Annotated in this window: 54 protein-coding genes, 1 tRNA gene and 4 pseudogenes (1 of these 59 only partly in view); 30 read left to right on the forward strand and 29 right to left on the reverse strand. The window is 70.9% G+C overall.

Translation table 11 applies throughout. The features are described 5' to 3' along the window. The coding region (locus tag R2S09_RS16685; protein WP_316741790.1) for an MFS transporter at window positions 1–654 on the reverse strand (654 nt) is incomplete at its 3' end. Between the two features lie 184 nt (window positions 655–838). Between R2S09_RS16685 and R2S09_RS16690 the strand changes: the two genes are divergently transcribed. After that, window positions 839–1,600: a phosphoglyceromutase gene (locus R2S09_RS16690; RefSeq protein WP_316741792.1), complete on the forward strand. Its 762-nt coding sequence runs from the start codon at window positions 839–841 to the stop codon at window positions 1,598–1,600. A 69-nt stretch (window positions 1,601–1,669) separates the two neighbouring features. On the opposite strand, the pseudogene R2S09_RS16695 reads toward R2S09_RS16690, so the two are convergent. The 10 genes and pseudogenes from R2S09_RS16695 to R2S09_RS16740 form a co-directional block, all read right to left on the reverse strand. After that, window positions 1,670–2,470 (reverse strand): annotated as a pseudogene (locus R2S09_RS16695) (tyrosine-type recombinase/integrase); the annotation flags it as partial. 77 nt (window positions 2,471–2,547) lie between these two features. Then, window positions 2,548–2,787, reverse strand: a complete 240-nt coding sequence (locus tag R2S09_RS16700) for a helix-turn-helix domain-containing protein (protein ID WP_316741793.1) — start codon at window positions 2,785–2,787, stop codon at window positions 2,548–2,550. Beyond that, window positions 2,780–3,697: pseudogene (locus R2S09_RS16705) on the reverse strand (replication initiator); the annotation flags it as partial. The pseudogene R2S09_RS16705 and the gene R2S09_RS16700, both read right to left, overlap by 8 nt. Before the next feature lie 995 nt (window positions 3,698–4,692). After that, window positions 4,693–6,540, reverse strand: coding sequence for an ABC transporter ATP-binding protein (locus R2S09_RS16710; protein ID WP_316741795.1), 1,848 nt, complete (start codon window positions 6,538–6,540; stop codon window positions 4,693–4,695). Window position 6,541: 1 nt separating this feature from the next. Continuing rightward, window positions 6,542–6,853, reverse strand: a complete 312-nt coding sequence (locus R2S09_RS16715; protein WP_316741796.1) for a hypothetical protein — start codon at window positions 6,851–6,853, stop codon at window positions 6,542–6,544. A 31-nt stretch (window positions 6,854–6,884) separates the two neighbouring features. After that, window positions 6,885–7,904 carry a hypothetical protein gene (locus R2S09_RS16720; RefSeq protein WP_316741797.1) on the reverse strand — a complete coding sequence of 340 codons (1,020 nt, stop codon included), beginning with the start codon at window positions 7,902–7,904 and terminating at the stop codon, window positions 6,885–6,887. After that, complete coding sequence (locus tag R2S09_RS16725; protein ID WP_316741798.1) at window positions 7,901–8,527, reverse strand: flavoprotein; 627 nt, start codon at window positions 8,525–8,527, stop codon at window positions 7,901–7,903. The genes R2S09_RS16720 and R2S09_RS16725 overlap by 4 nt, the downstream gene beginning before the upstream one ends. Then, complete coding sequence (locus R2S09_RS16730) at window positions 8,520–9,512, reverse strand: LLM class flavin-dependent oxidoreductase (RefSeq protein ID WP_316741800.1); 993 nt, start codon at window positions 9,510–9,512, stop codon at window positions 8,520–8,522. Before R2S09_RS16730 ends, R2S09_RS16725 begins: the two co-directional genes overlap by 8 nt. Next, window positions 9,509–10,843 carry an insulinase family protein gene (locus R2S09_RS16735; protein ID WP_316741801.1) on the reverse strand — a complete coding sequence of 445 codons (1,335 nt, stop codon included), beginning with the start codon at window positions 10,841–10,843 and terminating at the stop codon, window positions 9,509–9,511. The genes R2S09_RS16730 and R2S09_RS16735 overlap by 4 nt, the downstream gene beginning before the upstream one ends. After that, on the reverse strand, window positions 10,843–12,159 hold the full coding sequence (locus tag R2S09_RS16740) for a pitrilysin family protein (RefSeq protein WP_316741803.1): 1,317 nt from the start codon (window positions 12,157–12,159) through the stop codon (window positions 10,843–10,845). The genes R2S09_RS16735 and R2S09_RS16740 overlap by 1 nt, the downstream gene beginning before the upstream one ends. A 200-nt stretch (window positions 12,160–12,359) precedes the next feature. Between R2S09_RS16740 and lxmK the strand changes: the two genes are divergently transcribed. From lxmK to R2S09_RS16760, 5 genes are all read left to right on the forward strand, one after another. After that, entirely contained in the window at window positions 12,360–13,571 is a 1,212-nt protein-coding gene (gene lxmK / locus R2S09_RS16745) for a class V lanthionine synthetase subunit LxmK (protein ID WP_306186814.1), read from the forward strand. Then, on the forward strand, window positions 13,568–14,551 hold the full coding sequence (locus R2S09_RS16750; protein WP_306186813.1) for a T3SS effector HopA1 family protein: 984 nt from the start codon (window positions 13,568–13,570) through the stop codon (window positions 14,549–14,551). The genes lxmK and R2S09_RS16750 overlap by 4 nt, the downstream gene beginning before the upstream one ends. 5 nt (window positions 14,552–14,556) lie before the next feature. Next, on the forward strand, window positions 14,557–14,898 hold the full coding sequence (locus R2S09_RS40590) for a helix-turn-helix domain-containing protein (RefSeq protein ID WP_372337674.1): 342 nt from the start codon (window positions 14,557–14,559) through the stop codon (window positions 14,896–14,898). A gap of 174 nt (window positions 14,899–15,072) precedes the next feature. After that, window positions 15,073–15,273 (forward strand): LxmA leader domain family RiPP, encoded by a 201-nt coding sequence (locus R2S09_RS16755; protein ID WP_306186812.1) that lies wholly within the window; start codon window positions 15,073–15,075, stop codon window positions 15,271–15,273. 44 nt (window positions 15,274–15,317) lie between these two features. Then, on the forward strand, window positions 15,318–15,518 hold the full coding sequence (locus R2S09_RS16760; protein ID WP_316741806.1) for an LxmA leader domain family RiPP: 201 nt from the start codon (window positions 15,318–15,320) through the stop codon (window positions 15,516–15,518). A 158-nt stretch (window positions 15,519–15,676) separates the two neighbouring features. On the opposite strand, the gene R2S09_RS16765 is transcribed toward R2S09_RS16760, so the two are convergent. Together R2S09_RS16765 and R2S09_RS16770 are read right to left on the reverse strand one after the other, a co-directional pair. Further along, on the reverse strand, window positions 15,677–16,006 hold the full coding sequence (locus R2S09_RS16765; protein ID WP_306186808.1) for a transcriptional regulator: 330 nt from the start codon (window positions 16,004–16,006) through the stop codon (window positions 15,677–15,679). After that, a complete protein-coding gene (locus R2S09_RS16770) occupies window positions 16,003–16,446 on the reverse strand; it encodes a hypothetical protein (RefSeq protein WP_306186807.1) in 444 nt (147 codons plus the stop codon). The genes R2S09_RS16765 and R2S09_RS16770 overlap by 4 nt, the downstream gene beginning before the upstream one ends. Before the next feature lie 409 nt (window positions 16,447–16,855). Here R2S09_RS16770 and R2S09_RS16775 point away from each other — a divergent pair, with 409 nt between their 5' ends. The 5 genes from R2S09_RS16775 (at window position 16,856) to R2S09_RS16795 (ending at window position 20,849) form a co-directional block, all read left to right on the forward strand. Continuing rightward, complete coding sequence (locus tag R2S09_RS16775; RefSeq protein ID WP_306186806.1) at window positions 16,856–17,284, forward strand: transposase; 429 nt, start codon at window positions 16,856–16,858, stop codon at window positions 17,282–17,284. 53 nt (window positions 17,285–17,337) lie between these two features. Then, window positions 17,338–18,267: an ABC transporter ATP-binding protein gene (locus R2S09_RS16780; RefSeq protein ID WP_306186805.1), complete on the forward strand. Its 930-nt coding sequence runs from the start codon at window positions 17,338–17,340 to the stop codon at window positions 18,265–18,267. Next, window positions 18,264–19,505, forward strand: a complete 1,242-nt coding sequence (locus tag R2S09_RS16785) for an ABC transporter permease (protein ID WP_316741810.1) — start codon at window positions 18,264–18,266, stop codon at window positions 19,503–19,505. The genes R2S09_RS16780 and R2S09_RS16785 overlap by 4 nt, the downstream gene beginning before the upstream one ends. Window positions 19,506–19,690: 185 nt before the next feature. Next, window positions 19,691–19,828 (forward strand): hypothetical protein, encoded by a 138-nt coding sequence (locus tag R2S09_RS16790; RefSeq protein WP_316741811.1) that lies wholly within the window; start codon window positions 19,691–19,693, stop codon window positions 19,826–19,828. Between the two features lies 1 nt (window position 19,829). Continuing rightward, entirely contained in the window at window positions 19,830–20,849 is a 1,020-nt protein-coding gene (locus R2S09_RS16795) for a restriction endonuclease (RefSeq protein WP_316741813.1), read from the forward strand. 244 nt (window positions 20,850–21,093) lie between these two features. Here the strand turns inward: R2S09_RS16795 and R2S09_RS16800 are convergent, their stop codons facing one another. The 3 genes from R2S09_RS16800 to phoU all read right to left on the reverse strand — a co-directional run bounded on the left by R2S09_RS16800 (window position 21,094) and on the right by phoU (window position 22,797). Continuing rightward, the gene (locus R2S09_RS16800; RefSeq protein ID WP_316741815.1) at window positions 21,094–21,603 is read right to left on the reverse strand and encodes a lamin tail domain-containing protein; all 510 of its coding nucleotides are present in this window, start codon (window positions 21,601–21,603) and stop codon (window positions 21,094–21,096) included. Between the two features lie 249 nt (window positions 21,604–21,852). Beyond that, entirely contained in the window at window positions 21,853–22,008 is a 156-nt protein-coding gene (locus R2S09_RS16805; protein ID WP_306186799.1) for a hypothetical protein, read from the reverse strand. Between the two features lie 99 nt (window positions 22,009–22,107). Continuing rightward, the gene (gene phoU, locus R2S09_RS16810; RefSeq protein WP_306186798.1) at window positions 22,108–22,797 is read right to left on the reverse strand and encodes a phosphate signaling complex protein PhoU; all 690 of its coding nucleotides are present in this window, start codon (window positions 22,795–22,797) and stop codon (window positions 22,108–22,110) included. Between the two features lie 192 nt (window positions 22,798–22,989). Between phoU and R2S09_RS16815 the strand changes: the two genes are divergently transcribed. Together R2S09_RS16815 and R2S09_RS16820 are read left to right on the forward strand one after the other, a co-directional pair. Beyond that, complete coding sequence (locus R2S09_RS16815) at window positions 22,990–24,288, forward strand: cell wall metabolism sensor histidine kinase WalK (RefSeq protein WP_306186797.1); 1,299 nt, start codon at window positions 22,990–22,992, stop codon at window positions 24,286–24,288. Beyond that, a complete protein-coding gene (locus tag R2S09_RS16820; RefSeq protein ID WP_076087010.1) occupies window positions 24,285–24,965 on the forward strand; it encodes a response regulator transcription factor in 681 nt (226 codons plus the stop codon). Before R2S09_RS16815 ends, R2S09_RS16820 begins: the two co-directional genes overlap by 4 nt. A gap of 262 nt (window positions 24,966–25,227) precedes the next feature. Here R2S09_RS16820 and R2S09_RS16825 read toward each other — a convergent pair whose 3' ends face one another. After that, window positions 25,228–25,932 carry a DUF461 domain-containing protein gene (locus R2S09_RS16825; protein ID WP_306186795.1) on the reverse strand — a complete coding sequence of 235 codons (705 nt, stop codon included), beginning with the start codon at window positions 25,930–25,932 and terminating at the stop codon, window positions 25,228–25,230. Between the two features lie 805 nt (window positions 25,933–26,737). Between R2S09_RS16825 and R2S09_RS16830 the strand changes: the two genes are divergently transcribed. From R2S09_RS16830 to R2S09_RS16860, 7 genes are all read left to right on the forward strand, one after another. Further along, the gene (locus R2S09_RS16830; RefSeq protein ID WP_003953493.1) at window positions 26,738–27,220 is read left to right on the forward strand and encodes a CarD family transcriptional regulator; all 483 of its coding nucleotides are present in this window, start codon (window positions 26,738–26,740) and stop codon (window positions 27,218–27,220) included. 355 nt (window positions 27,221–27,575) lie between these two features. Then, window positions 27,576–28,364, forward strand: coding sequence for a 2-C-methyl-D-erythritol 4-phosphate cytidylyltransferase (ispD, locus tag R2S09_RS16835; RefSeq protein WP_306186794.1), 789 nt, complete (start codon window positions 27,576–27,578; stop codon window positions 28,362–28,364). Then, window positions 28,354–28,878, forward strand: coding sequence for a 2-C-methyl-D-erythritol 2,4-cyclodiphosphate synthase (ispF, locus tag R2S09_RS16840; RefSeq protein WP_306186793.1), 525 nt, complete (start codon window positions 28,354–28,356; stop codon window positions 28,876–28,878). Before ispD ends, ispF begins: the two co-directional genes overlap by 11 nt. Window positions 28,879–28,941: 63 nt before the next feature. Then, window positions 28,942–29,346, forward strand: coding sequence for a PPOX class F420-dependent oxidoreductase (locus R2S09_RS16845; RefSeq protein ID WP_316741818.1), 405 nt, complete (start codon window positions 28,942–28,944; stop codon window positions 29,344–29,346). Between the two features lie 139 nt (window positions 29,347–29,485). Continuing rightward, entirely contained in the window at window positions 29,486–30,886 is a 1,401-nt protein-coding gene (cysS, locus tag R2S09_RS16850) for a cysteine--tRNA ligase (RefSeq protein ID WP_306186790.1), read from the forward strand. A gap of 131 nt (window positions 30,887–31,017) precedes the next feature. Further along, window positions 31,018–31,956, forward strand: a complete 939-nt coding sequence (gene rlmB / locus R2S09_RS16855; protein ID WP_316741820.1) for a 23S rRNA (guanosine(2251)-2'-O)-methyltransferase RlmB — start codon at window positions 31,018–31,020, stop codon at window positions 31,954–31,956. Window positions 31,957–32,107: 151 nt separating this feature from the next. Next, window positions 32,108–33,955 (forward strand): DoxX family protein, encoded by a 1,848-nt coding sequence (locus R2S09_RS16860; protein ID WP_316741822.1) that lies wholly within the window; start codon window positions 32,108–32,110, stop codon window positions 33,953–33,955. 71 nt (window positions 33,956–34,026) lie between these two features. Here the strand turns inward: R2S09_RS16860 and R2S09_RS16865 are convergent, their stop codons facing one another. From R2S09_RS16865 to msiK, 3 genes are all read right to left on the reverse strand, one after another. Next, window positions 34,027–34,758 (reverse strand): nucleotidyltransferase family protein, encoded by a 732-nt coding sequence (locus R2S09_RS16865; RefSeq protein WP_316741824.1) that lies wholly within the window; start codon window positions 34,756–34,758, stop codon window positions 34,027–34,029. 446 nt (window positions 34,759–35,204) lie between these two features. Next, complete coding sequence (locus R2S09_RS16870) at window positions 35,205–35,654, reverse strand: hypothetical protein (RefSeq protein WP_189906003.1); 450 nt, start codon at window positions 35,652–35,654, stop codon at window positions 35,205–35,207. 252 nt (window positions 35,655–35,906) lie between these two features. Beyond that, window positions 35,907–37,043: a diacetylchitobiose ABC transporter ATP-binding protein MsiK gene (msiK, locus tag R2S09_RS16875; protein ID WP_306186781.1), complete on the reverse strand. Its 1,137-nt coding sequence runs from the start codon at window positions 37,041–37,043 to the stop codon at window positions 35,907–35,909. Between the two features lie 250 nt (window positions 37,044–37,293). Here msiK and R2S09_RS16880 point away from each other — a divergent pair. Further along, window positions 37,294–37,367, forward strand: a tRNA-Thr gene (locus R2S09_RS16880). Window positions 37,368–37,668: 301 nt separating this feature from the next. On the opposite strand, the pseudogene R2S09_RS16885 reads toward R2S09_RS16880, so the two are convergent. Next, window positions 37,669–37,887: pseudogene (locus R2S09_RS16885) on the reverse strand (tyrosine-type recombinase/integrase); the annotation flags it as partial. Between the two features lie 338 nt (window positions 37,888–38,225). On the opposite strand from R2S09_RS16885, the gene R2S09_RS16890 reads away from it, so the two are divergent. The 4 genes and pseudogenes from R2S09_RS16890 to R2S09_RS16905 all read left to right on the forward strand — a co-directional run bounded on the left by R2S09_RS16890 (window position 38,226) and on the right by R2S09_RS16905 (window position 41,471). After that, complete coding sequence (locus R2S09_RS16890; protein ID WP_316741828.1) at window positions 38,226–40,022, forward strand: copper resistance protein CopC; 1,797 nt, start codon at window positions 38,226–38,228, stop codon at window positions 40,020–40,022. A 40-nt stretch (window positions 40,023–40,062) separates the two neighbouring features. After that, window positions 40,063–40,275 (forward strand): hypothetical protein, encoded by a 213-nt coding sequence (locus R2S09_RS16895; RefSeq protein ID WP_316741946.1) that lies wholly within the window; start codon window positions 40,063–40,065, stop codon window positions 40,273–40,275. 10 nt (window positions 40,276–40,285) lie between these two features. Beyond that, window positions 40,286–40,492 (forward strand): annotated as a pseudogene (locus tag R2S09_RS16900) (deferrochelatase/peroxidase EfeB); the annotation flags it as partial. A gap of 10 nt (window positions 40,493–40,502) precedes the next feature. Further along, the gene (locus R2S09_RS16905) at window positions 40,503–41,471 is read left to right on the forward strand and encodes a cytochrome c oxidase assembly protein (RefSeq protein WP_316741935.1); all 969 of its coding nucleotides are present in this window, start codon (window positions 40,503–40,505) and stop codon (window positions 41,469–41,471) included. A gap of 408 nt (window positions 41,472–41,879) precedes the next feature. Here R2S09_RS16905 and R2S09_RS16910 read toward each other — a convergent pair whose 3' ends face one another. Both R2S09_RS16910 and R2S09_RS16915 read right to left on the reverse strand, forming a co-directional pair. Then, a complete protein-coding gene (locus R2S09_RS16910) occupies window positions 41,880–42,245 on the reverse strand; it encodes a DUF5134 domain-containing protein (protein WP_316741829.1) in 366 nt (121 codons plus the stop codon). 64 nt (window positions 42,246–42,309) lie between these two features. Next, window positions 42,310–43,494, reverse strand: coding sequence for a PP2C family protein-serine/threonine phosphatase (locus tag R2S09_RS16915; protein ID WP_306186774.1), 1,185 nt, complete (start codon window positions 43,492–43,494; stop codon window positions 42,310–42,312). Window positions 43,495–44,166: 672 nt separating this feature from the next. Between R2S09_RS16915 and R2S09_RS16920 the strand changes: the two genes are divergently transcribed. Next, window positions 44,167–44,565, forward strand: coding sequence for a DUF6234 family protein (locus tag R2S09_RS16920; protein WP_316741830.1), 399 nt, complete (start codon window positions 44,167–44,169; stop codon window positions 44,563–44,565). A gap of 21 nt (window positions 44,566–44,586) precedes the next feature. Here R2S09_RS16920 and R2S09_RS16925 read toward each other — a convergent pair whose 3' ends face one another. From R2S09_RS16925 to R2S09_RS16950, 6 genes are all read right to left on the reverse strand, one after another. Continuing rightward, a complete protein-coding gene (locus tag R2S09_RS16925; protein ID WP_316741831.1) occupies window positions 44,587–45,225 on the reverse strand; it encodes a class I SAM-dependent methyltransferase in 639 nt (212 codons plus the stop codon). Between the two features lie 98 nt (window positions 45,226–45,323). Next, window positions 45,324–45,833 carry a gluconokinase gene (locus R2S09_RS16930; protein ID WP_316741832.1) on the reverse strand — a complete coding sequence of 170 codons (510 nt, stop codon included), beginning with the start codon at window positions 45,831–45,833 and terminating at the stop codon, window positions 45,324–45,326. Between the two features lie 85 nt (window positions 45,834–45,918). Continuing rightward, entirely contained in the window at window positions 45,919–47,349 is a 1,431-nt protein-coding gene (locus tag R2S09_RS16935) for a glucose-6-phosphate dehydrogenase (RefSeq protein ID WP_316741833.1), read from the reverse strand. Continuing rightward, entirely contained in the window at window positions 47,346–49,211 is a 1,866-nt protein-coding gene (locus R2S09_RS16940; RefSeq protein ID WP_316741834.1) for a glycoside hydrolase family 15 protein, read from the reverse strand. The genes R2S09_RS16935 and R2S09_RS16940 overlap by 4 nt, the downstream gene beginning before the upstream one ends. Before the next feature lie 177 nt (window positions 49,212–49,388). Continuing rightward, window positions 49,389–50,198 carry a universal stress protein gene (locus R2S09_RS16945; protein ID WP_306186765.1) on the reverse strand — a complete coding sequence of 270 codons (810 nt, stop codon included), beginning with the start codon at window positions 50,196–50,198 and terminating at the stop codon, window positions 49,389–49,391. A gap of 82 nt (window positions 50,199–50,280) precedes the next feature. Beyond that, window positions 50,281–51,939 carry an FAD-dependent monooxygenase gene (locus R2S09_RS16950; protein WP_316741835.1) on the reverse strand — a complete coding sequence of 553 codons (1,659 nt, stop codon included), beginning with the start codon at window positions 51,937–51,939 and terminating at the stop codon, window positions 50,281–50,283. 291 nt (window positions 51,940–52,230) lie between these two features. Here R2S09_RS16950 and R2S09_RS16955 point away from each other — a divergent pair, with 291 nt between their 5' ends. The 4 genes from R2S09_RS16955 to R2S09_RS16970 form a co-directional block, all read left to right on the forward strand. Continuing rightward, the gene (locus tag R2S09_RS16955; RefSeq protein ID WP_306186762.1) at window positions 52,231–53,373 is read left to right on the forward strand and encodes a SchA/CurD-like domain-containing protein; all 1,143 of its coding nucleotides are present in this window, start codon (window positions 52,231–52,233) and stop codon (window positions 53,371–53,373) included. Window positions 53,374–53,461: 88 nt separating this feature from the next. Next, window positions 53,462–53,926, forward strand: coding sequence for a cupin domain-containing protein (locus R2S09_RS16960; RefSeq protein WP_316741837.1), 465 nt, complete (start codon window positions 53,462–53,464; stop codon window positions 53,924–53,926). Beyond that, window positions 53,923–55,191 carry a beta-ketoacyl synthase gene (locus R2S09_RS16965; protein WP_306186758.1) on the forward strand — a complete coding sequence of 423 codons (1,269 nt, stop codon included), beginning with the start codon at window positions 53,923–53,925 and terminating at the stop codon, window positions 55,189–55,191. The genes R2S09_RS16960 and R2S09_RS16965 overlap by 4 nt, the downstream gene beginning before the upstream one ends. Further along, a protein-coding gene (locus R2S09_RS16970) for a beta-ketoacyl synthase N-terminal-like domain-containing protein (RefSeq protein WP_306186756.1) crosses the window boundary here: on the forward strand, window positions 55,188–55,683 show its 5' portion. Its footprint extends 752 nt past the window's final position; only the first 496 of its 1,248 coding nucleotides appear in the window; its start codon is at window positions 55,188–55,190; its stop codon lies off the right edge, out of view. The genes R2S09_RS16965 and R2S09_RS16970 overlap by 4 nt, the downstream gene beginning before the upstream one ends.

Below are 55,683 nucleotides of genomic sequence, written 5' to 3' on the forward strand. Positions count from 1 at the left end.
GCCCCCCCCGGCCCCCCGCCCGCCGCCCGCCCCCCCCGCGCGCGCGGCGGGGCCGGACGGCCGGGACTCGGGCAGCCTGAGGAAGACGACGACGGCGCACACGGCCGTCATCCCCGCCTCGATCAGGAAGCCGGCGAGGTAGCTGAACTCGGCGATGAAGCCGGCCGCCATGGAGGACACCGCGAAACCGAGATTGATCGCCCAGTAGTTCAGCGAGAACGCCCGGACCCGGTCCTCGGGCCGCACGATGTCGGCCATCATCGCCTGCACCGCGGGACGCGAGGCGTTGGACGCCATCCCGACGAGGAAGGCGACGGCGGCGATCGACACCGGGTCCCGCACGAACCCGAGCAGTGCGACGAAGACCGCGGTGGAGGACTGGGCGACGAGCAGGGTGGGCCGCCGCCCGAGCCGGTCGGCCATCACGCCCCCGCCGAGGGAGGACACGACCCCGCCGAGCCCGTGCAGCGAGGCGACGAGACCGGCGTAGGAGGCGGAGTAACCGCGGTCGAGCGTCAGATACAGCGCCATGAACGTGGCGACGAAGGCACCGAGCCGGTTGACGAGGGTGCTGGTCCACAGCCACCAGAACTCCCGGGGGAGTCCGGAGACGGTCTCGCGGGCGGCACGTCTGAAACGCGCGGCGGACGACATGGAGGACCCCCCGGATGTAAGCGGCTCAAGCGGTGAGCACAACTTACGAGGGCGGCTCGCCGGAAGGCCACCCGATTAACAGAACCAGTCAACTGACGAGGCACTGGACGGCTTGCCGGACCGGCCCTGTCCGCCTGCCGGGCACCGGAGCAGGGCGCCGAATGCGTGGATTAGGCTCAGAGGCATGGCCGACGCACCGTACAAGCTGATCCTCCTCCGTCACGGCGAGAGCGAGTGGAACGCGAAGAACCTGTTCACCGGCTGGGTGGACGTCAACCTCAACGACAAGGGCGAGAAGGAGGCGGTCCGCGGCGGTGAGCTGCTGAAGGACGCCGGCCTGCTGCCCGACGTGGTCCACACGTCCGTCCAGAAGCGCGCGATCCGCACGGCCCAGCTCGCCCTGGAGGCCGCCGACCGCCACTGGATCCCGGTCCACCGCTCCTGGCGCCTGAACGAGCGCCACTACGGCGCCCTGCAGGGCAAGGACAAGGCGCAGACCCTGGAGGAGTTCGGCGAGGAGCAGTTCATGCTGTGGCGCCGCTCCTACGACGTCCCGCCGCCCCCGCTGGCCCGCGACGCCGAGTACTCCCAGTTCTCCGACCCGCGCTACGCGACCCTCCCGCCGGAGCTGCGCCCGCAGACGGAGTGCCTGAAGGACGTCGTCGCCCGCATGCTCCCGTACTGGTTCGACGCCATCGTCCCCGACCTCCTCACCGGCCGCACGGTCCTGGTGGCGGCCCACGGCAACAGCCTCCGCGCCCTGGTCAAGCACCTCGACCAGATCTCGGACGCCGACATCGCCGGCCTGAACATCCCCACCGGCATCCCGCTCTCCTACGAGCTCGACGCCGACTTCCGCCCCCTCACTCCCGGCGGCACCTACCTCGACCCGGAGGCGGCCGCAGCCGCCATCGAGGCGGTCAAGAACCAGGGCAAAAGGAAGTAACCGCCTACGAACAAGCCCCCTACCTGCGGGTTCTCCGCTGGGAGGGGGCTTTTCGCTGCCTCTGGGCCGTCAGGTGCTGGAGGTGGCCGACCGGGCCGTGTCGAAGACGGCGGCGACCGCCTTGCGGGTGCGCTCCTGGCTCGACGGCATCAGGTGCGCGTACACGCGGAGGGTCAGACCCGGGTCCGAGTGGCCCAGGTACTCGGCGAGGGCCTTGATGTTCTCGCCCGCGTCCAGGAGCACCGAGGCGTAGAAGTGGCGGAGGGCGTGCATGCCGTTCTCGCGAGACTCGGCGTACGACCCGCCCGGTTTCCGCTCGGGGATCACCCCAGCCGAGGTGAGGGCCCGCTTCCACACCTCCTCGTTGAGCGACGTACGCCAGACGTGCCCGCCGCGCGGCCCGGTGAAGATCAGCCGCTTGGTCACCGGAGGCCCGTCCGCCACCTTCCACGGCAAGGTGATCTCGACCGGCGGGAATCGCTTCATGTGGGCCCGGAGGGCGTCAGCGACTGGACCGGGGAGCGGTACGTCCCGGAGCTTGCCGCCCTTCGGCGGGGCGAAGACCGGCTTGCTGCGGCTCAGCTTGAGCTGCTGGACCACGTGGAGGGTGTCCGACTCGAAGTCGATCGCGTCGGTGGCAAGGCCGAGGATTTCGCCCTGCCGGAGGCCGCAGCCGCCGCCCAGGTAGACCATGGCCTGGTACCGCTCAGGTATGCCGGCCCGGACGGCGAAGACCCGTTCCCACGTCCAGGGGGCGATGCGCTTGTTGTCCACAGCCGGTGGCCGGACCGAGCGGGCGGCGCACGGGTTCCGGGGAAGGCGCCCGTCATCCACGGCCGCGCTGAGTGCGGCGCGCACGTTGGAGTAGCGCTCGGTCTTGACCTTGCGGGGTTTGCCGTCCGGCCCCTTCTCTTCCTTGTACCAGCGGTCTTGGATGTGCCCGGCCATCAGGCAGCGGCCCCCTTGATCTGGGACTCCACCCAGGCGCGTACGTCGTCCGGATCGAACCGTAGGTGCCGGCCGACCCGGAAGCCCCGAGGACCGGTGCGCTTACGGCGCCACTGGTAGACCGTCTCGACACTGGGCAGTTCGAACATCTCCACCAGGTCTTCAGGAGTCAGGAACCGCCTGGGCAGGGTGCGCGGTGCGGCGGCTACTTCGGCCGAGGTGCGGCGGCGATCAGCCATGCGTGGGCTCTCCTTCCGTTCCGGGAGCGGGTTCGAGGGATGCGGCAAGCCAGCCTTCGGCGTCGGACAGGCCGGTGTCGGCGAAGACCCAGTGAGCGAGGACGTACGTCGTCTCGGGCTCCGGGCCGTTGGCCGCTGCCGCTTGCGCTCGCCACTCGGCACGGGCGTCGCGGAGGGCGCCGAGTGTCGTGGAATAGCGGCGGGACTTGGTGGAGAAGTGGCCGCGGAAGCCGAGCATGTGGGCCCAGGCACGCAAGCGGAGGTGTTCCAGGTCCTTGCGCGCGCCGAGCGTCCAGGCTGTTCGGATGAGGCGGCGGGCGTGCTCGCTGATATCGAGCTGGGCGAGTTCGGCGGCGAACTTCAGCGGTCGGTCGAGGGCGCCCGTCGCGGTCTCGGCTCCCTTGGTGGCGTACTTGGCGATGTACGCGGCTACGGCCCGTTCGGTCAGCTCCTGGCCGCCGTTGAAGTCGGCGGACCGGATCGTGCGGACGTCGAGCTGACGGCCGAAGGCGAAGGTGTGGACGCGTCCCTCGATAACCGGGCCGTCCACGCGGACCTTGCCAGCGGCGGCACCGATGGCGTCGGTGAGGAGTTCGGCGGTGGCCCAGGCCGGGGGCGGGGTGTCTCCGCCGCCGGGGCCGTCGAGGCGGATGACCGCGTGGAAGTGGACGGCGCCGCGCTTCTGGTACTCGGCGACCTTGGCGAAGGACACGCGGGCGTGCTCGCGGAACCGGCGCTGTGACAGGCCCGCTCGCTTGGCGACCTCTCGGCGCAGGTAGGTCGAGAAGCGTCGCCAGAGGGGACCGGCGTGCGCGTTCCAGAGCACGGCGGCTTCGTAGTCGTAGGTGTCGGGGTTAAGCGGGGTGCCGAGTGCGGTGTCGTCCTGGTCGTGCAGGACGCCGCAGCGGCACCCGGTTCACCGGCGTTCAGCCGAGACCCGGTACCGATCCCGGCTCGGTGCCGACCCGCCAATGAACGCAGGTGAACGCCCCTGCACGCCCGCGCTACTCCACCAACACAGTTGGAAAGCGTGTTGGGGGCAACCCCTCACGAGTTCGAATCTCGTATCCTCCGCAGCCGCCCACCTGGGCAAACGAGGGCCCCGACCGGAATCCGGTCGGGGCCCTCGTCGTGTCGTGGTCTCAGTTTTAGTCTCAGTTGCGCGGCGCGAACGCCCGCGGACCTGGGTGGATGGAGTCGGCACTGAACATGGCTGCGAGGTCACATCGTCGGGTTCCGGGCCCAGATCTCCTTCAGCAGCTCACCACAGCAGCCGCGACAGCGACGTCCCGGCGCATCCTGAACATGCGACGGGTGCGCTTGGTCGGCGTGCTCGGACACTAGGACCGCAAGCTCCCGCGCCCGAGCCTTCCACGCCATGGCCTCGCTGCGCGCCTGCGAAGCCCGGCCGTCCGCTTCACGTGCCCGCCGATCGGCGTGGATCTTGCCCCTCCTCGCATGCGGCAGTCTCCCGTTCGCCCAGTGGTTCCAGCAGGTGGGCGCGAGTAGCAAGCAGCCGGTGGTGATGTGCCAGGCACTTGTCTCTCCCCAGCTCTGCCAGCAGGTCGCGGCCGGCGACCGGGCCGTGGACATGGCCACGGCGACGACGCGGTTGAGGCTGACCATCCGGTCCTTGCCGAACTGCCGCAGAGGTCATACGGGACGAGGGTTTCCGGCCGGTGGGTGGCGTCAGTGTGCTCGGCTTCGTCGTGCTTGGGAGTGACTGCCGCCTGCAAACGGGTGCGGCGGGACCTGCCCGCGGGGCACGGTGAGGCTGATCGGCTCGATGCCTTCTTGGATGAGCTGGCGCTCCCGTTGTCTGCGGTCCTGATCCGCCAGCGGCACCAGCTCGCCATGAGTGGCCACGGTCACGGTCATGTCACTGCGCCACAGGTTTATGCTTCATCAACTAGCCGCAGTGCCTGCCGGTGTCGCGGCCGGGGGGCCACTCGGGTCGGCGGGGTCTTCGCCGCTCTCCAGCGCCTGTGTGGTGACCAGTTCTCGGTAGGCGGCGCAACGGGCCATGAGTTCGGGGTGTGTGGCGGCGTCGACCAGGGTGCCGCCGCTGAGCATCACCACGTGGTCGGCGTGCCGCACGGTGGACAGCCGGTGGGCGACGACCACGATGGCGCGAGTGGCGGACAGTTCCTCCACGATATAGCGGAAACGCAGTTCGTTGATGCTGTCCAGCTGGGAGGTCGGCTCGTCGAGCAGGACGATGTCAGCGTCCGTGAGCAGCGCCCTTGCCAGGGCCAGTCGCTGGCGCTGGCCACCGGACAGGTCGTTCTCGCGGCCGAGCACCGTGTCCAGTCCATCGGGAAGGGCCTCGACGTCCTCGCGCAGTCCTACCGAGTCCAGGGCGGCGATCAGCTCCCCGTCGGCCGGCGGACGGTGGTGACCGAGCTGGAGGTTCTCCCGAACGGTCCCCTCCAACAACGTGAACTGCTGGTCCACATACGTAACGCGACGTCGCAACTCGGGAAGAGGCCAGGCCCGGACATCGTGCCCCAGGACCTCCACGCGTCCGGTGCCGGCCGTCGCGAATCTGTCGATGAGGGCCAGCGCGGTGGACTTGCCGGCTCCGGAGGGGCCGACGAGTGCGGTCAGCCCGGTGCGGGGGGCGGTGAAGGAGAGGGAGGTGAGGACAGGGGCGGCGGAGGGGCCGGTGACTCCCGCGGGCCCCGCGTATGAGAACCCCACCTGTTGGAAGGCGACCGCGGGGTGGCCGGGCAGCGGTTCGAGGGGTTCCTCGGCCGTGCTGTCCTCATCGCTCTCCCGGGAGAGGGCGAGCAGGTCGTTGAAGCGGGCTTTGGCCGCGAGACCGGCCTGGAGACGGCCGATGCCGGTGGCGACCATGGTGACCGGGGTCACGAGCTGCAGGAGATAGAGCAGGAACGCGGCGAAGTCGGCGGTGTTGAGCTGCCCGTGCGCCATCCGCGCGCCACCGCCGATGATGACGGACACCAAGGCGATCTGCTGGCCGAGACCCATCACGGGCCCGATCAGGGACTGCAGACGGGCCCCCGTCAACGAGGTGCCGGTCAGCTGCGCCGCATCGTCGCCGAGCCGCTCGGCCGCCCGCTCCTCCGAGCGGTACGCCTTGATGGTGGCCAGGGCGGCGAGATGGGCGGTGTACCGCTGGGCGAGGCCGCCGATGGCCTCCTGCTGGTCGACGACGTTGCGCTTGACGCGGACGATGACGAAGCCGATCCCCGCGCCGGCGACGGCGAACGCCGCCACGGCGACCAGCACCAGCACCCAGTCCAGTACGGCCATGATGATCAGCGTGGACACCACCGTCAGCACCGCCAGCGGCAGCTGGACGAGGCCGACGTCGATGACGGCCCGCAGCAGCAGCGCGTCGGAGGTGACCCGGGCCACCAGGTTTCCGGCGCCCTGGGTGCGTACCGTGCTCAGGGGCAGGGCGAGGGTGTGGGCCATGACCCGCCGGCGCAGCCGCAGCAGCATGAACTCGCCGAGCCGGGCCAGGAGATAACCCGATCCGGCGGAGGCCAGTGCGGCTACCAGCGCGACGCCAGCCATCTCCAGCAACGGGGCGGTGATCGACCCGTCGCGGGCGAAGGAGTCGATGACATCCTTCATGATCAGCGGTACCCCTAGCGTGCCCGCCGTCGAGGCGAGGGCGAGCAGCAGGGCGGCGGCAAGCTGGAGCCGGTTTCCCCGTAGGATGTCGGCGCCGATGCGCACGGCACGCGCGGCGGGGTCGGGGAAGGGGGGTTCGCGTCGGGCCATGTCAGTGCTTCGCCGCAAGGGTGACCAGTTCCACGGCCTCGGCGAGACCGAGCTGCGGAGCCGCCCGGCGCAGCTCCCTGATCGTCCGGGTGGAGGTGTCCCCCGCAGCTACCCCGGCCCGGTCGAGGGTCTGGCGGGCCCACCGGATCTTCAGGTCCTCGTCGCTGCGGGCAGCTGCCTCGATCAGTGACAGCGCCTTGCGCAGCCCAGGCGCTTCCGCCGCGTCGGCGTGCGCCAGGGCTTCCTCCACGGCGGCGCGGACGTCTTCGAGATCGTGCAGGACCACGAGGTTGAGGTGGCAGGTGGTGCGCATCGGTGTCCTTTCGTCGGTGTGTCGTCGTGGATCAGGAGGTGCCGTTCAGGGCGGCGGTTCCGTCACTGTCGATGTAGGCGGGCAATGCGTCGGCGTACAGGCCGAGTTCCGGGTGCCAGCCCATGTAGGCGGCGAAGTCGTGGGCGTGCGTGACGATGCGCAGCACGGCGGCCCGGCCCGTGGCGAGAGGGTCGCCGACGGTGCCGTATCCGTCGAGCAGGGCCTCCGGCAGTTCGGTCAGCAGGGGCCGGGTGAGCCCTTGGGACGCGGCCGTCATCCGCAGTTCCAGGAACTCGCCGAGGAGCCACCCGAGATCGAAGGCGGCGGGGCCGGGGGCGAGGTCCTCACCGGTCAGCAGGACGGAGTCGGTGGCTGCGCGGCGAGGGGCGCTGTCGTCGCCGACGACGATGGACCCGGTACTGGGCGCCCCGTGCAGCAGCACGTCCCCGGGCGCTGGCTCGGCCAGTGCCGCGCACCAGGACCGTACGGCTGCCCAGCGCCGCGGGCCGAAGCGGGTGCGCAGCACGTCGTGCAGGTGCTGTGCCGCACGCGGACCGGCACCGGTGTCCATCCAGGCGGCGAGACGGGCAGGCCCCGGGGGACCGGTCCGTCCGGTGATCTCGTCGGGTGGCGCGCCGGTGTCCGGGATGCTGTGCAGGGTGCGCAGCAGTCGCCCGGTGCCGTGCAGGGCGGTGGTGAGCCGGTCGCGGCGAGCAGGCGTGAGATCGGTCCACAGCAGCTTCGCGGCCGAGTCCGCTCCGTGTGCGGTGTAGTGCAGGGCACTAGGGGCGGTCTCGGGCAGCGCGACCCGCACGCCGGCCGACCGCAGCGACGCCAGCCGATGGCGTGCCTGCCGGCCGGGCTCGGTGAGCAGCACGGGCCGGTCGGCGCCGGGACTGCGCGCCCACAGGAACGAGCCGTCCGCCAGTCGGTAGATGGCGGTGCGCTGGTAGCCGGTGGCGAAAGAGTCGATGAGCAGGCAGCCGGTCATGTCGGCCGCGGAGCCGGCAGGCACGTCTGCCGGCGGCGTCGCCGCGGTGTCCGTCGTCATGCCTGCCCTCCGCTCGGCTGCTCGCTGAGTCGGGCGCGCAGTGCCTCGACGGCCGGGATCACCTCGGTGAGGGTCGCGGCCGTCATGGCACCTGGTTCGCCGGTCGTCATGCTGATGCCCTGGTGGGGCGGTACGACCGTGACGTTGTCACGTGCGGTGAGGGTCCGGATGTGCTGTCGCCAGGCCGGGGAGGCCATGGCGCCCGGGGGGAGGGCCGGGGCCAGGGCTATCGGGGCGGCCGTGCACTGGAGGGCGAGCAAGGTGGGGGTGTCGGCGGCGCCCAGGGCGAGGCGGCTGGTGAAGTGGAAGGTGGCCGGATGCACGACGACCGTGTCCGCCCAGTGCGCCAGCTCGACGTGCGGGGCCGTCGTCTCCGGCTCGTCGCCCCACACGTCCAGCCGTGGTGGCCGTCCCCCGAACACCGACAGGGTGGTGGGGGTCACGAAGCGGGTGGCTGAGCGGGTGATGACAGTCCGGATTTCGACGTCCGGGTAGGAGCTGCGCAGCCAGTGCAGCCACATGGGCATGAACATCACGCCAAGGGCGCCGGTACCGACGTACAGCAGGCGGTGGCCCGTGAACGGCGGTGCCGCGGACGGCAGTGCGGAGGCGCCGTCATGCACGGCGAACGTCCACGGCAGTGAGGATCTCGGTCAGATCGGTGACGGCCGCTCCGAGTCCCTGGGCGTTGAGTACGCCGCACACGTTGACGATCACTTCGTCGACCCCGTGGTCGCGATACCGGTCGAGGCCGTCCGCGATCTGCTCGGGCGATCCGGCGACGAAGGTCCCGGACTCCACGAGGAGCCGCGCGCCGGTCTGGGTGTCCGAGGGGTACGCGGGGACCCCGGCCCGCCGCAGCATGTCGGTGTAGTGGTCCGCGCCCAGGTGGGCGCGGGCCGCCGCGTGCGCGATGGCGGGGATGTCGCGTCCGGGCCGCTCCACCGCCGCGTGGACCACAGTGGCCACCCGCGGCACCGGCCGCCCGGATTCGGCGGCGCCCTCCTTCATCGCCGGCACCAGAACGTCGCGGATGTACGGGGGCGGAGTCAGCCAGGTGATGGCGACGTCGGCGACCTGCCCGGCGGCGCGGGCCATGGCGGGACGCAGCACGCCCAGGCCGTACTCGACCGGCGGTGCGTCCATGACCGGGAACACGGCGTGGGTGCTGTGCTCGTCGGTGTCCGAGTGGACCGTCTCGCCGTCGATCAGGGCACGCATGGTCCGCAGGTACTCCCGGGCGGCTGTGACGGGCCTGGCCAGCGGCGCGGGCCGGACCGCGGACTGGAACTCGCGCGACCCGGGCCCGATGCCCGCCACGAACGGCAGTCCGGACAACTGCGCGATGGAACGGGCCTGGACGGCGGCGTCGTAGGGATGACGCAGCGGCGACAGGGCCACCGAGGAGCCGAAGGGAATGTGGATGCCGGCTCCGGTCAGCGCGGCGAAGATGTGGTGCGTCTCGATGCCCAGGGACTGGCCCAGCCACAGCCGCCCGGTGCCGCGACGTTCCAGCAGCCGGGCGAAGGGCATGACATGGCCCAAATGGGATGCCTGGAGCGGATACACGACGCTCGTGTGGTGCGGGGAGTTCAGCAGCCGGTTCACAGGGCTATGTCCGTCTCCGTGAGGTGTGCGGTGTCGCCGAGGACGACGCCGTGGTAGTCGGTCGGGTCGTACCACCTGCCGGCTGCCGCAGCGACGTCGGCGGCGCTGACGGTGGCGAGCTCGTCGAGGAAGTGCGCGATGCGATCCGGCTGCTGGCCCAGCGTCAGGGACAGCAGAAGACTGCTCGCCCATGCCTGCTGTGAGGAGGTGGCCAGCGCGGTCATGCCGGTGACGTAACGGCGGGCGGCCTCGACCTCCGCCCCGCTCGGCGGCTGCTCGGCCATGCTCCGCAGCTGGTGCCGTATCCGGCGCAGTGTGCCGGCTGCGGACTCCGTGGCGGTGTCGGCCTCCAGCGAGATCACGAGCTGATCCAGGTGGTCGCGGAAGGCGCTCTCGCATCGGTAGGCCAGACCATGGCGTTCGCGTACGTCGGCCACGAGCCTGGACGAGAAGTAGCCGCCGAAGACGATGTTGGCCAGGGTCAGCGCCGCGAACTCGGGGTGGTTGCGGTCGATGGCGGGGCGCGCCAGCCGGATCTGCGACTGCGCCGCACCGGGCCGGTGGATCCGGGCGATGCCCGAGCGCCGGATCACCGGCGCACACGGAGCAGGACGGGTGTCTTCCGCCGCGCTCCAGCCGCGCAGCGCCTGCGCGGCCCGGGCCACCGCCCGCTCGGGGTCGAGGTCGCCGACGAGGACGAGGACGGCCCGGTCGGGACGTACCACCTCCCGGTGCGCGGCGCGGACCTCCTCCGCGGTCACGGCGGCGAGGTCTGCCTCGTACGGTACGTCGTTCATGCGCGGCATCGGGCCGTACAGGTGATCCAGGAGTGCTTCGGAGGCGAGCAGGTGCGGCTGCCGGCGGGTGGTGGCGGCCTGCCGCACGGCCCGTTCGCGCGCGGCCCGCACCGCCGCGTCCTCGTGCCGAGCCTCGACGAGACACTCGCCGAGTACGCCGAGGAGGGTGGGCAGCGCGGCGGTCGGCCCGGAGCCGGAGACTCCGAGCCAGCGTGAGGTACGGGACGCCGACAGGACGGCGCCGACCGTGGCCAGCTCGTCCGTGATCGCCTCCCGCTCACGCTGCGGGGTGCCGTGCAGCAGCGTCGCGGCGACCAGCTCGTGCACGGCCGAGGTGCGGAAGCTCTCCGCGTCCAGCGGCACGGCCAGGCGCAGTTCCGCCATCGGAATGGACGCATGGCGCACGGCGACGACACGGAGTCCGTTCGGCAGACGGACGTCGGCCATCGGCGGCAGCACGAGCGGCGGCACGGGGCCGACGGCCGGCAGCACCGGGATCGCTCCGGCGGACGACGGGGGTACGGTGCGGGTCATCACGGGTTGCCTCCGCCTGGGATCAGAGAGAGCACCGCCCGTTCCTGCGGGTGCAGGGATGCCGCGGCGGCCGCCACGTCCTCAGCCCGTACGGCCGCCAGGCGGTCGCCGAGGTCGTCGACGAGGTGGGGGGCGCCGTACAGCAGCTCGTAGGTGCCGAGCGCCCGCGTGCGGGAGACGACGTTGTCGAAACCGCGCCAGGTCGCCGAGGTGATCAGAGCACGGGACCGGGCGAGTTCGCGCTCGCCGGGACCCGCCGAGGCCAGGTCGGCCAGCTCGGCGTCGACCACCTCCAGCAGCCGCTCGGTGTCGGTCGTCGTCGGGTGGGTGGCCACCATGAGGAAGGTCTCCGGGTTCCTGGCCCGCAGGGGCCCGAACAGACCACAGCTCGCGCTGACGTCGGTCGCCGGTGGCGAGGCGGCCGCGCCCGTTCCCGTCCTTGTCGTGCTCGCGTGCACCAGCCGCTGCTTGAGCCGCGAGGTGTCGCGCCCCGTGAGGATCTCACCCAGCACCATGTGCGCGAGGTAATCCGGGAGCCGGGTTTCGGCGTCCGGCATGCGGTAGCCGATCGCCGTGGCCGCAAGCGTGGCGTGCGGGTCGTCGTGGGTGGCGTACCGCGGCCGCGTGGGCACCGGCTCGGACAGGGCCGTCGGCTTCGGCACCGGACGTGCGGGCACGGGGCCGAAGTGACGTTCCACGAGGTCGGTGGCGCGGTCGGGGTCAATGTCGCCGCAGATGGTCACCACCGCGTTCCCGGGGGCGTAGTAGGTGTCGAAGAACGCCTGGCACTCCTGCACGGTCGCCGCGTCGAGGTCCTCGAACGTGCCGTAGCCGTTGTGGGCGTTGGGGTAGGTTCGGTACAGGACCGCGGGCAGGATCGTCCAGGGGAAGCCGCCGTAGGGGCGGTCGGTGACGGTCTGCCGGATCTCCTCCTTCACGACGGCCGTCTGAGTGCGCAGCGTCTCCTCCGCGATGTGCAGTGCGCGCATGCGGTCGGCCTCCAGGAACAGCACGCGTTCGAGGGCTTGGACGGGCACCACCTGGTAGTAGTCGGTGTGGTCCTGGTGGGTCGAGCCGTTGGCGGTGCCGCCGGACGCCTGGACGAGGCGGAAGTGGTCGGCCGGGCCGACATGTTCGCTCCCCTGGAACATGACGTGCTCGAAGAGGTGGGCGAAGCCCGTGCGGCCGGGCGGCTCGGACCGGAAGCCGACGTCGTAGTGGACGGCGACGCCGACGGACGGAGCGTCGGCCAGCGGCTGCACCACCAGGCGAAGGCCATTGGGTAGCGTCGAGCGGTACAGCGGGGGTCGGGACATGTGGTCAACCTAAGACCCGGTTCCGGCACTAAAGAAACCCGGGTTTCTGGTTTCTTTCCGTCCAATGCACTTGCCGGGGCGCAGGTTCGGCATCTGCGCCGCTCACGCCGACATGCAGGCGAGTTGCCACCAAAAGGAAAAAACTAACTTGAATAGTTTGTTTCTGGTGGCCGGGAGTTCACCTATTTAGCATCCGCCGTGTGACAGATAAAAATGGAGCCGAAGTCGAGGAAACCCGACAGACCAGGGCCCGCTACGATCCGCTCGCCCTGGACAAGGAGCCTCAGGTGACGGCGCTGCTCGCCTCCCTCCGCCTCGGGTCCTTCGACCCCGCCGAGCTCACCTCTCACGTTGGCCGCAACGACAATTGGTCCGGACCGACCACCACCGGTGACCGTGTCTTCGTCAAGCGGCTGGGCGGGCCGTCCCCGGCCGACGCCCGCCGCCGCTTCGAGCGCCTCCTCGCCTTCGAGGCACTCGCCGCCGGCGACACCGGAGGCATCCTGAGCGGGCCGAAGTTCCTCGGCCACGACGACGAGGCGCTGCTGGTCGCCTTCGAACTGCTCGACGACGCTCGCTCCGGTGCCGAACTCGCTGCCGACGACGCCTTCGACGACGAGTTGTGCCGGGTCGCAGGCAGGATCACCGGAGCCCTGCACGAGCTGCCCGCCGACACCACGCTGCTCGACACCACGCCGCATCCGCTGCCGGCCACCGACAGACTGCGTGTCCTGCCGCTGTCCGTGTTCACCGGAGCCACCTACGGCGAGCTGGAAACCTGGCGGCTGCTCCAGGGCGACGGGGAACTGCTGGACGTGTTGCACGCCCTGCGGCAGCAGGAGCTGGCGCTGACGGACAAGCGCCCGATCCACGGCGACATGCGCCTGGACCAGTTCCTGTGGACGCCCGAGCGACTGCACCTCACCGACTGGGAGGAGTTCCGCCTCGGCGACCCGGCGCGCGACGTCGGCGCATTCATCGGGGAGTGGCTCTACTTCGCCGTGCGTGGCATCCCGAAGGCGATCGGCAGCGAGCCGGACTTCACGTTCGACCACGAGACCACGCACGAGGAGATCCTTTCCTTCGGCGTCCGCGAACTGGACCGGCTGCGCCCCCGGATGGCCGCCTTCTGGGACGGCTACCGCAGCGTCCGCACCACGGTCGACGAGGGGCTGCGCGCTCGCGCGGTCGCCTTCGCCGGCTGGCACATGTTCGACCGGATGTTCGCCACCGCCATGGTCGGTGGCCGAGTGCAGGCGGCCGACCGCGCCTGTGCCGGCATCGGCCGCACCGTCCTGCTCTCCCCGGACGGTTTCACCGACACCCTCGGGCTGGTCGAGAGCGCATCGGGCCACGCGACCGAAACCGCGGGACCGGGCACCCACACCTCCGTACTTGGAGACAAGCATTGATAACCGTCGCCGACACCTTCCCGCCGGCACTGGCGCGGGCGATCGAGGGCATCGAGGTAGCGCCCGACGGGCTGTCCGCCGTACTCGGCGATGAACACCTCAGCGCCGACTCGCCGCACAAGCTCGCCCAGCAACTCGGCGCCGCCGTCTACCAGATGGTCCACGTGGGGCGAGACAGACCGGAGACGAGCCGCCCACGCACCCTGCGCGACCCGGAGCTCGACCGGGCATTGGCCGAGGCCATGCCGCACACGACCACCAGCACCCGGGTGGTCGTCCAGGAACGGGCTGCCGACGGCACGCTGCTGGCCGTGGTGGAGGGCCTACGGGTGCTGCTGCCCGCCGACGTGCTGGCCGAGCCGGTCCCCGACATCCTTCCCGCAGGGGTTCTGGCACGGCTTCCGGCCGCGCGCCCGGCGCTGTCCACCGGGTTCTTCCTCGCCGACGGCTCCGCGGGCACGGGGGTGGGCTCAGGGCCGCAGACGCTGCGCGTCTACGTGCACGTCGCCTCCCCTGAGGCCGCCCCAGGCGTGTGGCACGCGGTTCTGTCGTACCTGGAGGAGGGCGGGGTGCCCTACCGCGCCAAGATCACCTCCTCGCCGCGCATGTTCCCGCGCCGGGACGCGCTTGTGGTCTACCTCGGCCCGCAGGGCCGGCACGCGGTGTCCGGACTCGCCGCCCGCGCTGCCGAGCTGCCCGGCTTGGGCACCGATGTCTCGCCCTTCGCCCATCGACTGGCTCCCGGCGTCGCCCTCGCCTGGGAGCCGGACGACGGGCGGCCCGGGATGCGGGCACTCAGCTTCGGCGAGCACCGCAGCGGTGCGCTGGCCGAGGCGCTCGTCAAGCACGCTGTCCGCACCGACGGCGTCGGCCGGACAGCGACGATCGAGGAAACGTTCATGAACGCGGGCATCGACCCCATGGCCCCCGCTCTCAATCTCGGCTCCCCGCCCCTGCCCGGCGTCGGGCTGTTCCAGTAGGCACCGTGGCGCCCCCGGAACAGGGCACGGGGCACCGCTGCACCCCGCCCGCGGGCATAGCGACCCGGGCGGTCCTGCGGCTGCTGAACGGTGCCGAGCCAGCCCAGGCGCTCTGCCGGCGGTTGAGGGTGTGCCCCCGGTGCCTCGACGACTGGTGTTCGACGTTCCTCACGCATGGCGTGCGTGCCCTGGCGCAGGGGGCGGCGACCGGCGCGGACGTGGAAGACGTCTTGGCGCAGGACCTCGCGGAGTTGCGCAGAGTGCTGCGCGAGGCACGCGAGGAATGGGAACTGTGGGATCGGCTGGCTGCGGCATCTCGCGCCTGTTCGCAGCTCCCGGCCGAATGACGTCTTTTCTTTGATCCTGTCGGGATAACTGCAGGTCACGGGAGCTGCGACAGAAAGCAGAAGGTAATTTTCAGGCTCCCGGTGACGGGTGAGCCGTGCTGGAATCGAACTGCCGGACGGGCCGGAGGTTCACATCCGGACAAGCCGTTCCGATATGCCTAGAGGGGAATTCACGTGAACACTGCTGACCAGCTGATCGCCGGTTACACCGCCTACACCGACGCCGCCGACTTCGGCGCCACCGCCGGCGGGCAGGCCCCGGCCACGACGCCGTCGATCCTCAGCGTCGTGGCGGAGTCCAGCGCCGCCTGCGGCGGTGCCGTCAGCGCAGTCTCCGCCGCCTCCGTCGGCTTCACCGCGCACTGGGGCTGCTGACCCACGTTCCGCCCTTCACCGACTGAAACCCGGAAGGACTTTCCATGAACACTGCTGACCAGCTGATCGCCGGTTACACCGCCTACACCGACGCCGCCGACTTCGGCGCCGCCGCCGCGGGCGAGGCGCCGGCGACCACGCCGTCGATCATCACCGCGTCGTCGCCCGAGTGCGGCGCGTTCACCATCAGCGCCGCCAGTGGCGTCCTGACCAGCGTGTCGATCACGCACGGCGCGGGCTGCTGACCTCGCTCGCCGAACGTGGGGTGCTGCCGCCGGGCATGCGGCAGCACCCCACGCGTCATGTGTCGGGCCTCGCGACCGGCCGCCGTACGTCCATGGATGTCCCCCGATCCATGAGTCGTACGGCGGCCTTCTTGCATTCGGAGGCCGCCGACAAGCTGTTACCGACCGGCTTCCGCGCCGTGGCTGTGGGCCTGGGCTGCGATCTGCTGGAGCGCCCCGAGGTGGGCGGCGAGCCGGATGCGGCCGTCAGCCGTGAGGGAGACCCAGGTACGCGGGCGCTTGCCGACGAAGCCCTTGCGGGTCTTGACGTACTCGGCGGACTCCAGGGCGGAGAGCGTCTTGCTCAGGGCGGAGTCCGACATCTTCAGGCTGTCGCGCACGGTCTTGAAGTCGGCTTCCGCGCACCCGGAAAGGAAGGCGACGACGGACAGCCGGGTGGGGTGCTGGATGGTCGCGTCCAGTTGCGGGGCGGTGTCCCGGACGGTCATGCCGGCAACCCCTTGCGGGCCTGCGCCAGCTGGATCCAGGTCAGCGACCCTAGGCCGAGTCCGAACACGGCGAGGAATCCGGGGAAGCCGAGGAACACGGCTGCGACGCCAGCGGCGGCCAGGGGAATCAGCGCGGCCGACTGCCTCAGTGCTCGTCCCCGGGTGTCCCCGGTCGGCCACAGGGCCACCCCGCCGGCCCTGCTGGACGTGACGGACAGCACGAGGAAGGCGATCAGGCAGACGAGGCCGCCCACCAGGTACGCCCAGGCATCGGGGTGCGCGTCGAAGAGCGCCAGGCCACCGAACCCGGCGGCGAACAGCAGGCCGGCGGCCGGCGGATGCCACACGGGCACTCGGCGCGCCGCGCGAGCGGCCGAGACCGCGCTGTGGGCAGCGGTGAGCGCCTTGTCGGCTTCGAAGGGCGGCATGGGTTCAGTCATGGTGACAGTGTGGCATGTACTTTCCTGGATGGCAAGTACGTGCCCTGTGGCGTGATCCTCTTGTCGAGGTCGACTGATAGGGTGACGGAGGGCAACGCCATGACCAGCCGAGCCCATTGCTGCCATCAAGCCTTCGCGGCTGAACGAACGGGGGTTCACCATGTCTTTCGTCGTGCCTTCACCGCCACAGCGGGACTGAGCACCCATTCGCCTCCCCTTCGCTGAGGCGAAGAATCTGTACGAAAATTGAGGAAACCTTTACGCAGTCGCTCGTCGTCGGCGTGCGGAAAACTGCTGCCCGAAAACATTTGAAGAGCACCTTCCGAGCCTCCCTCTTGCCTCAGCTTTTCCTCAACTCGCTTGTCCTACCGACTCGACAGCGACCAGGGTCGCATCGTTCGACTTTTCCATGAACTTCCGTCCGAAGGGAACTAGAATCGTGGCGCGCCCGCCCGTCATGCCCCCGGAAGAAAAGGCCAAGCTCGTCCTCGGTGTTCTGTCGGGGAAAATCACGGTCTCTCAGGCCGCCCGTCAGGCCGGAGTCTCCGAGCAGGCCATCGGCAACTGGAAACGCCAGTTCATCGCCGCTGGCAGCCAGGGCCTGGAGGGAGGTGACCGGTTGAGCAGCGAACGAGAGCGCAAGCTCCGCGCCCAGATCACCGAGCTCAAGACCGCGCTCGGCGAGGTCTACGTGCAACTCCGCGCCCGGCGACAGATGGTGGACTATCACGCGGTCCCTTCACAGACCTCGAAACCATACGGCGTGAATGTGGGCTCAGCGTTTCGAGGTTCTGCAGCCTCCTCGGGATACCGCGAAGCACTTACGCGCGGCGACTGACTTACCGGGACGACCAAAACACCCGGAACACGACACCGTGAGGAATGCAGAGCATGCACGACAATCCGGGCCTCATGGTAGAGGCCCTGACGAAGCGTTACGGGGACCACTTGGCCCTCGACAAGATGTCCTTCGAGGTGAAGCCGGGAGAAGTCTTCGGCTTCGTCGGGAGCAACGGCGCCGGCAAGACCACCACGATGCGTATCGCGATCGGCGTCCTGAACAGCGATGAAGGCGCCGTGTATTGGCGGGGCAAGCCCGTGGACGCCGCATCCCGCTCCCGGTTCGGGTATATGCCGGAAGAACGCGGGCTTTATCCCAAGATGACCGTGGCCAAACAGCTGGTCTATCTCGCCCGGCTGCACGGCATGTCCGGCGCGGAGGCCGTGGCCGCCATGCAGACGTGGACTGAGCGGCTGGACGTTGCCCAGTACCGCAACCGCCAGGTGGACTCCCTCAGCCTCGGCAACCAGCAGCGGGTCCAGCTGGCCGCCGCCCTCGTCCACGACCCACAGGTGCTGCTGCTCGACGAGCCGTTCTCCGGCCTGGACCCCCTCGCCGTGGACACCATGAGCGCCGTACTGCGGGAGCGTGCCGAGCAAGGGGCCCCGGTTCTCTTCTCCAGCCACCAACTCGACCTGGTCGAGCGGTTGTGCGACCGGGTCGGCATCGTCCGCTCCGGCTCGATGATGGCCTGCGGTTCGGTGGAGGAACTACGGGCCCGCGGCGGCGAGGACGTGTACATCGAGATCGAGGGCGCACCGCGGGATTGGGCTCGCGCCCTGCGTGGCGTCGACTCGTTCCGCAACCAGGGCCAGGGCACCGTGGTACGGCTCGCGGACCACTGCGACGAGGGGGAGCTCGTACGGCAGGTCGCCGACCTGGGCCGACTGCGCACTTTCCGACGACAACAGGCCACGCTCACCGAGCTCTTCCGTTCCTACGTGACGAACGCCGACGAGTCCACGGAGATGGCCGCATGAGCCGAATGAACAAGGGGACCACCGCGCCCAGGACCAGGACGGGTGGGTCCGCCATGGCGGCCGTCTGGCTCGTCATGCAGCGGGAGACGGCCGCCCGGATCGCCAACCGCACTTTTGTCATCGGCACGTTGCTCAACGTCTCGGTGATCCTGGGACTGCTGTACTTCTTCGCACCGTCCCAGGCAGACGAGCACCACGCCGCCGCGACCGTCACCGTCACCGGCGTACCAGTCACCGCCGTCGCCCCCGGACCGACCGCGAACAGCGCCACCAGATGGCGCAGTGCGGACAGCGAGGCCGCGGCACGCAGCCAGGTCGCCGGCAAGAAGGCCGACGCCGCGCTGGTGATTCACGGGGCGCAGGTACGGATGCTGGTCCGGGCCGACACCTCGGCGGAGATCCGCGCCACCGTCCTGGCCTCCGTCCGGCAGTGGGCGACCACTCTTGCGCTACACGAGCAGCACGTCGACGTGGACCGTCTGGAACGTCAGGTCACTGCGGCACTGCCCCGCACCGAGACGGTCGACGGGACTGGCCGCACCGCCGCGAGCGCGGACAGTGGTGCGGGGCTGGGCGCCGCGATCGGCATCGTGACGGTCCTCTTCTTCCAGCTCTTCGGCTACGGCATGATGGTGGCCCAGGGAGTCGTCGAGGAGAAGTCCACTCGCGTCGTCGAGGTGCTCCTGGCTACCCTCACGCCACTGCGGCTGATGATCGGAAAAGTCGCGGGAATCGCCGTCGCCGCGGTACTCCAGACCGCTGTGTTCGGTCTGGCGGCCGTGGTGGCCGTCCGGTTCGGGCATGTGCTTCCCACACAGTTCCCGGCCACGCCGGCGACGTTCGCTGCACTCGCCTGGTTCGTCCTGGGCTTCGCCTTCTTCGCCTTCGTCTTCGCCGCGGCGGGCTCCCTCGTCTCACGCGCGGAGGACGTGTCCTCGGCGGTCATGCCGGTGCTCATGGCCACCCTGGTGCCCTTCGGCGTGACCATCGCCGCCGCGCAGGACCTGAACGCCACCTGGGTGCGGGTGGTCCAGTACGTTCCCCCGTTCTCCATGCTGGTCATGCCGTTGCAGGTCAGCGCGCACCGTGCGGGATGGGGCCCCAACCTGCTGGCGGCCCTGCTGATGATCGTCGCAGCGGCCGGACTGGCGGTGCTGTCCGCACGGGTCTACCAACGGTCGATCCTGCGCATGGGGAGTACGGTGCGCTGGCGCGAGGCTTTGGCGTCGGGGGCGTGACCCCCTCAAGGCAGGCGAGAGCTCTCCAGGCGATGTTCCGTAGTCCCAAGCGCGACAGTGAGCAGGTCCATAGGGCATGAGGGTTATGGTTCCTCGGGACGGCCTGGAGCTTCTCCGGCAGTTCGGTGACGGACGCTGAGTCCTATTGATCCGAAACGCTTTGAGTTCGGGCTCGTTGATGGCGTGTGAGTGATCTGGTGGGGGATGCGCGGGCCGGGTCGCCGGACGCGCAGGAGGCCGTGCGGTTGCTGGCGGTGTCCGCGCTGGTGGAGGGCCGGGACCGGGTGGAGGTCGCTGCCCGCCGTTCGACCTGCCACCGGTGACGTGCTTGTTGAGATCCACCTGCCGCCTGAGGCGATCGTTCCTACCGCGCGGGGCTACCGGTACGTGAAGAACCGAGACGAGACGACCGTGCTGCCTCGTCCGGAGAAGGAGCGCAAGGAGATCTACGCCTCCGTCCTGGCACAAGTCGCTCTGAGGACAGTGCACGAGGTCCTGACGAGCGATCCGGACCGGGTCGTCAATGGCGTGATCCTGAACCGCCATGTGAGAACCATCGACCGGGCCACCGGTCAGGAGGTCTCACCGTGTCTGGTGACGCTCAGCGCCAGCAGGGAGCAGTTCGGGAAGCTCCGTCTCAGTCAGGTTGATTCTGCGCAGTGCCTCAGGGGACTCAACGCGCTGGTGTCTCCCAACCCATACGATCTCGAACCGATCCGCCCCATCGTCGAGTTCGACCTGTCGAAGTACCGGCTCATGGACAGCATGGATGTTGTCGCCGGCCTGGACAGCAGGCCCGTACTGGTGAAGCTGACACCCACCGAATTCGAGCACCTGATTCGCCAACTGTTCGAGGCGATTGGTATGGAAGCCTGGAACACCCAGGCGTCCAAAGACGAGGGCGTCGACGCGGTGGCCGTCAGCAAGGACCCCGTCTTCAACGGTGAATGCTTCATTCAGGCGAAGCGCTACAGCAAGCTCGTGGGCGTGGAGTCCGTCCAGGCGCTCGCCGGAGTGGTCGAGCACAAGCGTGCTGCCAAGGGGGTTCTGATCACCACATCGTGGTTCGGCAGGGCCAGCCACGACTTTGCCCCGCCAACATGGCCGACTCCAGCTCATCGAAGGGCCGGAACTGAAGTACCTGATCAAGGAACACCTTGGCAAGGATGTGATCCCGGGCCCGGTCCCGCCGAAGAGGCGCCCCTCGCGCTGAGACCGGCGGACCGCCCACACAGACCGAGGAGCTGGGCCGTCCCTGGGCCGTCCGAGGTCGCTCGACAGTGGCCAATGACGACCAACGACGACCACCAGGAGCACGAGCCCACCGCCCCTCACCAGCAATAACCCAGCTCCTCAAGATCCCCGGCAAGACCTGGGGCAAGAAGAAGTAGCCCCACAGGGCAAGGCCCGTGTCATCGGAAGAACCCGAGGCAGGGGCCTTGGTCGTCTCGTCGATCGGTCTGCTCGTCATGTTCGGCCGCCTCCGCGCGAAGGGCCCCCTCTCCCGGTGCTCCTCGGGAGAGGGGACCCTGCTGTCGCGTCGCTCGGTGTGGTTGGTGACGGTCTTGGTGCTGGTGTTGCCGATGCGTCAGCGGTGGTGTGCGTGGCGACGGTCGTCGCGGTCGCCGCGGCGGGTGTTGTCCCAGCCGACGCGGTCGACGATGCGGTGGTGGTCGTTGCGCAGGGTGGCCGTGTCGGCGTGGCGGTCCCAGATCGGGGTGCGGCGGTCCTGGTAGAGGTCGGTGCGGGTGTCACGGCCGTAGCCGGTGTGGACGCGGACCGTGGCGCGGCCGTCGAGGCGGTAGTGGTGGAACCGGTAGGTGTGGCCGTGCCTGTCGGACAGCGTCCAGCCGCTCAGGTTGACGTCGTGCCGGGTGTTGTTGGTGATCTCCACCCACTCCCTGTTCAGGACCCGGTTGGAGCGGTGGTCGCGGGCCTGGTGGTCGAGGTGCACGCCGCTGATCACGACGCTCTGGCGGTACGAGCGCGGGTGGTGGTCGGCCGCGGACGCCGGCAGCGCCGTCACTCCGATCAGCGCTGCGGCCGCGGCGGCGGCAGCGGTCAGGCGGCGGGCGGTCACAGAAACGGAAGCGGACACAGGCTCTCCTGCTGGGTGTGCGTAGGTCCGAGTGGCGGCCGGGGTGGACGCCATGCGCACAGCCTGTCCGTCCGGTGGACAAACCCGGGCGTTACACGCGCCGTGTTACCAATTGCGGACGGTTCCGTGACGTTCGTGGTTGTTGTTGTGTTGCGTGGTGAATGTCGGATTCATGGTCTCCGGCATGGCACAGGGCCCCGGCGCGGTGCCGGGACCCTGTGTCTGTGTTCCTACGACTGTGTCCGTCGGTCAGCCGCACTGGCAGGGGCCGCCGGACTGGCAGCCGCAGCCACAGCCCGAGCCGCAGCCGCAGGCCGCGAGCAGCGGCAGGCTCCTGGTCTCGGCGGGCTGCTCGGTGTCGCGGTCCTGTGTGGGGTCGGGCGCGATGCTGGGGGATTCGGCCATGGGTCCCTCCTCTAGGCAGATGCCTGTGCCCATTCCATGCCCGTTCCGCCGGGCGCATCAACGGCGCACAGGGGCTCGTACGCGCTCTGTCCCGGAGAGCTACGCGCCCTCCACCCCCGTCACCGGCTGGATGTCCGCCTGGAGGTCGTCGGCGTGTTCACCGGTGACCAGGTAGACGACGCGCTTGGCCACGGCCACCGCGTGGTCGGCGTAGCGCTCGTAGTAGCGGCCGAGGAGGGTGACGTCCACCGCCGTCTCGATGCCGTGCTTCCAGCGCTCGTCGATCAGGTGCTGGAAGAGGGTGCGGTGCAGCAGGTCCATCTCGTCGTCGTCCTGCTCCAGCTGGAGGGCCAGGTCGACGTCCTTGGTCACGATCACCTCGGCCGCCTTCGCCATCAGGCGCTGCGCGAGCTGGCCCATCTCCAGGATGGTGGCGTGCAGGTCGTGCGGGACCGCGCGCTGCGGGAAGCGCAGCCGGGCCAGCTTGGCGACGTGCTGGGCCAGGTCGCCCGAGCGTTCCAGGTCGGCGGACATGCGGAGCGAGGTGACGACGATCCGCAGATCCGTCGCCACCGGCTGCTGCCGGGCCAGCAGTGCTATGGCCCGGGCCTCCAGATCGTGCTGGAGGTCGTCGACCTTCTGGTCGGCCTCGATCACGCTCTCGGCCAGCTTCAGGTCGGAGTCGAGGATGGCGGTCGTGGCGCGTCCGATCGCCGACCCGACCAGCCGGGCCATCTCCACCAGACCGTCGCCGATCGAGTCCAGTTCCTCGTGGTACGCGTCCCGCATCTTCTGTTCCCTCTCGTGCGTCCTCGTCGGGGCTGCCTGACCCCCACGCTCCCACGGTCCGGCCTCTACGCGTCCGTTTTCGTCACCCCAAATGAACCAATACTGGCCCCAAGGTGAACTCTGGGCGACGAGTGTTCGAGGTCGCACTCTGACGGCTGTGGGCATGTCGTACGCCGTGCCTAACCTTGAGGCATGGACGTGAACGCGGCGGTCGCCGCAGCGGCAGCGATCGCCGGAGTGCTCACCGGTGTCATCGCCATGCTGGCGTTCCGCTTCAGTGAACGAGAGCAGAAGCGTCCGACGCGCACCTCGCTGCACACCGACCCGGTGCTCCCGCCCGGCGTGGACACCGTCCTGTCGGTGCTGCGCTCCTCGGCCGTGGTCCTCGACGAGGCCGACGCCGTCGTCAAGGCCAGCTCCGCCGCTTACGCCCTCGGGCTCGTGCGCGGCGGCAAGCTCTCCGTCGAGCCCATGCTCCAGATGACCCGGGACACCCGGCGGGACGGGGAGATACGGCAGGTCGAGCTGGACCTGCCCCGGCGTGGCACCGGGCGCGGCGAGGCCCTCGCCGTCTCCGCGCGGGTCGCCCCGCTCGGGTCGCGGCTGGTGCTGCTGCTGGTCGAGGACCTGACCGAGGCCCGCCGCATCGAGGCCGTACGGCGCGACTTCGTCGCCAATGTGAGCCACGAGCTGAAGACGCCCGTCGGCGCGCTCTCCCTGCTCTCCGAGGCCGTCATGGACGCCGCCGACGACCCCGAGGCCGTGCAGCGCTTCGCCGGACGCATGCAGATCGAGGCGACCCGGCTCACCAACCTGGTGCAGGAGCTCATCGATCTCTCGCGGGTGCAGAACGACGACCCGCTGGAGGACGCCGAGCCCGTCCGCGTCGACGAACTCGTCGCCGAGGCCATCGACCGCTGCCGCCACCAGGCCGGCACCAAGCAGATCACCATGGCCGCCGGAGGCACCGCGGACCTGCGGGTGTGGGGCAACCGAGGCCAGCTCGCCGCCGCGCTCGGCAACCTCGTCGAGAACGCCGTCAACTACTCCCCGTCCCGTACCCGCGTCGGCATCGCCGCGCGCCGGATCACCGCGCCGGGCGGAGACCTCATCGAGGTCGCCGTCACCGACCAGGGCATCGGCATCTCCGACAAAGACAAGGAGCGCATCTTCGAGCGCTTCTACCGCGTCGACCCGGCCCGCTCACGTGCCACCGGCGGCACCGGTCTGGGTCTCGCGATCGTGAAGCACGTGGTCGCCTCGCACGGCGGGGAGGTCACGGTGTGGAGCGCCGAGGGACAGGGCTCCACCTTCACCCTGCGGCTGCCGGAGGCGGCGGCGGGCCGGGAGGCCCGCGACCGCGAGCGTGCCCAGCAGCACCACGACCCCGGCTTCGACGACGAGGCCGGGCACTCCGGCGCGCAGTACCGCGCGGAGTCATCACCGTCAACACCGTACGAACCGCTTCCCGCCCCGGAGGTCCTTCCGTGACCCGTGTGCTCGTCGTCGAGGACGAGGAGTCCTTCTCCGACGCCCTGTCGTACATGCTCCGCAAGGAGGGCTTCGAGGTCGCCGTCGCGGCCACCGGGCCCGACGGACTCGACGAGTTCGAGCGCAACGGCGCCGACCTCGTCCTCCTCGACCTGATGCTGCCGGGGCTGCCCGGTACGGAGGTGTGCCGCCAGCTGCGCGGCCGCTCCAACGTCCCCGTGATCATGGTGACCGCGAAGGACAGCGAGATCGACAAGGTCGTCGGCCTGGAGATAGGGGCCGACGACTACGTGACCAAGCCCTTCTCCTCCCGTGAGCTGGTCGCCCGTATCCGCGCGGTGCTGCGCCGGCGCGGCGAGCCGGAGGAGGTCGCCCCGGCGGCCCTGGAGGCCGGCCCGGTCCGCATGGACGTCGACCGTCACGTCGTCACGGTCTCCGGCTCCAAGGTCGACCTGCCGCTGAAGGAGTTCGACCTCCTGGAGATGCTGCTGCGCAACGCCGGCCGCGTGCTGACCCGCATGCAGCTCATCGACCGCGTCTGGGGCGCCGACTACGTCGGCGACACCAAGACCCTTGACGTCCACGTCAAGCGTCTGCGCGCCAAGATCGAGCCGGACCCGGGTGCGCCGCGTTACCTGGTGACGGTCCGCGGGCTGGGCTACAAGTTCGAGCCGTGATCGGGCCTGGCGTCGGGGAGGCTCGCCTTCGGCCGGACGGAGTCCGGGGCAGCGCTGCGATGCCCGCGTGGCGGTGCGAGGGGTGCGTGGGGGAGGGGTCCCTCGGCGTCCACGTCAAGCGTCTGCGCGCCAAGATCGAGCCGGACCCGGGTGCGCCGTGTACGCGTGCCTTCGCCGCACGCGCCGCTACGGCGAAGGACGGCACCCTCTCTCGTGAGGGTGCCGTCCTTCGGTGTGTCCGGGACGGGGTGGCCGGCCGGTGTCAGTGGCCGGCGGCCGACTGGGACGCCGAGTCGCTCGGGCTCGCCGTCGTGCCGCTGCCCGACTCCGCCGAGCTCGACGCCGTGGCCGAACCGCTCGGCGTCTCCGACGGCGTCTTCGACTGCTCGGGCTTGCCGGAGGCGCCGGCGGAGGTGGTCGCGGTCGCGTCGGCCGGGGCGCCCGGAACCGCCGGGATGTTGCTCGGGCCCCACTTGTCGAAGTAGCTCTCGGCCGGGACGACGAAGGCGCGCAGGCTGACGTCACCGGCCTTGCTGAAGCTGAACGTGATCTTCTGGGCGTTGCCGTCCTGCACGGACGAGCCGAGGTTGGACAGCGCGGCGGAGGCGTTGCCCTTGCCGCCGAGCACCACCGAGCCGCGGGCCGGGATCGTCAGCTTGCCCTTGCCCGAGGCGGGCGTGATCTGGGCGGTGCCGTCGCCGTCGACGCGGACGGCGTCCAGCGTCTGAGGGTTGCTTCCGTTGTTGAAGAGGGTCACCGAGACGACGGCCGGGCCCTTGGTCTGGGTGCCGGGCTGGGTGATGATCACCGCGTTCTGCACCTTGATGTCGCCGACCGTGGTCGCCGCGTTGTCCGGCTTGACTTCGAGCGTCTGGGCATCGTTGCCGGCGCCGCATGCGGCGAGCGAGGCGATCGAGAACGCGATGGCGGCGGCGGCGAGGGCGCCGCGTCGAAGGCTGCTGCTCACGGCGGCGGCAACTCCTTGAACGTGGGCGGTACAGAGCGGCCCCCTTATAAAGCCGCCCTAAGCGTCTGTCAGCGGCCTTAGGTTACCGAGCCGTTCCCACGGCCCTGCACCCGACCCGCCCCTCAGCGCCGCCGGGCACCCGGACACCGCTCCCACGCGCGGAGGGGGAGCGCTCTCAATGCGCCTCCCCTCGTGCCTCTCAGTGCCTCTCCGCCCGCATTGGCCGCATGGTCGTCCGCCATTCACGTAAGCGTCCCCCTGCATACCTGCGGGCTTACCCGTCGGCTTACCCCGTGGCATAGCCGCCGTGATCCGCGCTCGTCCGCTCCCCCCGCATTTCCGGCAAAGGAAGACGAAGGAAGGCGGATGGAAGGGCGAAGGAAGGCGGATGGAAGGCCGAAGGAAGGCGGATGGAAGGCCGAAGGAATGCGGGGCCGGCGCGGAATTGATCACCACCGGCCCGGCAGGCCGTTCCGGCGCGACCGTGATCAATTCCGGATTCGTCCCGGAGCCGCCCCCGCTCACCGAACGGAGTAGCGGAAGTCGAGCACATGGAACCGGACAAAACGGGACGTTCAGCCGTTTGGGTGGGGCGCCCGGATGTGTGTAACGTACGCGTTTCACCCCGTGCGGAGAGCCCCTCCGACCTGCGAATACCTGCTTCCCCTTGGCCCGCCGGACCCTTCCGAAGCACGTCCCGGTTGCTGTTGTCAAGCCCCGAGATATGCCCTGACCTGCGAAAACGCCATTCAGAAGACGCCGTATCCGTGTTACCCTGGATAGCCACGGAAGGGGTACCTGTCACATGACGTTCAAGGTTGGCGACACCGTGGTCTATCCCCATCACGGGGCCGCGCTGATCGAGGCCATCGAAACTCGCCAGATCAAAGGCGTGGACAAGACCTACTTGGTGCTGAAGGTCGCCCAGGGTGACCTGACGGTGCGTGTGCCAGCGGACAATGCGGAGTTCGTCGGCGTGCGTGATGTGGTCGGTCAGGACGGGCTGGACCGGGTCTTCGAGGTGCTGCGCGCGCCATACGCCGAGGAGCCCACGAACTGGTCGCGTCGATACAAGGCAAATCTGGAGAAGCTCGCCTCCGGCGATGTCATCAAGGTCGCGGAAGTCGTGCGTGACCTGTGGCGTCGCGAGCGCGAGCGCGGACTCTCCGCCGGAGAGAAGCGCATGCTCGCCAAGGCCCGCCAGATCCTGGTGAGCGAGCTCGCCCTCGCGGAGAACACGAACGAGGACAAGGCCGAGGCCCTGCTCGACGAGGTCCTCGCGTCCTGACGCGAGGCGACGACGACAACTCGCCTCTCAAGCCCACTCAGCACACCGAACATGCCGCGGTGCCCGATGACACGATTTCAGTCGCCGGGCGCTGCGGCATGTTCGTGCTCGGCATGTTCGTGCCCGCGTGACCGCGGCATCGGCCGGCGGAATCGGCTGTACGCATACGCGGCCGGCTGTTCGACCCACGCGCGTGACGTCCATGCCGTACGGCGGGGGAGAGTCCCCCGATACTGTGTGCCGGGCCCGGGCAGTCGGCTCGACCGAGGTCACGGAAGGGTCCGGTCGAGGCGTCGCGCCCGGCACGGTGTGGCCATACCCATGCCAGGCCGGCCAACAAACCTGACAGGAACCGATGTCTGACGATTCGCGCCCTTCGCCCCCGGGTGGCCAGCCCGGGACCTCCGTCGCCGCCGTGATCCCGGCCGCCGGCCGGGGCGTACGCCTCGGCCCGGGCGCCCCCAAGGCGCTGCGCACGCTGGGCGGCACCCCCATGCTCGTCCACGCGGTGCGCGCCATGGCCGCCTCCCGCGCCGTCTCCCTGGTCGTCGTCGTCGCCCCGCCCGACGGTGCCGCCGAGGTCAAGTCGCTGCTCGACGCGCACGCGCTGCCCGGGGGCACCCCCGGCGGCAGCTGGGGGAGGACCGACTTCCTGGTCGTGCCCGGCGGGGAGTCCCGCCAGGAGTCCGTCCGGCTCGGCCTGGAGGCGGTGCCGCCCGGTCACGACATCGTCCTCGTGCACGACGCCGCCCGCCCGCTGGTCCCGGTGGACACCGTCGACGCGGTCATCGAGGCCGTACGGGAGGGGGCACCCGCCGTCGTACCGGCGCTGCCGCTCGCGGACACCGTCAAGCAGGTGGAGCCGGCCGCGGCGCCGGGCGAGCCCGAACCGGTGGTCGCCACGCCCGACCGCGCCCTGCTGCGCGCCGTGCAGACCCCGCAGGGCTTCGACCGGGCCACGCTGGTGCGCGCCCACGCGACGGTCACCGACAACGTCACCGACGACGCCGGCATGGTCGAACAGCTCGGCGAGCGGGTCGTGGCCGTGCCCGGCCACGAGGAGGCCTTCAAGGTCACCCGCCCGCTGGACCTGGTCCTCGCCGAGGCGGTGCTCGCCCGCAGGAGGCTCAACGATGGCTACTGACACCCCCGGGACGCAGCCGGTGGAGCCGGTGGAGCCGCTGCTGCCCCAGGTCGGCATCGGCACCGACATCCACGCCTTCGAGGACGGCCGCGACCTGTGGTGCGCGGGCCTGAAGTGGGAGGGCGAGGGACCGGGCCTGGCCGGGCACTCCGACGCCGACGTCGTCGCGCACGCCGCGTGCAACGCGCTGTTCTCGGCCGCCGGGCTGGGCGACCTCGGTCAGCACTTCGGCACCGGGCGCCCCGAGTGGTCCGGCGCGTCCGGCGTCACGCTGCTGACGGAGGCCGCGCGGATCGTGCGCGAGGCGGGCTTCCGGATCGGGAACGTCGCCGTGCAGGTCGTCGGCCCCCGCCCGAAGATCGGCAAGCGGCGCGACGAGGCCCAGAAGATCCTCTCCGAGGCGGCCGGCGCGCCGGTGTCCGTCTCCGGCGCCACCACGGACGGGCTCGGCTTCCCCGGCCGGGGCGAGGGTCTGATGGCGGTGGCCACGGCCCTCGTGGTGCGGGTGAGCTGACGGCGTGCGAGGGTACCCGCAGAGTCACACCGACGACACTGACCGAGGTCACGGAGGTACCCCATGCCCGCCGCCCTGTCCGACCGGCTCAAGTCACTGCTCGACGGTCCCGTCTTCATCGTCCTCGGCACCATCCAGCCCGACGGCAGCCTGCAGCTGTCCCCGGTGTGGGTGAAGCGGGACGGCGAGGACCTCCTCGTCTCCACCACCGTCGACCGCCGCAAGAAGAAGAACCTCGACCGGGACCCGCGCGTCAGCATCGTCGTCCAGGACCCCCGGTCGCCCTACGAGTACGCCGAGATCCGCGGCACCGCCGAGCTGACCACGGAGGGCGGCCAGGACCTCATCGACGAGCTGAGCCTGAAGTACACCGGCAAGAAGTACGCCGAGTTCAACCCGGCGTCCTCCCAGGACGCGGAGCGGGTGATCGTCCGGGTCTCACCGCGCAAGGTGGTCGGGAGCCTGTGACGCCCCCCGCCGGAGTGGGTGACTGACGTCCTTCGCCGGGGCCGGTCACGGACGCCCCTTCGCCGGGGCGGGTCACAAAAGCGTGGGCTTGTGGGCAAGGGGGCGCGAGGCACTGCCCCCGGCCCACTACTCTGGAGTGGTGACTATTCGCCTGTACGACACCAGCGCCCGGCAGATCCGTGACTTCACCCCGATCAAGCCGGGTTGCGTCTCGATCTACCTGTGTGGCGCCACCGTGCAGGCGGCCCCGCACATCGGGCACATCCGGTCGGGACTGAACTTCGACATCATGCGCCGCTGGTTCGCCTACCGCGGCTACGACGTCACGCTGATCCGCAACGTCACCGACATCGACGACAAGATCATCAACAAGGCCGCCGAGCAGGGCCGCCCCTGGTGGTCCATCGGCTACGACAACGAGCGCGCCTTCGACGACGGCTACACCGCGCTCGGCTGCCTGCCCCCCGCCTACGAGCCCCGCGCCACCGGTCACATCCCCGAGATGATCGAGATGATGCGCGCCCTCATCGAGCGCGGGCACGCCTACGAGGCCGACGGCAGCGTCTACTTCGACGTCCGCTCCTGGCCCTCCTACCTGGAGCTGTCCAAGCAGGACCTGGACGAGCTGCGGCAGCCCCCCGAGGAGGGCATCACCGGCAAGCGCGACTCGCGCGACTTCGCCATGTGGAAGGCCGCCAAGCCCGGCGAGCCCGACTGGGAGACGCCGTGGGGACGCGGGCGCCCCGGCTGGCACCTGGAGTGCTCGGCCATGGCGCACAAGTACCTCGGCTCCGCCTTCGACATCCACGGCGGCGGCCTGGACCTGGTCTTCCCGCACCACGAGAACGAGATCGCCCAGGCCAAGGCCTACGGCGACGACTTCGCCCGGTACTGGGTGCACAACGCCTGGGTCACCATGAGCGGCGAGAAGATGTCCAAGTCGCTGGGCAACTCGGTGCTCGTCTCCGAGATGGTCAAGCAGTGGCGGCCCATCGTGCTCAGGTACTACCTCGGCACGCCCCACTACCGCTCGACCATCGAGTACAGCGAGGACGCGCTGCGCGAGGCCGAGTCCGCGTTCGCCCGGATCGAGGGCTTCATCCAGCGCGTGGTGGAGAAGGCCGGCCCGGTGGAGCCGTCCGCGCAGGTGCCGCCCGCCTTCGCCGAGGCGATGGACGACGACCTGGGCGTGCCGCAGGCGCTCGCGGTCGTCCACACCACCGTCCGGCAGGGCAACAGCGCGCTGGCCGCCGACGACAAGGAGGCCGCCGTGGCCCGGCTCGCCGAGGTGCGGGCCATGCTCGGCGTCCTCGGCCTCGACCCGCTCGACGAGCACTGGGCCGGCGAGGACGGCGACCGCGGCGAGGACCTGCACGGGGTGGTCGACTCCCTGGTCCGCATGGTGCTGGACCAGCGCGAGGCCGCCCGCGCCCGCAAGGACTGGGCGACGGCGGACGCCATCCGCGACCAGCTCAACCAGTCCGGACTGGTCATCGAGGACAGCCCGCAGGGCCCCCGCTGGAGCCTCGGCCCCCGCTGAGCCGGCCGGAGGCCGGTGTGGGGCACCGGCGAAGAGCCGGGGAAGACCGACTGTGCCGCCCGGCCGTCCGGGCGGCACACTTCATAGACGTACGTACGCAAGTTCGACAAGTTCGAAGAGACAGGTAGGTCATGGCCGCGAACAACCGCCGCATGTCCGGCAAGAAGGGCGCGCAGGTCGGCAGCGGCGGCAAGCGGCGCCGGGGCCTGGAGGGCAAGGGCCCCACGCCCCCCGCCGAGATGCGCAAGGGACACGCCAAGCAGCGCGCCGCGCAGTCGAAGGCCCGCCGCACCCAGGGGCGCCCGCAGCGCCGCGGTGCGGGCAAGTCGTCCGCCGAGCTGGTCGTCGGCCGCAACCCGGTCGTCGAGGCGCTGCGCGAGGGCGTGCCCGCCACCACGCTGTACGTCCAGCAGTTCATCGACAACGACGAGCGGGTCCGCGAGGCGCTGCAGCTCGCGGCCGAGCGCGGCGGCATCAACCTCATGGAGGCGCCGCGTCCCGAGCTGGACCGGATGACGAACGGGCTCAACCACCAGGGCCTGGTCCTCCAGGTCCCGCCGTACGACTACGCCCACCCCGAGGACCTGGCCGACGCCGCCGCCGACGCGGGCGAGGACCCGCTGATCGTCGCGCTCGACGGGGTGACCGACCCGCGCAACCTCGGCGCGGTCGTCCGCTCGGTCTCCGCCTTCGGCGGGCACGGCGTGGTCGTCCCGGAGCGGCGCGCGGCCGGCATGACCGCGGGCGCCTGGAAGACCTCCGCCGGTACGGCCGCCCGTACGCCCGTGGCCCGCGCCACCAACCTCACGCGCGCCCTGGAGGCGTACAAGAAGGCGGGCGTCACGGTCGTCGGCCTGGCCGCGGACGGCGAGGCCGAACTGGGCGACCTGGACGCCCTGGAGGGCCCGGTCGTCATCGTCGTCGGCAGCGAGGGCAAGGGCCTGTCCCGGCTCGTCGGCGAGACCTGCGACGTCCGGGTGCGGATCCCGATGCCGGGCGGGGCGGAGTCGCTGAACGCCGGTGTCGCGGCCGGGATCGTGCTCTACGAGGCGGCGCGCCGGCGCGGCTGAGCGAGGGCCGGCCTCCGGCCGGCAGCGGGCTCGAACAAAAGTCCGCGTGTTCACCCGCACGGGTAAAACCGGGCGTTCGGTGCAACCTTGACGCGGCCCGGACAGATCCGACGGGTCAAGGCAGTGTCCTAACTCCTCGTCACTCGGTTAGATGAGTGTGGACACCAGAACACCCCGCACACCCACGGGGGACCGCTCGTCGGGATACGACGACGCTCCCGCGCTGAGCATGGTGAAGGTGCCGAGCGATCCGGCGCAGGTCATCGTCACTCACGCGAGCTTCCGCGTGCAGTTGGGCGCCGCTTCGCGGCGCACCCGGTCCCTGCGGATCGCCCCGCACCTGAGCGCCACCGACAACACCGCCCGTATGCCGGTCGTCGGCGCGGCGGGCCGGGCCCAGGGTGCGCCGCACCGCCGCCCGGTCGTCTGGAGCGGCAAGTCCGCCCCCGACGACACCGGCGCCCACCGGCTGCTCCAGGCCGTGCGCAGCGGCAGCGTGCGGCACGCCGAGGAGCGCTCCGCCGACCCCGGGGCCACACAGGTCATCCCGCGCATCGGCGCACCCGGCCACGGCCCGGGCGCCGCCGCCTACGACGACCTCGACCGGACGGTGGAGACCCCCGTCGTCGGCGCCCAGCGCGGCCCGGAACCCGGCGGGACCCGGCTGCTGCCGCACATGCGGCCCGCAGGCGGCGGGTACGAGGAGCCCGCGTACGGCGAAGCGGCGTACGGCCGCACCGGGTACGCGGAGCCGGGCACCGGCACACCGCCCCACGACCACTCCGCCTACGCCCGGCCGCCGTACGGCCAACCGCCCTACGGCCCCGACGACTTCGCGGACGACGACCCGGACGCCGGCTTCGCGGAGGACGGCCTCGCGGACTTCCGCCCCGGTGACCACGACGCCTACGACGACCACGAGGACCCGGCCGCCGGGGGCGAGCGCCGACACGGCAGACGGCACGGCGACGACCCGGCACGCCACGCCTACTACCCGGGCCGCCGGATGAACCTCGGCGTCGTCCTGCTCCCGCTGCGCATCTTCCTCGGCTTCGTCTCCGTCTACGCCGGCATGGGCAAGCTGTGCGACCCGCTCTACTTCGACGGCGGCAAACGCGGCTCCATGGTCAAGTGGCTCAACGCGCTGCACCCCTGGGACGTCGCCGAGCCGCTGCGCCAGTTCGCGCTCCAGCACCCGGTCGGCTCCGGCCTGGTCATCGCCTTCCTCCAGGTCATCGTCGGCGTCCTGACGGTCCTGGGCTGCTGGCAGCGGGTCGCCGCGGTGGTCGGGGCACTGCTCTCGGCCGCGCTGATCGTCACGGTCAGCTGGCGGACCGTACCCGTCTACGACGCCCCGGACATCATCTACCTCGCCGCCTGGTCCCCGCTGATCATCGCCGGCGCCCCTGTGTACTCCATCGACGGCCGGCTCGCCGCCTCCGCCTGGCGGCGACTCGGCCCGCGCTCCGACATCTGGGCGCTGCGCCGGTTCGTGCTGCGCCGCGGCGCCCTGCTCACGGTGCTCGTCACCGGCCTCACCCTGCTCGTCGGCTCGCTGCTCGGCGGCGCGGTGCGCGACGCCGACCGTGTGGTCGTGCCCGGGCCCGGGGAGGCCCCGCGCAACGAACTGCCCGGCTCGCCGCTCCCCGACCGGTCCGGCGACCGGCAGGGGAACGAGAAGTCCCCGTCGGCCTCGACCTCGCCGAGCCACCGGGGCGCGTCGGCGGGCCCCTCCGGCAGCCCCGCGACGACACCGGGCAGGACCCGGGAGAGCGGTACCGCCACCGGCGGCTCCCCCAGCCAGACCCAGGGCACCGGGCAGGTGCCGCCGCGCCACTCCTCCCCGGTGCAGCAGGCGCCCAGCACCAGCGCGGGCCCGACCTCCGGGGGCACCGCGACCGGCGGCGCGGGATCGGCCGGCGGCTCCGGCTCGGGCGGCTCCGACGGCGGCGGCTCCTCCTCCGGGCAGCCGGGCCTGGTGGGCGGCCTGCTGGGCTGACCCGCGCCCGGACGGACGAGGAGGGCCCCGCACCTGACGGCGGTGCGGGGCCCGCCTCGTGGCTCACGAGGTCACCGTCCCAGCGCGTCCAGCTCCTTCGCGGCCTCCGTCAGGTCCTTCGCGGTGTCGATGGCACGCCAGTAGGCGCCCTGCGGAATCGGGAAGCCGGCCAGCCGGCGCTCGCGGGCCAGCCGCGGGAACGTGGTGCGCTCGTGGTCGCCGCGCTCCGGGAGCAGTCCGGCGAACTCGGGGGAGAAGACGTAGACGCCCGCATTGACCTCGACGGTCGACGGCGGGGCCTCGATGAAGTCCGTGATGTGGCCGAAGCCGTCCGTCTGCACGGCGCCCCACGGAAGGCGCGGGCGGGCCAGCGCGAGGGTCGCGACCGCGTCCCGCTCGGTGTGGAAGTCCGCCATGTCCCGCAGCGAGAAACGGGTCCAGATGTCGCCGTTGGTGGCGTACCAGGGCCTGTCCGGGTGCGGCAGGTGAGCGGCCGCGAACCGCAGACCGCCGCCACGGCCGAGCGGCTCGGACTCCACGACGGTGGTCACGTTGACGGGCAGCGTCGCCGACTTCAGCCACTCCTGAAGAACCTCGGCGAGATGGCCGCAGGAGACCACCACGTCCGTGACGCCCTCCTCGGCGAGCCAGGCGAGCTGGTGGCCGATGATCGGGGTGCCCGTGCCGGGGATCTCGACCATCGGCTTGGGCCGGTCGTCGGTGTAGGGGCGCAGCCGGGACCCCTGGCCACCGGCCAGGACGACGGCTTGAGCGGGGCGGGACGCCGCATTCGGATGGGTCATGCCCGAACTGTACGTCCCACCCCACCGCGCCACGGACCGCCCCGGGACGGAGCGCAGACCGCCGGACGGGCCGAGGGGGAAGGGCCTCGGCCCGTCCGGGGAGCGAGGCGTCCCGTGCGCGGCGGGCCCACGGTGGGTGAGGACCGTACGGGCCCCTGGTGACCCCCTCGGGCATCACCCCGTCGGCAGACGAGGCCCGGACGGCCGGGCCCGGCGCGCAGCGAGGCCTTGAGCGACGCCTCACTCCAGGCTCTGCGAGGCCCTGCGGAGGCGAGCCGGCCCGGGCTCGCCCGGGCCGGGGCCCGGGCGGCGGGACCACCCGGGCCCCGGCCCGGTGCGACCACCCGGGGCCCGTGCGTCGGGACCGGCTGGGGTGGCTGAGGCGACTGGGGCTGCTGGGGCGGCGGAGCCGCCCCGTGCGGTCGCCCCGCGCGGTCGCGCCGGGCTCAGCTGTGGGCTGTCAGGACGCCGGAGGCGAAGGAGGTGTCGCAGACGGGGCGGGCGTAGGACTGGGCGCGGGACGGGCCGTAGATGCGAACCGCCGCGCGGCCGAGGGTGCGCGCGATCGAGGCGCAGTGCCGGGCCAGTGACGGGCGGCCGTTGACCGCCTCCTGGAGGTGGGTCAGCGCGACGCCCGGGTTCTTCTCCTGCAACTCGGTCAGCAGCTGGTCGCGCAGCACGTCCTGCGGGGCGCGGGCGTGGCCGGCGACATCGGCCGCGGACGCGTCGGACGCGGTGAGCACCGAGTTCGAGGGGTTCCCCGACCAGTTGACTCGGGTGACCGCGAGGGTCCCGGAGAGCACCAGGACGACGGGCAGGACGAGGGCGAGGGTGCGGCCGATCCGGCGGGCGGGGCCCCGGCCGCGTCGCGTGGGTTGGGTGGTGGAGTGCTTCACGCGAGGGAGCGTATCGCTCGGTAATGATTTGGCGACATTTAGTCACCTCTTCGGGGGACGGGGGCAGCCCTTTCTCCTGGTGACGTGTTGACGCACACTGCTCGAAATGTCCTGTGCGCCGGGGTATTTCGGGAACGACGAGAAGGGCCCCGCGGCAGGTCGCGGGGCCCTTCTCGGCAACAGTCGTCAACCCGGGTGAATCGCCCGGGGTTGTCCCGGGGTTTCAGCCGGAAGGAGGCAGCTTCGGCGGCGTCAGTCGGAGAGCCGCTCGCCCGTCGAGGTCGAGAACACGTGGGTCTCGCCCGGCCGCGGCACGACGTGCAGCGTGGAGCCCTTCTCCGGGACCGAACGGCTGCTGACGCGGACGACCAGGTCCTTGCGCTCGCCACCGACCTCGACGGTGCCGTAGACGTAGCCGTCGGCGCCGGTCTCCTCGACCACGTTCACGGAGACGGCGAGGCCGGCCGGGGCGTCCGCGCTGTCCTTCGACAGGGAGGCGGCGGCGCCGCCGTTCAGCTCGACCACGTCGAAGTGCTCGGGGCGCACACCCACGGTCACGGTGCGGTCACCCTTGTCGGCGGCGGCCTTGAGCGCGTCCCGGTTGACCGGCACCACGCTGTTGCCGAACTTCACACCGCCGTCGGTGATCGGCACCTCGATCAGGTTCATGGCGGGCGAGCCGATGAAGCCGGCGACGAAGAGGTTGGCCGGCTTGTCGTACATGTTGCGCGGCGAGTCGACCTGCTGGAGCAGACCGTCCTTGAGGACCGCCACCCGGTCGCCCATCGTCATGGCCTCGACCTGGTCGTGGGTGACGTAGACGGTGGTGATGCCGAGACGGCGCTGCAGCGAGGCGATCTGCGTACGGGTCGAGACGCGGAGCTTGGCGTCCAGGTTGGACAGCGGCTCGTCCATGAGGAACACCTGCGGCTCACGCACGATGGCGCGGCCCATGGCGACACGCTGGCGCTGACCACCGGAGAGCGCCTTGGGCTTGCGGTCCAGGTACTCCGTGAGGTCGAGGATCTTCGCGGCCTCCTCGACCTTCTGCCGGATCTCCGCCTTGTTGACGCCGGCGATCTTGAGCGCGAAGCCCATGTTGTCGGCGACCGTCATGTGCGGGTACAGCGCGTAGTTCTGGAACACCATGGCGATGTCCCGGTCCTTCGGCGGCAGGTGGGTGACGTCACGGTCACCGATCCGGATGGCGCCGCCGTTGACGTCCTCCAGGCCCGCGAGCATCCGTAGCGAGGTGGACTTTCCGCAACCGGACGGGCCGACCAGGACGAGGAACTCGCCGTCCGCGATGTCGATGTCGAGGCCGTCGACGGCGGGCTTGTCGGAACCCGGGTAGATCCGGGTCGCCTTGTCGAACGTGACAGTGGCCATGGTGAATGGGCCCCCTTCTACCGGCAGGAACGTGCCGGACGATCCGTTGTAGGAAGGTGGTGCCACTACGGGTGTTTCCGCGTGGTTCCGTTGTGGTGTAGTCCACACAGGTGAACTGGCACAGGACGGTACCTGGCGTTCACCTGGTCTGTCAGCACTTGAGGGCCTGTGAACTTCGCGGAAATTTTCGACGGGCCCGCACCGGTACGTGGGTACACTGCACAGGCACGCACGCGGTACGCGCGTGCAGGCCTCCTTAGCTCAGCTGGTCAGAGCACCGCTCTTGTAAAGCGAAGGTCGTCGGTTCGAATCCGACAGGGGGCTCTGGAAAACCCGCTCTGACTGGGCTTTCTCCCAGGCGAGACGTTCTGTTCGGCCTCGGACTCCTTCGGTCCGGGGCCGTTTGCGTGAGCGGTGCGTGAGTGGATGCGTCGCCATGGCCGGGCTGGGCTGCGGATTCCCCGGCATCATTCGGCATGTCTTCGGCGCCGGATTCCACGCTGTGCGCGGCCTCAGGTTCGGTCTCGGCCGTTTCGGCATCACCCGGCCGGCGGGCGCGCGGGACCAGGCGTGCGGCGGCCTCAGCGATCGCGCGGTCCGCCTCGGGCGGCAGGCTCGTGTACGTGTCCGCCGTGATGGCGATCGAGGAGTGGCCGAGCATCTCCTGGAAGTCCTTCAGGTCGGCCCCGGCCGCGTGGGCGAGCGTCGCCGCGCCGTGGCGGAGGTCGTGGAGCCGGATCGGAGGCAGGCCGATCTCCTCGTACAGCTCCGTGAAGCGGCGGGTGACGTTGGCGGGGTGGAGCATCTCGCCGTTCTCCTCGGTGAAGACACGGCCGGTCTCCACCCAGGCGCTGTCCCACTCCTCGCGGTCCTCGTCCTGCTGGACGCGGTGCCGCGTGAGGGCCTTGACCGTGTCGGAACGCCGAGGGGCGAGCCGCCGTCAAGGCCACCGAGCTGGACACGGCGCTGCTCTCGCTCGTCCTGGAGGGCCTGCGCGCCTCCCTGTAGCACCCACAGAACCCGCCCGGTGAACCGAAGGACATCAAAGAGGCGTGGCCGAAGTGTGCCGGACCGATCCCGTGCAGCCGCCAGGCGACGTCGGGTGAGCGCAGCACGGGGTCCGCACGTACATATTGATCCAGGAGCCGGAAACCCGGAGAGACGACGGTGGTGCGACGACACGTGAACGACGGCAGGCACACGCTCGGCTCGATCCTCGCGTTGATCGCCGTGCTTGTCGGCGTTCTCCTCGCAGGTGCGGCGCCCGCCTCGGCGCACGCGGTGCTGACCGGCAGCGACCCGCGCGACGGCACCGTGGTGAAAAGCGCGCCGAAACAGGTCACAGCGACGTTCGACGAGTCGGTCGCTCTCGTCGAGGACTCCATGCGAGTGCTCGATCCCGACGGCCGTCCGGTCACGGCGGGCGATCCCCACCATGCGGGTGGCAGGAGCAACACTGCCCAAGTGGCGCTGACGAGTGGTCTGGGACAGGGCACGTACACCGTGTCCTGGCGGGTGGTGTCGGCGGACACTCACGCCGTGTCGGGCGCCTTCACGTTCTCCGTCGGCGAACCGTCGGCGACCCGGGCCTCCGCCGCTGCCGCGCCTGCCGTGGATCCTGCTGTCGAGGCGTTGTACGGCGTCGGCCGTTACGTCGCCTACGGCGGTCTGGCGCTGCTGATCGGCATCGGTGTGTTCGTCATGGCCTGCTGGCCCACGGCCACGTCCGTGCGGGTGGTGCGCCGGCCGTTCCTGATCGGATGGTGGGCACTGCTGTTGTCCACGGTCGCGCTGGTGCTGTTGCGCGGGCCCTACGACGGTGACGACGGGCTCACCAGGGTCTTCGACCTGGGGTTGCTGCGGCGGACGGCGGAAAGTCGCCCGGGGATCGCCCTGTTGGCCCGCCTGGTTCTCGTCCTGGCGGTGGCCGCGCTGGTGCGCCACCGGCTGCCGGAGTCGAAGCCCACTCGGCGTGTCGTCGCAGCAGGCGGTGTGCTCTCCCTCGGCCTCGCGTCGACCTGGGCGGCAGCGGAGCACGCATCCGTCGGGATCCAGGTGCCCGTGGCCGTGACCTCGTCCGTACTGCATCTGCTGGCCATGGCCGTGTGGCTGGGCGGCCTGACGGCACTGCTGGTCGTGCTGTACCGGGCACCGGCCGAGGACCCGCTGCCGCCCGTCGCCGTCGCCCGCTTCTCCCGCATCGCCCTGACGGCGGTGGCCGTGCTGGCCGCAACCGGCGTGTACCAGTCGTGGCGTGGGCTGGGCTCCTGGGAGGCGTTCACCACCGTCTACGGCAGGATCCTGGCGTTCAAGGTCTGGGCCGTGATGCTGATGCTGCTGGCGGCGTCGTACTCCCGGCGCTGGACGGCCCGGCTGCTGCACGTGAAAGAGAAGGAACGGGTGCTGGTCGCGGCGGGCGGCGGCGGGACTCCTCTCCCCTCCCCGGCCGACGAGAGCGATACGACGGGGCCCGGTCCGCAGGCGCCCCGGCGCGGGCTGCGCCGCTCCGTGCTGGCCGAGGTGACGGTCGGCGTGGTGGTCCTCGTGCTCACTACCGGACTGACGGGCACCCAGACGGGCCGGGCCGCCGACGAGACCGCCACCACAGCGAGCAAGGTGCCCGGACAGCCCGACGTGAACCTGACCCTGATTCCGTACGACACCGGCAAGAGCACCCTCGCCGGACGCGGCAAGGTCCAGGTCACCCTCGAACCGGGCCGGGCCGGCCGGAACGTGGTCGAGGCGATCGTCTACGGAGCCGACGGCAGCCCCGTCGCCATCCCCGAACTGCGGCTCACCTTCACCGATGCCGACCGGGGGATCGGCCCGCTGGACGCACAACTCGCCGACGAACGTGGCTTTTGGGGCAGCGACACACTCAACCTCCCGGTCGCCGGGACCTGGACGATGAGGGCCACCGTCCGCGTCTCCGACATCGACCAGGTCACCGTGGAGAAGACCGTGACGATCGGGCGATGACCGCCGTGCGCCGCGAGTGGTCGTCGACGGTGCACAGGCGGTGACCGCTCCGGCTGCCTGCAAGACCCTGAGCCTGTCGGCGCCGGCCACGGACACCGGCGCGAGTACGGGCGGCACGATCCTGGGGCTCGGCCGCGGCGCGGCACTGGCCGTAGCAGCGGTTGCCGTCGTCGTGATCGTCGGCGGGGGCTTCCTCGCCGTACGTGTACGGCGCGGGGCACGGCCGACCGGCAGGAGGAGGGCAACCTGGTGAGACGGGAGCCGGTCTCGACACCCACGGCCGGCCGGACGCCGGATTGCTGTTCGTCGCCTGGCAGGCCGACCCCGCCTCCTTCATCAAGGTGCAGACCAAGCTCGACGGGGCCGACCACCTCACCCGCTTCATCCGCCACGAGTCCAGCGCCGTCTTCGCCGTCCCGGGCGGCGCCGCACCGGACCAGTACGTCGGCCAACACCTGCTGGAGGGATGACATGCACGGTATGGATCACACCGGCATGCGCATGCACATGAGCGGGCCGATGTGGATGCCCACCGCACCACCGACCCTGGAACGGCTACTGGCCTGGCATCCCCAGCCACTGCCGGTGGAACCTCTCGCCTGTCTGCTCGCCCTGGCCCTCTACGGTTCGGCCGTATGGCGACTGCGGCGCCGCGGTGACCGGTGGCCGCTCCACCGCACCCTGCTGTGGACGACCGGCGTGCTCACCGTCGCCGAAGTCACCTGCACCGGCGTGGGCGGCTACGGCATGGGCATGCTCAGCGTCCACATGGTGCAACACATGGTGCTCGCCATGCTCTCCCCGATCCTGCTCCTGCTCGGCGCCCCCGTCACCCTCGCCCTGCGGGCCCTGCCCACCGCCGGGCACGGCCGCACCGGCCCCCGGGAGGTACTCACCCGGCTCCTGCACAGCCGTCTGGCGCGGGTGGTCTCCTCCCCGCTGTTCACCCTGCCGCTGTTCATCGCCAGTCTCTACGGCCTGTACTCCACACCGCTGTTCGACCTCCTCATGAGCAGCTGGCTCGGCCACGAGTGGATGCTGGCCCACTTCCTGGTGACCGGCCTGCTGTTCTTCTGGCCCATCCTCGACCCCGCACCCCGCCGCCCCTCCCACCTGCTGCGGTTGCTGGAGCTGTTCATCGGCATGCCCTTCCACGCCTTCTTCGGCATCGCCGTGATGATGTCCAGCACCCTCATCGCCGGTTTCTTCGCCCTCCCCCCGGCCGCCTGGCACCTCAGCCCCCTCGCCGACCAGAACACCGGCGGCGGCATCGCCTGGGCCTTCAGCGAGATCCCCACCCTGCTCGTGCTGATGGCCCTGCTCGTCCAGTGGGCCGGCAGCGACCGCCGCACCGCCGCCCGCACCGACCGCCAGGCCGACCGCGACCACGACGCAGAACTCACCGCCTACAACGCCTACCTCACCCGCCTCGCCACCCGCGACAACTAATCCCCGAACGGCCAGGCCTGGCCACTGTCAGCGCCAACCGCCAGACCAGGCACAAGAAACAGATGGTCGTCGCCGAGTGAAAACGGAGAAGCGGGCGATGAGAATCGCCGACCGCATGGGGGACGCCGCGGTGGCCAGTCGCCGACTCAAACCGTCCACACGGTTCCCGGTCGCGGACAGCCGGGCCACGCGACAGGCTCGCATCCGAAGTGCCCCCAGTCGTGCGCCGACCAGCGTCTGCACCCGTCGCGCACTGGCCGGCCACCGTAGGCCGTCCAGTCGCGCCACCACCATCTGCGCGTCCGCTACGCCGTGCGGCCCAGGCGTCTGCCGATGGACACAGGTGCGTCCGGGGTGCCCACCGTCTTCTCCTCAGGCGGGTGCGGTCCGGCTGCTCGGCCGAACTGCTCACATCGCCAACACCATCGCGAGCATGCCGATGGCCAGCGACAGACGGCATGCCGTGCCAACCACCGGCGCCTGCCAGACGCTGGACGAAGCACGGACCGGCCCACCCGGCACCGACGACGTGGTGGCGCATTCGACGGCCGACGCGGGCGCGAGCCGAGTCCCGACCCGCATCACGTAGGGGACGTAGTAGCCCAGCAACGCCAGGTTCACCGGGGGCGGACCCATCGTGGCACGGCCGTGGTCCATGCCCGCCATCGCTCCGGTGGCGCCGCCGGCTGCGACCGCCATCAGAACCGCCATGTAGGCCATGGCCGCCGCATCGAGCGTGGGGCGCGCCGGTAGCGCCCGACCACCGCAGAGCATTCCCGGGCCGTGCGGCAGTGCCTGAGGTCAGCTGGCAGCGGGATAGGTCCGGACGGGAGTCGCTTCACAGTGTGGCGGGGAACCTGTGGGTGCCTGTGGGGTGCCATTCGAAGAGCAGGATGGTGGCGTCGTCTGTGAGGTGCTGCTGCTGGTGGTCGAGGATGGCGTGCACGAGACGGCGCAGGACTTCGAATGCGGGTTCGCCGGCTGCGGTGGCGCGGAGGATGAAGTCGACGAAGCGCTTTTCTCCGAAAGGTTCGCCGGCTGAAGACCGGGCGTCGACGACGCCGTCGGTGTAGCACAGAACGCGGTCTCCGGGTTCCAGCTGCATGGAGTGGACGCGCCGAGGAACGTCCGGATGCAGCGGGCCCCACCCGAGAGGCAGCTCGGCAGGGCTGTCAAAAGCAGCAGGGACGACCTCTTGGCGGCGGAGCAGGAGTGGCTGGGGGTGGCCGCAATTGGCCCAGCTGAGCTGTCCTGTAGTTCGCTGGACGTGCAGGAATACACCGGTTGCAAAGCGGTTGGGAAACGCCTCGTGTATTGATGCATCGATAGTGCCAATGATGCTGGAAAGTTCCGCACCACTACGGCGGGCGTTGCGGCAGGCGGCCAGTGCAACGGAGGAGGTCAGTCCTGCGTACAGGTCGTGCCCCATGGCATCGACGATCGCCGCATGCAGGACGTCGCCCTGCAGAGCATGGTCGAAGGCGTCACCCCCCAGGTTGTAGGCCGGTTCCAGGATGGCAGTGGAGGTGACATAAGGCGTGCCTATGCTCTTGGGCGGGAGGAAGGCCCAGACCATCTCCGCCGGCAGCTCCATCTGCTGCCTGCGCTGCAGATTGGCGTAGCCGTCGCTGTGAGTTCCCTTGCTGATCAGGACGAACGCGATAAGAGAGGCCAGGGCCCTGCAACGCTCCAGGACGTCAGCGTTGAGGTTCGCCACCTCCACACCCAGAACGCCGATTCGTTCGATGCCGTCGATCACGGGCAGCCACAGAGCCAGCTTGCCGTTGCCGCTCTCGGCGATACGCAGCGAGACGGTTCGGTACGCCCAGCCTCCCAAGCTGGAGTCGATGGGTAGCGGGGTGGTGTCTCCCCGGCTGCCCGGGAGAGCGATCAGGTACTCCTGCCGCAGGTCGGCGCAGTAGGCGGTCAGCCCAGTGATCCCCAGTGCCTCGTAGTGCCGCTGCAACAGTTCCGGTAGATCTTCGGGAGCCAGCTCATGAAAGGCTTGCACCAGCTCGCTCATGACCTTGTCGGTACTGGGGGCTTTGGGATCGGTCAAGGCCACTCACCTGCTGTCCTGCGCCGGCCTTTCGTGCGTGCCCCTTCCACCGTAGAAGACCACGATCGATCCTGCTCGGCGCCGCTCGGCTAAGCCCAGTGTGGCTCTCACCTGGTGACGTGGACGTGTGCGGCTCCATCGGCCAAGTCCGCTGGCCTGCCAGGTCGCCCTTCTCGTTCGGCCAGGTGGCCGCAACTCAAGGTGACAGCGGGTCTGATCGCGTTCGGCACGAAGACGTCGTGGCCTCGTCGAAGTCCGTCGCTCCCTCTGACCAGGGGCGTAGGTAGCGCGGCGAATGACGGTGGACGTTTCCGGAACAAGATCGGACAACTCGTAATGCGCACGCCTTGGGTCCCCATGAAGCCTGACGGCAGCCGTTGACGGCAACGCAACTGCACGTTGCCGTCCATCGAGACGCATCTCTGCACCTCGCAGGCCACGTCCGAGCTCCGAGGGCGTGGCCTGCGAGGTACAGGGAGGATCTTGTAAAGCGAAGGTCGTCGGTTCGAATCCGACAGGGGGCTCTGGAACATCGGCCCTGAACTGGGGCTTCTCCCGCCGCATGCGGTGCCGTGCGGAGGGGGGCTGAGTACGGGTGCTCATGCGCGTCGGCACCGGCCGCGGCACTCTGCGTCCATGACCGACACGCTTTCCGCCCCGGGGCGCCGGTGGCCCTGGTCGCGCAGGACACGCCTGGGGCTGGATCTCGGCCTCGCGATCCCGCTGTTCTTGTTGGAGACGGCGTGGCTGGTGCTGGACTGGATCTACGGCTTCGGCCTGGAGGTATGGGCAGCGCAGGGCGACCGGGCGCGGATCGACGCGGCCGGCCTCGCGCACATCGAGCGGGTGCGGACGCTGCTGATCGTCGTACTCGGGCTGGCGGCTCTCGCGGGAGTCTTCCGCGCCCGCTGGACGGTGATCGCGCATTTGCTGGTGGCCCTTCTGGCGGGCGGGGCGCTGACGGCCGCGCAGCAGGAGTGGGACCACAGCCACTCCCCCTCACCCGGTTGTGTCCGCTACAGCGCGAACTGCTGAGACAGCGGGGCGAGGGGCCTGTCACTCTTCGGTGCCCGTCGACCGCAGTACCAGACAGCTCCACCGGACGCCGGGGCGCCCGTGCAGGTCGGCGCGTTCGCCGAGGTGGGCCGTCCGGAGCCCGTGGGCGTTGCCGAACTCGGCTGTCTCGGAGGCGGAGACGTCGAACATGTGACGGCCCTCCGGCACGGGGCCGTGACGGAGGCTCACGAAAAAGAGGCCGCCGGGTATCACGAGAGCGGCGATCCTGGCCATCGCCCGGCGGCGTTCCTCGGCGTCCAGGTGCATCCACACGGCGGTGGCGAAGACCGCGTCGAACCGGCCCTGGTTCAGCACCAGCTCCGGAAGAGTGTCGTCGACCCAGTCGATGGTGCTGTCCGGATGAATCCGCTGTCCATGCTCCCGCAGTTCCGCAGTCGGCTCGACGGCGACGACGTGGTGTCCGCGGGCCGCCAACGCTGCGGCATCGCGCCCCGTTCCCGCGCCCACGTCCAGGATGCGGCCGGGCTCGGCAGGGACCAAGTGCAGCACGGCGCTGTGCACCGCCTCGAAGGTGACCTCCTCGTACTGAACGGCCAGCGCGTCCGCCGACTCCGCATAGCCGGCGGTTCCCCTGGCCGGACGGCGGTTCTCGGAGTTCGGGGTCACCTGATCGTCCATGGCCGAAGATTACCGGCGGGGGGCTCCCGGGCCGCCCGTGTGCTCTCCAAGTGCCGCAGGACCGCCGGGACGCGCCGGTGTGCGGGCACGGGTTCGGTTCAAGGGGTGGCGTCACGGCTGCCCTGCCGTGCCAGCAGGTCCGCGGCCAGGGCGGCGAGGGTGTCGGGAGGCGGTGTCGTGTCGAGTTCGGTTCCCCGCTCGTCCGGTTCCAGGGGTTCGAGCGCGGCGAGCTGTGATTCGAGGAGCGATGGCGGCATGAAGTGGCCGGTGCGCCGGCCGAGGCGGTCCGCCAGCAGCTCGCGGGTGGCCGTCAGGTGCAGGAAGAAGGCGCTCGGGCAGGCCGCCCGCAGGATGTCCCGGTAGCGCCGCTTGAGTGCGGAGCAGGCGACCACCGCGCCGGTGCCCGCCGCGTCACGCTCGTGCAGCCAGCGGCCGATGGACTCCAGCCAGGTCCAGCGGTCGGCATCGTCGAGCGGTGTACCGGCGGACATCTTGGCGATGCCGGCCGGGGAGTGGAAGTCGTCGCCGTCCGCGAACGGGACGTTCAGCCTCTTGGCGAGCAGACGGGCCACCGTCGTCTTGCCGACGCCGGCGACGCCCGTGACCACGACGCACGGGGACCGACGACGCTCGGCGCCGAAGGCCGTCTCGCTGCTGCCATGGCTGTACGGCCCCGCAGGGCGGTGAGGGCTGTCAGGCCGCATCGTCCGGTGTCGCTTCGGGATGCAACAGGGCGCCGCGCGGCCGTTGTTCGCCTTCGAGAGGCCGGGGAGGCGGACCGTCGGAGCCGGCCGGGTACTCCCGCAGCGGGACGAGGTCCCTTTCCCAGGCGTCCAGGACCGGCGTCAGGACCCGCCATGCCTCCTCGGCCTCGTCACCACGGATGGACAGGGCCGGATCGCCTCTCATGACGTCCAGGAGGAGCCGGCCGTAGGCGGGCAGAGCGGGCGGTTCCATCTGCGCGGTCAGCGAGAGCGGGGTGAGGGCCTGGGCGCGTGAGCCGATGCCCGTCATGTCGAGGGTCATGTCTTCCGGCTCCAGCCCGAAGCGCAGCACGTTGGGCAGGGCCTCTCCTTCGTGGCCGAAGGGCAGGTGGGGGACGGAGCGGAAGCGCACCGCGACCTCTTTGCGGTCCTGTCCGAGCGCCTTGCCGCTGCGCAGCCGGAACGTCGTCCCGGACCAGCGCCAGCTGTCGAGTTCCAGTTCGACCTCCGCGAAGGTCTCGGTGTGCCGCCGGGGGTTCACGCCCTCCTCGTCGACGTACGCGGGGACGGTGTGGTCGCCGGGCCGGCCGGACAGGTAGCGCGCGCGGCGGGTGCGGTGCGCGATGTCGTAGTCGGTGAGGAGCCGTACGGACCGCAGGACGTCGACCTTCCGGTCGCGCAGGTCCCGCTCGCCGAGGGTGATCGGGGGTTCCATGGCCACGAGGCACAGCAGTTGCAGCAGGTGGTTCTGCACCATGTCCTTCAGCGCGCCGACGCCGTCGTAGTAGCCGGCCCGGCCTTCCAGGGCGAGGGTCTCGTCCCAGACGATCTCCACTTCCGCGATGTGGGTGCTGTTCCAGAGGGGTTCCAGGACGCGGTTGGCGAGCCGGCTTCCGAGCACGTTCTGGACGGTGGTCATGGCGAGGAAGTGGTCGACCCGGAACACCGCCTGTTCGGGGACGAGTCCGGCGAGCAGCAGGTTGAGTTCCCGCGCGCTCGCCAGGTCTTCGCCGAACGGTTTCTCCAGGACGATCCGGCTGCCCAGTGGCAGACCCGCGTCATGCAGGGCGGTGACCATGTGGGGGAAGAGCGCGGGGGGCAGCGCGAGGTAGACGGCGACCGGGTCGTCGCCGGCGACGACCGCGGCGACGTCCGAGGGGTCGGTGACGTCGGCCTGCCGGTAGTGGGCCGAGGCGGCGACGGCCCTTCTGGCGTCGGCGCGGCAGAAGGCGCCGTGACGGTCGAGTTGCTCGGTGACCCACGCGCGGTACTGGTTGCCGTCCCAGTCCTCCCTGCTCGCGCCGGTGAGCCGGAAGCCGCCGTGGAGGTGTCCCGCGGCCCGCAGCGCGGCCAGGGCGGGCAGGAGGTAGCGAGCGGTGAGGTCTCCCGTCGCGCCGAAGACGGCAAGCCGGTCGATCATGTCAGGGCGCCTGCCGTTGCCAGGGCTCCTGCCCTCGCCCGGGCGAGGTTCACGCCGCTGGCGATGACACCGATGTGGCTGAATGCCTGGGGGAAGTTGCCCATGAACTCTCCGGAGACGGGGTCGATCTGTTCCGGCAGCAGCCCGAGCGGGCTGGCGCGGGCGCACAGCGAGGTGTAGAGCTCCTCGGCCTCGTCGATCCGGCCCTGGGCGGTGAGGTTGTCGGCCAGCCAGAAGCTGCACAGGACGAAGGCGCCCTCGTCGCCCGGGATGCCGTCGGGCGACTCCTGGTGCAGGTAGCGGTGGAGCAGGCCGTCACCGGCCGACAGGCGCTCGGCGACGGCGGTGGTGGTCGCCGCCATCCGCGGGTGGTGGGCGGGCACCACGTGGCGCATGGGGAGTGCGAGCAGGCTGGCGTCCAGGACGCCGCCGCCGTCCAGGTGCGCGCTGAGCGTCTGGGCGTCCTCGTCCCAGGACTCCTCGAGGATGACCTGGCGCAGCCGGTCGGCCGAGGCCCGCCAGGCCGCGGTCCGCCCGGGCAGGCCGAGCCGTTCACCGATGGCGGCGGCCCGGTCCAGGGCCACCTGGCACATTCCGGCCGAGTAGGTGAACGCCCGGCCCTCGTTGCGCATCTCCCAGATGCCCTGGTCCGGTTGGCGCCAGGCCTGCTCCGCGGTGTCGGCCAGCCCCGCCAGGCCCGCCCACAGCGCGGGCTGTACCTGTCTGCCCTCGCGCAGCCACTGGTCGGTGCGCAGCCACTGGTCGGCGCAGTCGAGGATCTCGCCGTAGACGTCGTGCTGGCGCTGGTCGGCGGCTCCGTTGCCCCAGCGCACGGGGGCGGAGCGCCGGTATCCCTCCAACTCGCTGTCCTCGATCTCGTCGGGTACGAGGCCGCCGTCGAGGGTGTACATGATGCGCGGGCTGCGGCTCTGCTCGACGGCGTCGAGGACCCAGCCCAGGAAGGCGTCCGCCTCGCCGGTGAAGCCGATACGCCGCAGGGCGAACACGGCGTAGGCGGCGTCCCGGATCCAGGCGTAGCGGTAGTCCCAGTTGCGGATTCCGCCGAGCGGTGCGGGCAGGGAGGAGGTGGGCGCCGCGACCAGGGCGCCGTTGGCCCAGTCGTCGCAGAGCTTCAGGGTGATGGCGGCGCGTCGGACCAGTGCCTCCTGCGGCCCGGAGTAGGCGAAGTGCTTCATCCATCGCCGCCATGCGTCGGCGGTGTCCGCCAGCATCGCGTCGGCTTCGTATCGGTGGTGGCGGTGGAAGCGGCCCCAGGACAGAAGGAGGTCGAGGTGTTCGCCCTGGCTCAGGTCGTGGGTGGTGCTCAGGCCGGTCAGGGGGCGGTTGGAGCGCAGGTGCAGGCGCAGGTCGGGCCGCCGTGAGGATCTGACTTCGAGACCGCTGAACAAGGCCTGCGCCGTGCCGCCGCCGCGGGGCTCCACAGCGACGTGCAGGCGGACGTGCCCGGACAGGACCACGGCTGAGCGGACGAGCTGGCACCGGCCGGCAGACAGGTCGTCGGTGAGGTCGGCGCCGGGGCGCAGGGGCAGCGCGTCGGTGATGCGCACAAGGCCGGTGGTACTGCGCAGCTCGGTCGTCAGTACGCCGGTGTCGGGCTCGTAGCGCTGCCGGGCCTCCACCAGGTCCTCCGGCGCGAGGGTGAAGTGCCCGCCGTGTGCGTGGTCGAGCAGGCCGCAGAACAAGGGGTCGGAGTCGAACCGGGGGAGGCACATCCACGGGATCGAGCCGTCCAGGCCGACGAGCGCGGCCGTCGTACCGTCTCCGACGAGGCCGAGGTCCTCCAGCGGCAGATGGCCTTCCCGCTTGCGGACCGGCCGGAACGGGGGGTCGGGATCGTGCATGGCTCCTCGCTTCCGCAGAGCCGGCAGTACCGCCCGGCACGCCGCGCGGGTCCGGACGGGCTTCGGCTGTCGGCTCTGGCGTCCGGCGCAGCCCTCACTTCTGCCACTGTCTCAAGGTCCGGGCCCGCTCGCGACCCGGCCGATCCGGAGGCGGCGCGTCACCCGGCCGGCTCGTGATCACGCCTTGCCGCGGACGACGGCGACCGGGCAGTGCGCGTGGTGCAGCAGTGCCTGGCTCACCGAACCCAGGAGCAGGCCGGAAAATCCGCCGCGCCCCCTGGCTCCGACGACGATCAGCTGGGCGGTCCTGCTCGCCTCGATCAGGACCTCGCGGGTTTCGCCGCTCACCACGTCCTGTCCGACCGTGACGTCCGGATACCTCTCCCCGCGGCCGGCGAGTGCCAGAGCGGGCAGACGCTCCGCGCTCTCCATGCCCGTTCCGGCCGGCACGTGGTCCGGCAGCCATGCGTGCATGGCGACGAGCTCGGTCTTGCGCAGGGCCGCCTCGGCGAAGGCGAACCCGATCGCTTCCTCACCGTGCGGGGAGCCGTCGACACCCAGCACGACCGGCCCGGTGCGATCCGATTCCTCGCGGACCACCATCACCGGGCACTCGCCATGGGCGGCCAGGGACACCGCCGTCGAGCCCAGCAGCATGCCGATGAAGCCCCCCGTGCCCCGGCTGCCGACGACCACCAGGTCCGCGGCTCGCGACTCGGCCGTCAGCACCGGCACCGCACCGCCGATCATCACGGTCCCGGTGACCTCCACTCCGGGCGCCACACTCCGGGCGAGCTGCTCGGCGTCGTGCGCCAGGTGATTGAGCGGCGACGGGTCCAGCGGCGCGTACATGGGCCCCACCGGCCAGCTGAAGGCGTGCACCACCCGGAGCTTCGCGGAACGCCGCTGGGCTTCCCGGGCGGCCTGTACCACCGCGGCATTGCTCGACGACGAGCCGTCCACTCCTACGACGACCAGGCTGCCCACGGCTCCTCCACTCCTCGCGAACGTCTGGGTCAGCGACCGCCCGCACCCCCGGGGCGCGGGCGGTCCTCGGTGTCCCGTGAGGTCAGGCGGTTCGCAGCAGCGTCACCAGCACCTCCCGCAGCGCCCCCTCCGGGTCGGGTACGGCGCCCGCCGTCCGCCAGGCCACGAAGCCGTCCGGGCGGACCAGGACCGCGCCGTCGGCCGTGGTGCCGTGGGTGCGCGCCCAGTCGGGTGCCTCCTCGCCCTCGGCGCCCCGGCCGTCGTACACCAGATCGGCGCCGGCGTCCGCCCCGATGCGGTACGAGGCCAGGCGTACGCCCGTGTCCTCCGCGATCCGCTGGGCCGCCGCGTGCCATCCCGCTGCCGAGCGGGCGTCGCTGAGGAGGACCAGGGAGCGTTCGTACAGGTCGAGGGTCGAGATCCGCTCGCCGTCGCGGCGCAGCCACATGTGGGGTGCGCGGCTGCCCGGTTCGCCGGTCAGGCGCATGCCCTCGGGGACGACCTCCTGGCCGGGCGCGGCGCCGATGACGGCGCCGTGCGGGTAGCGGTAGCCGAGGACGACGCCCAGGATGCCGCCGCGCTTGCCGCCGCCGACGCCGGGGGCCGGGGCGAAGCCGGGGTGGCTGTGCTCGACGGAGCGGGCGGAGGCGCGGGCGCTGGTCGCCAGGGCCACCGGGCGGCGTTCGGTGTCGTAGGTGTCCAGCAGGCCGGGACCGGCCCAGCCGTCGAGGACGGCGGCGAGCTTCCAGGCGAGGTTGTGGGCGTCCTGGATGCCGGTGTTGGAGCCGAAGGCGCCGGTGGGGGACATCTCGTGCGCGGAGTCCCCGGCGAGGAGGACACGACCGGCGCAGTAGCGGTCGGCGACGCGTTCGGCGGCGCGCCAGGAGGCCTTGCCGGTGATCTCGACGTCGAGGTCTGGGGCGCCGATGGCGCGGCGGATGTGGCGCTGGAGGCGTTCCTCGGTGAACTCGTCGAGCGTTTCGCCGCGCTCGGGGTGCCAGGGCGCGTGGAAGACCCAGTGCTCCTTGTTGTCGACGGGGAGCAGGGCGCCGTCGGCGTCCGGATGGGTGAGGTAGCAGCAGATGAAGCGGCGCTCGCCCACGACGTCGGCGAGGAGTTTGGAGCGGAAGGTGACGCTGACGTTGGCGAACAGGTCGCCGGGGCCGGTCTGGCCGATGCCGAGGGCGCGGCGGACCGGGCTGCGCGGGCCGTCGGCGGCGACGAGGTAGTCGGCGCGGACGGTGTGGCGTTCGTCGGTGGCGCGGTCGCGTACGACCGCGGTGACCGCTTCGCCGTCCTGTTCGAAACTCTCCAGCTCGTGGGAGTAGCGCAGATCGCCGCCGAGGGCGCGGGCGCTCTCCAGCAGGACGGGTTCCAGGTCGTTCTGGCTGCACAGGCACCAGCCGGTGGGGCTGAAGCGCGCGAGGCCGCCGCCGGGGTCGATGTGCTTGAACAGCCATTCGCCGGCGTCCCCGACGAGTGTCGGGGTCTGCAGGATGCCGTGGTTGTCGGCGAGGAGCGATGCCGCGGTCTTGACGGCCCCCTCGATGCCGGCGACCCGGAACAGCTCCATCGTCCGTACGTTGTTGCCGCGTCCGCGCGGGTGGATGGAGGTTCCGGAGTGCCGTTCGACCAGCATGTGCGGCACGCCGAGGCGGCCGAGGAACAGCGAGGTGGACAGGCCCACCAGGGAGCCGCCGACGATGAGGACGGGTACCCGGTGGTCGGCTTCTTGGCGCATCGATGCCTCCAGGGCGGGGGGTGCGGGATGTGGGCGGGCGGGATGCGGGGTCCGCGTCCGCGGGCGCGTCGGAAGTTCCATGCCCGGCGCGGCACCGGTCCGCGTGCGTTCGCGGGCTCAATCACCCGTGTGATCACCCACGTGGTGCACACGAGTCGCGCACGGATCGCACCCGGCACAGGATCGAGATCACGCTGACGTCGCGTCATTCGCGGCCCGGCGTTCGCCTTCCCTCCGACTCTCCGTCCCTCCGTCGCAGTTCGCCGAGCCCCGTCAAGGAGACGTACGCAGATGACCGCCACCTCTGAGCGAGTTTCAGATCCGGCCGAGCAGCAGGCCCCGAAACGTGTGTCCCAGTCCGTCTTCGACGGCTCCCGGCTCCGGGTCGTGCTGCTGGTGGACGTCTACGACGGCGCCCAGCAGCAGTTCCTGGAGGCGTACGAGGAGATGGGCAAGCAGGTCGCGTCCGTACCCGGGCATGTCAGCGACCAGCTGTGCCAGTCGATCGAGAACCCCTCCCAGTGGCTCATCACCAGCGAGTGGGAGAGCGCGCCGCCGTTCCTCGCCTGGGTGAACAGCGAGGAGCACGTGCGGATGGTGGAGCCGATGCACAGCTGCATCCGGGACACCCGGTCGCTGCGCTTCCACATCGTGCGGGAGACCGGCGGCGAGGCGGGGCGGTCCGCGTCCGGCGAGCGGCGGCTGCAGGCCTCCCCGCGGATCGGTGACGGGATGATCCGGCACGCGCTCACCTTCACCGTGAAGCCGGGCAGCGAGCGGAAGGTCGCCGAGCTGCTCGCGAACTACAAGTCGCCCGAGGCGCGGGTCGACGACACCACCCGGCTGTGCCGCACCTCGCTGTTCATGCACGGCAACCGGATCGTGCGCGCCATCGAGGTGCGCGGCGACCTGCTGGCGGCGCTGCGGCACGTGGCCCGGCAGCCGGAGATCCGGGCGGTCGAGGAGGCCATCAACCCGTATCTGGAGCAGCACCGGGACTTCCACGACCAGGAGTCCGTACGGGTGTTCTTCACCCGGGCGGCGCTGCCGGCCGTGCATCACGTGACGAGCGGTCAGGACGTCGAGCAGGCCCAGCGGCACGCCCTGTACTACCCGGCCCGGACGGGCATGGGCATGCGGCTGGCCGAGCTGCTGGCGCGGCAGGACGAGCGGGCCGCGGACGACCCGCGCAGCCCGGTGCTGCAGAGCACGGTCTACGAGCGGGACGACGTGGTCGTGCGGCTCATCGACGTCCGGGGCGGTCTGGACGCCGACCCGGCGGCCGCGCTGGGGCTGCCGGACGCCGCGCAGGTGGCGGAGCTGACGACGCTGCTCGACGAGGGCGCCGCGAAGAAGGAGGGCGACCTGGCCCGGCTGCTCACCCTCGCCCGTATGGACCTCATCACCGACCGCCGGTCCGCGCCGGACGCCTGAGTCCGCGCGTGCCGACGCGAGCCGGCACCCGACGCCGACGCAAGCCGACGCCGACGCAAGCCGACGTACCACACCACCGGAGGACGACGTGATCAAACCCCGACCCAGAATCGTGGATCTCAGCGAGGTCGAGCCCAACGTCAGGCGCGGAGGCGATCTGCGCGCCATGCTCACCCCGGCCACGGTCGGCTCCACCAGCGGCTTCATGGGCGTGGCCATCGTGCAGCCCGGCGACCGCATCGGTGAGCACTACCACCCCTACTCCGAGGAGTTCGTGTACGTCGTCTGCGGCGATCTGGAGGTGGACCTGGACGGCGACCCGCATCCGCTGCGGCCGGAACAGGGCCTGATGATCCCGGCGTACATGCGGCACCGGTTCCGCAACGTGGGCAAGGTGGAGGCGCGGATCGTCTTCCACCTCGGGCCGCTCGCGCCGCGCCCGCAGCTGGGCCATGTGGACACCGAGGGCACGGAGACGGTTCCGGTCGCGGCCGGGGCCGGACGGGCCGAGGCGGCCGGTCAGGAGCCCGAGACGGCAGAGGTCCGCTCATGACCAGGCGGGTCGCGGTCACGGGCATAGGCATCGTGGCGCCGGGCGGGATCGGCGCCCCCGCGTTCTGGGACCTGCTGGCGAACGGGCGCACCGCGACGCGCGGCATCACCTTCTTCGACCCGGCCGGTCTGCGGTCCCGGATAGCCGCCGAGTGCGACTTCGACCCGGTGGCCCTGGGGCTGGACGGGGAGCAGGCGGCGCGCTGCGACCGCTACATACAGTTCGCGCTGGTCGCCGGGGCGGAGGCGGTACGGGACTCGGGGCTGGACCTCGCCGGGGAGAATCCCTGGCGGATCGGGGTCTCCCTGGGCACCGCGGTGGGCGGTACGACCCGGCTGGAGAACGACTACGTGCTGGTCAGCCACGGCGGTGAGCGCTGGGACGTGGACCATGAGCGGGCCCGGCCCCATCTGGAGCGGGCGTTCACGCCGAGCACGCTGGCCTCGACGGTGGCCGAGCGGTTCGGGGTGCGCGGGCCGGTGCAGACGGTCTCCACGGGCTGCACCTCCGGTCTGGACGCCGTCGGGTACGCCCTGCACACCGTGGAGGAGGGCCGGGCCGACATCTGCATAGCCGGTGCGTCGGACTCGCCGATATCCCCGATCACGATGGCGTGCTTCGACGCGATCAAAGCAACGTCCCCCAACAACGACGACCCGGCGCACGCCTCCCGGCCCTTCGACAACGACCGTGACGGGTTCGTCATGGGCGAGGGCGGCGCGGTGCTGGTGCTGGAGGAGCTGGAGCACGCCAGGGCCCGGGGCGCCCATGTCTACTGCGAGTTGAGCGGCTACGCCACCTTCGGCAACGCCTACCACATGACCGGTCTGACCAGTGAGGGCCTGGAGATGGCGCGGGCGATCGAAGCCGCCCTCGACCACGCCCGGCTGGACGGCACCGCGATCGACTACGTCAACGCGCACGGCTCCGGTACCCGTCAGAACGACCGGCACGAGACGGCCGCGGTGAAGCGGGCACTGGGCCGGCACGCCTACGACACGCCCATGAGCTCCATCAAGTCGATGGTGGGGCACTCACTGGGGGCGATCGGGGCGATCGAGGTGGTGGCGTGCGTGCTGGCGCTGGCCCACCAGGTGGTCCCGCCGACCGCGAACTACGAGACGCCCGACCCCGAGTGCGACCTGGACTACGTCCCGCGGGTGGCGCGTGAGCGGAAGCTGGACGCGGTGCTCTCCGTGGGCAGCGGGTTCGGCGGTTTCCAGTCCGCGGTCATCCTGACCCGGCCGAGGGAGAAGGCACGATGAGCGCATCCCGTCAACGGCGGGCGGCCGTCACCGGTATCGGTGTCGTGGCGCCCAACGGAACGAGTACCGAGACCTTCTGGAAGGCCACTCAGGAGGGCGTGAGCGTCCTGGACCGGGTGACCCGGGAGGGCTGTGAGCAGCTGCCGCTGAAGGTGGCCGGAGAGGTGCGGTCCTTCGATCCGGCGGCGGCGGTCGAGGAGCGCCTGCTCGTTCAGACCGACCGGTTCACGCACTTCGCGATGGCCGCGGCCGACGCGGCCCTGGAGGACGCCGGGCTGGGCCGGTCGGACACCGAGGCGGCGCCGTACGCGGCGGGCGTGGTGACGGCGGCCGGGTCCGGTGGCGGCGAGTTCGGCCAGCGGGAGCTGCAGAAGCTGTGGGGCAAGGGCCGCCGCTATGTGGGTCCGTGGCAGTCGATCGCCTGGTTCTACGCGGCCAGCACCGGTCAGATCTCCATCCGACGGGGCTTCAAGGGGCCTTGCTCGGTGGTGG

The sequence above is a fragment of the Streptomyces sp. MK7 genome, assembly GCF_032658145.1.
Classification (GTDB): Bacteria; Actinomycetota; Actinomycetes; order Streptomycetales; family Streptomycetaceae; genus Streptomyces; species Streptomyces spiralis.

What these genes read in the sequence shown, in the direction of transcription:
- R2S09_RS16690 (WP_316741792.1), top strand. Translation starts at nt 839, where the DNA reads ATGGCCGACGCACCGTACAAGCTGATCCTCCTCCGTCACGGCGAGAGC.
- R2S09_RS16700 (WP_316741793.1), bottom strand. Translation starts at nt 2,787, where the DNA reads ATGGCTGATCGCCGCCGCACCTCGGCCGAAGTAGCCGCCGCACCGCGC.
- R2S09_RS16710 (WP_316741795.1), bottom strand. Translation starts at nt 6,540, where the DNA reads ATGGCCCGACGCGAACCCCCCTTCCCCGACCCCGCCGCGCGTGCCGTG.
- R2S09_RS16715 (WP_316741796.1), bottom strand. Translation starts at nt 6,853, where the DNA reads ATGCGCACCACCTGCCACCTCAACCTCGTGGTCCTGCACGATCTCGAA.
- R2S09_RS16720 (WP_316741797.1), bottom strand. Translation starts at nt 7,904, where the DNA reads ATGACGACGGACACCGCGGCGACGCCGCCGGCAGACGTGCCTGCCGGC.
- R2S09_RS16735 (WP_316741801.1), bottom strand. Translation starts at nt 10,843, where the DNA reads ATGACCCGCACCGTACCCCCGTCGTCCGCCGGAGCGATCCCGGTGCTG.
- R2S09_RS16740 (WP_316741803.1), bottom strand. Translation starts at nt 12,159, where the DNA reads ATGTCCCGACCCCCGCTGTACCGCTCGACGCTACCCAATGGCCTTCGC.
- R2S09_RS16760 (WP_316741806.1), top strand. Translation starts at nt 15,318, where the DNA reads ATGAACACTGCTGACCAGCTGATCGCCGGTTACACCGCCTACACCGAC.
- R2S09_RS16765 (WP_306186808.1), bottom strand. Translation starts at nt 16,006, where the DNA reads ATGACCGTCCGGGACACCGCCCCGCAACTGGACGCGACCATCCAGCAC.
- R2S09_RS16770 (WP_306186807.1), bottom strand. Translation starts at nt 16,446, where the DNA reads ATGACTGAACCCATGCCGCCCTTCGAAGCCGACAAGGCGCTCACCGCT.
- R2S09_RS16775 (WP_306186806.1), top strand. Translation starts at nt 16,856, where the DNA reads ATGAACTTCCGTCCGAAGGGAACTAGAATCGTGGCGCGCCCGCCCGTC.
- R2S09_RS16780 (WP_306186805.1), top strand. Translation starts at nt 17,338, where the DNA reads ATGCACGACAATCCGGGCCTCATGGTAGAGGCCCTGACGAAGCGTTAC.
- R2S09_RS16785 (WP_316741810.1), top strand. Translation starts at nt 18,264, where the DNA reads ATGAGCCGAATGAACAAGGGGACCACCGCGCCCAGGACCAGGACGGGT.
- R2S09_RS16805 (WP_306186799.1), bottom strand. Translation starts at nt 22,008, where the DNA reads ATGGCCGAATCCCCCAGCATCGCGCCCGACCCCACACAGGACCGCGAC.
- phoU (WP_306186798.1), bottom strand. Translation starts at nt 22,797, where the DNA reads ATGCGGGACGCGTACCACGAGGAACTGGACTCGATCGGCGACGGTCTG.
- R2S09_RS16815 (WP_306186797.1), top strand. Translation starts at nt 22,990, where the DNA reads ATGGACGTGAACGCGGCGGTCGCCGCAGCGGCAGCGATCGCCGGAGTG.
- R2S09_RS16830 (WP_003953493.1), top strand. Translation starts at nt 26,738, where the DNA reads ATGACGTTCAAGGTTGGCGACACCGTGGTCTATCCCCATCACGGGGCC.
- ispD (WP_306186794.1), top strand. Translation starts at nt 27,576, where the DNA reads ATGTCTGACGATTCGCGCCCTTCGCCCCCGGGTGGCCAGCCCGGGACC.
- ispF (WP_306186793.1), top strand. Translation starts at nt 28,354, where the DNA reads ATGGCTACTGACACCCCCGGGACGCAGCCGGTGGAGCCGGTGGAGCCG.
- R2S09_RS16845 (WP_316741818.1), top strand. Translation starts at nt 28,942, where the DNA reads ATGCCCGCCGCCCTGTCCGACCGGCTCAAGTCACTGCTCGACGGTCCC.
- rlmB (WP_316741820.1), top strand. Translation starts at nt 31,018, where the DNA reads ATGGCCGCGAACAACCGCCGCATGTCCGGCAAGAAGGGCGCGCAGGTC.
- R2S09_RS16860 (WP_316741822.1), top strand. Translation starts at nt 32,108, where the DNA reads ATGAGTGTGGACACCAGAACACCCCGCACACCCACGGGGGACCGCTCG.
- R2S09_RS16865 (WP_316741824.1), bottom strand. Translation starts at nt 34,758, where the DNA reads ATGACCCATCCGAATGCGGCGTCCCGCCCCGCTCAAGCCGTCGTCCTG.
- msiK (WP_306186781.1), bottom strand. Translation starts at nt 37,043, where the DNA reads ATGGCCACTGTCACGTTCGACAAGGCGACCCGGATCTACCCGGGTTCC.
- R2S09_RS16905 (WP_316741935.1), top strand. Translation starts at nt 40,503, where the DNA reads ATGGATCACACCGGCATGCGCATGCACATGAGCGGGCCGATGTGGATG.
- R2S09_RS16910 (WP_316741829.1), bottom strand. Translation starts at nt 42,245, where the DNA reads ATGCTCTGCGGTGGTCGGGCGCTACCGGCGCGCCCCACGCTCGATGCG.
- R2S09_RS16915 (WP_306186774.1), bottom strand. Translation starts at nt 43,494, where the DNA reads ATGAGCGAGCTGGTGCAAGCCTTTCATGAGCTGGCTCCCGAAGATCTA.
- R2S09_RS16920 (WP_316741830.1), top strand. Translation starts at nt 44,167, where the DNA reads ATGACCGACACGCTTTCCGCCCCGGGGCGCCGGTGGCCCTGGTCGCGC.
- R2S09_RS16925 (WP_316741831.1), bottom strand. Translation starts at nt 45,225, where the DNA reads ATGGACGATCAGGTGACCCCGAACTCCGAGAACCGCCGTCCGGCCAGG.
- R2S09_RS16935 (WP_316741833.1), bottom strand. Translation starts at nt 47,349, where the DNA reads ATGATCGACCGGCTTGCCGTCTTCGGCGCGACGGGAGACCTCACCGCT.
- R2S09_RS16940 (WP_316741834.1), bottom strand. Translation starts at nt 49,211, where the DNA reads ATGCACGATCCCGACCCCCCGTTCCGGCCGGTCCGCAAGCGGGAAGGC.
- R2S09_RS16950 (WP_316741835.1), bottom strand. Translation starts at nt 51,939, where the DNA reads ATGCGCCAAGAAGCCGACCACCGGGTACCCGTCCTCATCGTCGGCGGC.
- R2S09_RS16955 (WP_306186762.1), top strand. Translation starts at nt 52,231, where the DNA reads ATGACCGCCACCTCTGAGCGAGTTTCAGATCCGGCCGAGCAGCAGGCC.
- R2S09_RS16965 (WP_306186758.1), top strand. Translation starts at nt 53,923, where the DNA reads ATGACCAGGCGGGTCGCGGTCACGGGCATAGGCATCGTGGCGCCGGGC.